Raw genomic sequence first — 56,126 nt, forward strand, 5'->3', positions numbered from 1 at the left:
TTGTCGATGTTGAGGTCGAGCACCCGGACACTGGCCCCCATGCCACTGGCCATCCGGGCCGCGTTGTAACCGGCCGTGCCGGCGCCGATGACCACGACGTCGGCGGGCTTGACGCCCGGCACCCCGCCCATCAATGCGCCGCGTCCGCCCTGCGTCCGCATCAGGTGGTAGGCGCCGATCTGAGCCGACAGCCGGCCCGCGACTTCGCTCATCGGGGCCAGCAGCGGCAGTGCGCCATCGGCGGTCTGCACGGTCTCGTAGGCGATCGACGTTGTGCCGGAAGACAATAGCGCGTTGGTGCAGGTGTCCGACGCGGCCAGATGCAGGTAGGTGAACAGCACCTGCCCGGCGCGCAGCAGCGCGTACTCGGCGGGCATCGGTTCCTTGACCTTGAGCAGCAGGTCGGCATCGGCCCACACCTGCTGGGCGGAGCTGAGCAGCTGTGCACCCGCGGCCTTGAACTCCATGTCGGTGATTGCCGACCCTTCTCCGGCGCCGGCCTGCACCAGCACCTCGTGGCCGCGGTGCGTCAGTTCGGCGACGCCTGCCGGGGTGATGGCCACCCTGAACTCGTTGTTTTTGGTCTCGGTGGGAATGCCGACTCGCATGCCGTCAATTGTGAAGAAAGTTCGGACAAGCGGCAAACAGGCTGATGTTAATTCCATAAGATCGGCGTATGACTGATGAGTCAACGGAACTCGTGGGCCTGGCGGGCGACAGGCCGAAGGATCTTCGGCCCGCCGATCTCGATGCGGTGGACCACAGAATTCTGAGCCTGCTGCACGCCGATGCCCGGATAACCAACAACGCCCTGGCCGAGGCGGTCGGCATCGCGGCGTCCACGTGTCACGGGCGGGTACGGCGGCTGGTCGACCTCGGCGTGATTCGCGGTTTCTTCACCGACATCGATCCGGTCGCGGTGGGAATGCCGCTGCAGGCGATGATCTCGGTGACCTTGCAATCCAGCGCGCGCGGCAAGATCCGCAGCTTCATCCACCAGATCCGGGGGCGCCGCCAGGTGATGGACGTCTATTTCCTTGCGGGTGCCGACGATTTCATCCTGCATGTCGCCGCCCGCGACACCGAGGACCTGCGTTCCTTCGTGGTGGAGAACCTCAACGCCGACGCCGACGTCGCCGGAACTCAGACCTCGCTGATCTTCGAACATCTCCGTGGAGCCGCGCCGATCTAGGCTTAGGATCTGCGGATGAGCGACCCGTGCGTGTCGGCCACTGTCCAGATCGACGCCCGTCCCGATGTGGTCTATTCGCTGATCACCGATTTGCCGACGCTGACCTCGCTGGCCGAAGAGGCGGTTGCGATGCGGTGGTGCAAGGGCGACGCGGCGGGTCAGGGCGCGGTGTTCACCGGCCGTAACGAAAACGGCAGCAAGCGGTGGAACACGAGGTGCACCGTCACCGACGCGGAGCCGGGCCGACGGTTCGCGTTCGACGTGCGGCACACCGTTTTTCCCATTGCGCGCTGGCAATACGACATCGTCGCGTCCGACGGCGGCTGCCTGGTGACCGAAAGCACCTGGGACCGGCGGCCCGGCTGGTTCCGCAAGCTCTCCGGCAGGGCGACCGGCGTCACCGACCGGGTGGCCGCCAACACCAAGAACATCGAGCTCACGCTGCAGCGCCTCAAGCAGCGTGCCGAAGCCGGGTAGACCTCGCGAGGAACCCGGTACCGCCGGTTTCGCATATTCGTGCGGCGAACCTATAATTGCCATGCCCGATGTTCACCGAGACGACTTTCAGTCAAAGTAAACGCTGAGGTAGGGGGCCGTATGTTCACCGTCGACGACCAGGCCGCGGGTCCGCATGACGCGTCGCTCGATCGTGAGCGCCTCGTGCTCGAGGCGCGTGACGTGGCCTTCGACTGGGCGACGCTGCCGGTGCATTACGTGCCCGACGAGCCGTTTACCACCCACATGCTCAACGTTTTGCACCTGCTGCTGCCGGCCGGCGAGGAGTTTTTCGTCGAGGTGTTCAAGCGCGCGCTGCCGCTGATCCGGGACGACCAGCTGCGGCTGGATGTGCAGGGCTTCATCGGTCAGGAGGCGGTGCATTCGCAGGCGCACTCGGGCGTGCTCGCCCGGTTCGACGCCCGCGGCATCGACGTGACGCCCTACACCGGCCAGGTCAGGTGGATGTTCGAGAAGGTACTGGGGTCGCGGCCCGGGTGGAGCAAACGGCGCCAGGACAGCTGGCTGCTCGAGCAGGTCTCGTTCATCTCCGCGATCGAGCACTACACCGCGATCTTGGGTGAGTGGATCCTGAACACCCCCGCACACGACGCGATCGGCACCGATCCGGTGATGCTGGACATGCTGCGCTGGCACGGCGCCGAAGAAGTCGAGCACAAGGCGGTCGCCTTCGACACGATGAAGCACCTGCGGGCCGGGTATTGGCGGCAGGTACGTGCGCAGCTGGTGGTCTCTCCGGCGATGTTGCTGCTGTGGATCCGTGGCGTGCGCTACCTCTATTCGGTGGACCCGCTGCTGTCGCCGGGCACCAAGCCGCGCTGGCGTGACTACGTCAAAGCAGTCCGCCGCGGCCTGTTGCCCGGCCCGCTACGATTCCTGCGTGGTATCGCCGATTACTACCGGCCGGGCTTCCACCCGTCGCAATTGGGCGGGCTTGGGCAAGCAGTCGACTATCTGGCCGTCTCTCCTGCAGCGAGGGCGTCGCACTGAGCTATGACCATTGACTTCGGATTCACCGCATCCAACGGTGTGGCCCTGGCCGTCCATCGTTACACCGAAATCGACGCGTCGCGCCCGACCATTCTTGCCATTCACGGCTGGCCCGATAACCATCACGTCTGGGACCCGATCGCCGAGGAATTCGGGCAGAACTACGCCGGCCGATACAACTTCGTTGCCTACGACGTCCGCGGCGCCGGCGAATCATCGCGTCCGGCAAAGCAATCCGGGTACGCGTTCGAGCATCTGGTTTCCGATCTCGGCGCGGTGATCGACAGCCTGGGTGTCGAGAAGGTCCATCTGCTGGCCCACGACTGGGGCTCGATCCAGGCCTGGGCGGCCATCACCGATGAATCGATGATGGACAAGATCGCGACGTTCACCTCGATCTCGGGACCGCATCTGCAATACGCGGGCAGGTTCTTGCGCTCGGCGCGCAACCCGCGGGGGCTGGCCCAGGTCGCGGGCCAGCTGATGGCTTCGACCTACATCGGCTTCTTCCTGTGCCCGGGCGTGCCGGAAGCGGCGTTTCATTCCGGAATCGGCGCCAAAGTCGTTGAGGCCATCGAACGCATCGGCCGGTCGAGCACGCGCAGTCAACGTCGCGCGACGCCGCGATCGACCGCGGACTATGTCAACGGGTTGAACCTGTACCGGGCCAACATGCCCGCGCCGATGTTGAGGCCCGGACGCGAACTGCCGAAGACCAACGTCGCGGTTCAGGTGCTGGTGCCGCGCATGGACCTCTTCGTGACTCCCGCGCTGCAGCGCTTCACCGGCGCGATTCCCGCTGGGGGCAGGGTGGTTTCGATCGAGGGTGGTCACTGGGTGGTGACGTCTCGCCCCGATGTGGTGGCCCGGCTCACCAGCGAGTGGGTCGATCGCAGCGTCGGCGGCGCGGCCCCCGCCGGCGAGCCCGCGGTGCAAGGCGGCCCGCACGAGATCCCGGGCAAGCTCGCGTTGATCACCGGCGCGGGTGCCGGCATCGGCCGGGCCACCGCGGTGGAACTTGCCCGCCATGGTGCTCGCAAGGTGATTATCGTCGATCGAAACCTTAACGCGGCCAACGAAACTGCGGATGCCGTTCGTGCCGCGTGCGCCGAGGCCGTGGTGTACCAAGCCGACGTCAGCGACGAAGCGTCGATGAACGACCTTGCCGCCCAAGTCCTCAACGACCACGGTGTGGTCGACATCTTGGTGAACAACGCCGGCATCGGCATGGCGGGCCGGTTCCTGGAGACCAGCCCGGGGAACTGGGAGGACATCATCGGGGTCAACCTGCGTGGTGTCATCACCGGCAGCAGGGCTTTCGGCGCGCAGATGGTCGAGCGTGGCGAGGGCGGGACGATCATCAACGTGGCCTCGGCGTCGGCGTACCTGCCGTCGAAATTCATGGTCGCCTACAGCACCACGAAGGCGGCGGTGCTGGGGTTCAGCGAGTCGCTGCGCGCCGACTTCGCCGACGAGGGCATTGCCGTCACCGCGGTGTGCCCCGGATTCGTCAACACCGATATCGCCAAAAGCACTGTCTACGCTGGGATGTCGGATGCCGAGCAGGAGCGGGCCCGGGACAGGGCCGACGCGGCCTACCGGCGCCGCAACTACACCCCGCAGGCCGTGGCCGAGGCCATCGTCAGGGCGATCAAGACCGGGCCAGCGGTGCTACCGGTCGCCGCCGAGTCCAGAATCGGCTACGCGATGCGCCGGATCAGTCCGGGCGCCGTGCGGCTGCTTGCCCGGCTGGACATTCGGCCGACGTAAGCATGGTGGGGGATTTGACTGTGCGGGAGAGTATCTGGGCCAGTAGGCCCACCGATCTTTACGGTCGGCGCGAACGCGACCGTCTCGGCACGGCGTTGTGGGGGATCCGGGCGTTGTACGACGGATTCAGCGCGGTGTCGCGGTGGGAGCCGTCGCGGATCAAGCCGGTGCGGCGCACCCGGGTCGCCGTCGTGACCAAGCGTGAACTCGTCGCACCCGATGTCGTCGCGCTGACCCTGGCCGACCCGGATGGCGGGTTGCTCCCGTCCTGGACGCCCGGCGGTCACATCGACATGGTGCTGCCCTCGGGCCGGCGCCGCCAGTACTCGCTGTGCGGTCCGCCCGGCCGGCGCACCGACTACCGCATCGCGATACGGCGAATCGCCGACGGCGGAGGCGGTTCGATTGAAATGCACGACGCGTTCGACGTCGGCTCCACATGTGAGTTCGAAGGCCCGCGTAACGCCTTCTATCTCGGTTCGGCCGAGCGTGACGTGTTGTTCGTGATCGGCGGCATCGGCGTGACGCCCATTCTGCCGATGATCCAGATCGCCCGGCAACGCGGAATCAATTGGCGCGCAATCTATGCCGGGCGCAGCAGGGAATACATGCCGTTGCTCGACGAAGTGACGGCGGTGGCCCCGGACCGGGTGACCATCTGGGCCGACGACGAACAGGGCCGCTGTGCCGCCGTCGATGACCTGCTCGTCGGCGCCGGGCCGATGACCGCCGTCTACGTGTGCGGCCCGGCCGGGATGCTCGAGGCGGTTCGCATAGCCCGCAACGAACACGCCGATGCGCCTTTGCATTACGAGCGATTCAGTCCGCCACCGGTCGTCGACGGCGTTGCATTCGAACTTGAGCTCGCGCGCTCACAGCGGCGCCTCGATGTTCCGGCGAATCGGTCCGCGCTCGACGTGATGCGAGACCTTGACCCGACCACGCCTTATTCCTGCCAGCAAGGCTTCTGCGGGACATGCAAAGTCAAAGTGCTTGCCGGACAGGTCGACCACCGCGGGCGCACGGCGGTCGGCGGCGACGAGATGCTGGTCTGCGTGTCGCGGGCGAAAGCCGGCCGGCTCGTCATCGACGCCTGAGCGCTCAGCCTGCGGGCGCCGACCGATGACGCCGGTAGCCCACATGGCGCACCGTGACGCCGGGCAGCGGCTGCCAGACGAGCGTGCGGTCGTCAAGTTGAAAGTCGTTGTCTTCATAGAATTGTCGCGCCGTGTCATTCTTTTCTGCACACCACAGAACCACGTCGCCCGACGGATTGGCATTGACGGCCTTGTTCAGCAGGCGCACACCGACTCCGAGGCCCTTGGCATCGTCGCAGGTGTAGAGGGCGTCGATTTGCAGGTCATCGCTGCTGGCGGACTCAGGCCCGAAGACCGTCATCCCCAATAGCTTGCCGCGGGCCTCGGCGACCCACATGCCCCATCCCGGCTGATTGAGCGCTTCCGGGTACTTCACCGTGGCCCACAATTGCGGCGTTGCGATCAGGTCGAGCAGGTAATCGTCCAGGATGCCGGCGAACGACCGCCGCCACACCGGATAGTGCATCGCCGCGACCTTCTCGAAATCGCCCGGTCCGGCCCTGCGGATCTTGACGTCCTTCGATTTCACAGGGCCACCTTAAGGTCAATCCGCCCGGGAATGCTCGAGGTAAGCGACTAGGGCGTTCGTCAGACCACGCCGCGCCATGTCCAGGTCGGCATAGGAGCCCAGTTGACGCTCGGACACCAGGCCGCGCATCGCGCCCGGGATCAGCGCGGCCAGTTCCCGGACCCGGTCCGGATCGACGTCGAGCCCCGCGAAGGCGTTCTGACAGGTCTCCAGCCAGCTCTTGCCCCAGGAGAACAACTCGGCGGCGGTGCGCGGGTACAGGCGCTCCAGCTCGGCGGGGTCGCGGGGGAGGGCGGCACGCAGATTTTCGATCGCGCGCGAATCCGGCGACGCCAGACCGCGGTACAAGGTTTCGATGATGGCGCTGACCCGCTCGTGCAGGGGGGCGTTCGGTTGGACCGGCGTCGACAGTGACGAGAACGTCGCCGCCCGTCGCTCGGCGGTACGGTGCAGCACGGCCGCCCAGAACCCGTCGGTGTCGCCGAACTGGTATTGCACCGCGCCCCAGGTGGCGCCGATGTCTTTGGCGATGCGATTGGCCGACACCGACCCCGGCTCGCCCGAGCCCAGCGATCGCAATGCGGCCTCGAGCATGTTCTCGCGAGTAGCGCTGCCGCGCCGGTTCGGCCGCCGGCCCACGATGCCGGCCTCCGAAACGTGCCTGGTAGCCCGCTGTGCCATCGGCCGATCCTAATCGATTGTTTGCACGCCGCGGCGGAGCGGACTAGATTTTCATAGAGGGTACGTTGATTATTGACTGGCGCCGCTATCATTCGTTGCGAGGAGGACAGCTCTGATGCCTGAGTTCGATGGCTAAGCCGCCGTTGTCGATGAAACCGACCGGATGGTTCCAGGTCGCCTGGTCCGAGGAGATCGGCGTCGGGGACGTCCACAGGATGAAGTACTTCGACCAGGAAATGGTCGCCTGGCGGGCTGACTCCGGGCAGCTCACCGTCATGAACGCCTATTGCGAGCACTTGGGTGCGCATCTGGGTTACGGCGGCAAGGTCGTCGGCGAGGTGTTGCAGTGCCCATTCCACGGCTGGCAGTGGAGCAACGAGGGCCGCAACGTGTGCATTCCGTATCAGGACCGCCCCAATCGCGGCCGCCGGGTGCGCACCTATCCCGTGGTGGAGCGCAACGAGTCGGTCTACATCTGGCACGACGTCGACCGTCGCGAGCCGTTCTTCGACGCCCCGGACGTGTTCGCCGCGTTCGGCGACGGCAGCAGTGCCGACGGCTACTACCCGCAGCAGCGGTTGTACCGCGCCGGCCTGGAGTTGCACCCGCAGTACGTGCTGGAAAACGGGGTGGACTTCGCGCACTTCAAGTACGTGCACAACACGCCGATCGTGCCGGTGTTCACTCGCCACGACTTCGGCGAACCCGTGTCTTTCGTGGACTTCACCATCACCTTCGAGGGCGACGACGGGCAGCGGATCGAAGACGTGAACAGCGGCGTCGAGGCGATCAACGGCGGGCTGGGCATCGCGGTGACCAAGAGCTGGGGCATGGTCGACAACCGCACCATCTCGGCGATCACCCCGGTCGACGAGTGCACGTCCGATGTGCGGTTCATGGTGTACATCGGCCGGGCGCCGCACAAGGATCCGGTGCGCGCCGAGGCGAAGGCCCAGGAGTTCGGCCGAGAAGTCATCCGGCAGTTCGAGCAGGACATCGAAATCTGGCGACACCAGCGCTATTCGGATCCGCCCGCGCTCGCCAATGACGAGTACGAAGGGTTCACGGCAATCCGTAAGTGGGCCAAGCAGTTTTATCCCGACGGAATCGGTGGCAGCGCCGCCGAAGTGTACGCAGCATCCCAGAAAGGCTGAATGCAATGAATGCACCCGCTGGACCGATTCGCGTCTTCCAAGTCGGAAGTGGAAACGTCGGGTCGGAGATGATCAGGCGGATCGCGACCCAGCCTGATCTCGAACTCATTGGTGTGCATGCCTATTCGCCGGAGAAAGTCGGAAAGGACACCGGCGAGTTCGCCGGCATGGGGGCCAACGGGGTGAAGTTCACCGGGAGCATCGAGGAAATCATCGCTGCCAAGCCCGACGTGCTGACGTTCCACGGCGTGTTTCCCGACGAGGACCTCTATGTCAAAGTGCTTGAGGCGGGCATCGATATCGTCACCACCGCCGACTGGATCACCGGCTGGCACCGCGACACCAACCATCCGCACCCGTCCGGCAAACTGGTGACCCAGTTGCTGGCCGAGGCGTGCGAGAAGGGCGGTGCGACCTTCTACGGCACCGGGATGAACCCGGGGCTCAACCAGATTCTCGGTGTGGTGTGCTCGGCCGACGTCGCCGACATCGAAAACGTCACCACGATCGAGTCCGTCGATGTGTCGTGTCACCACTCCAAGGACACCTGGATCGAGGTGGGTTACGGCCTGCCGGTTGACGATCCGTCGATCCCGGGCAAGCTTGAGAAGTACACCCGCGTGTTCGCCGACAGTGTGCTGCTGATGGCCGACTGCTTCGACGTCAAACTCGACGAGGTCAAGTTCAGTTACGAGTTGGGCGCGTGCACAAAGGATGTCGACCTGGGCTGGTACATCCTGCCCAAGGGTTCGCTGGGCGGCAACTACATCAAGTATCAAGGCATGGTGGACGGGGTGCCCCGAGTCGAGACGCACCTGGAATGGCAGATGACCCCGCACACCGATCCGCACTGGGATATCAAGGGCTGCTACATCACCCAGATCAAGGGCGACCCGTGTATCTACAACAAACACATGATCTTCCCGAAGCCCGGCGTCGACCTGTCCAACCCGGACAACTTCGCCTCCATCGGCATGACGGTGACCGGCATGCCCGCCCTGGCCTCCATCAGGTCGGTGGTAGCGGCGCCGCCCGGGCTGATCACCAGTGCCGACCTTCCGCTGCGCGCATTCGCCGGGCGGTTCAAGCGGTAGCGTCATCGCCCAGAACTCTCTCCGGGTGGTGGTAGTCGTTGGTGCGCGGGCCGGATTCAAACTGCGGCGGTGGAATCCATTCGGTGCGACCGTTGGCTGATTTCCTTGTCCGCCAACCTATTCCCGCGAGTTTGTGGTGGGGTCTACACGCGAAGGTGAGGTTGTCGACATCGGTTGCGCCGCCGCCGGCCCATTCCTCGATGTGGTGGACTTCGCACCAATACCCTGCAGCGTCGCAGCCCGGGTGCGTACAGCCGCGGTCCTTGGCGTACAGGACCACCCGCTGATCCGGTGTGGCAACTCGGCGCGATCGGCCGAGATACAGTGGCCGGCTCTGATGGTCGTCGAATACGGCAAGATAGTGGTAAGCGTGGCCCGCCATCCGGATCACATCCCGCATGGGCAGCAGCGTTCCGCCACCCGTCACCGCTCGGCCCGCGCCCGTCGTCAGCTCCTGCAGCGTGGTCGACACAATGACGCTTACCGGCAATCCGTTGTGCTGACCGAGCTTCGGGTCGCCCAACTGGCCCCGGACCAACGCATTGAGCGCGTCGTGCTGACGTTGCCCCGGAGTACGCGCATCCCGGCCAACGCCCGCCTCGGCGGGTTCGCCGGTAGTGCAAGGGTATTCATCGTCTGGGTTGCACATGCCGGGCGCGGCGAATCGGGCGAACCACGCTTCGAGATTTGCACGCAATTCTGGTGACGCGATGAGCTTTCCGATGCTCATCCCGTCGCTGCGCTGGCCGCACCACGCGAAGCCGCGCCGGCGCGCTCGGTCGGCATCGGAGAACTTCCCATCGGGATTGATGTGCAGCGCGATTCGATATGCGGCCCTTTGCAACTGATCGGGACGTAGCTTGGTGGCTTGCCGGGCGAGAAATCGTTCGGCATCCTCGACCTCGTCGGCGGGTGTGGCTTCCGGAAGGTCGCGGACGAAAGCCTGAATTACCCGCAGATGCTGCGCGTCGAGCCGGCCTTCTCGCCAGACCGTTGCGGTGGCCGGAAGCTCCGGTGGCAGGTCCGCACCGGTGAGGGTGGTGCGGCCGGATAGTTGTTCGGCGTCCTTGACCCGTCGGCGAGCTTCGGCATAACTGATCCGCAGGCAGTCGGCAATGACCTGGTGGATCGGGCCACCCACCCTCGCCGGCTCCTCGTCGGACAAGCGCGCAATGATGTCGTGGCTCAACGCAATCTGTCGTCGGCGCGAGGCTTCCATCCGTTCGAGCACTCGCAGCCGGACGGTGGGGCTCAAAACCTCGAAGTCGAGGGCGCTGATCGCGGCGTCGCCCGCGTCGAGTGCGTCCAGGGCGGCGGCCACTTCCGTGCCCACTTCGATCGAATACATGTTCGAATTTTATCGGTCTTCATCAGGCCCGGCCCCGGCGAATACCAAGGCTGTGGACAAACGCCCAACTGTGGACAAAGCCACGACCCACCCCCGTCTAGGGTGAAGGCCATGCGGGTAGGAGTGCTGGGAGCCAAGGGCAAGGTCGGGTCGGCGATGGTCGCCGGTGTGCGGGCCGCCGACGATCTGACGTTGTCCGCCGAGGTGGACGCCGGCGACCCGATGAGTCTGCTGACCGATCACGACACCGAGGTCGTGATCGACTTCACCCACCCCGACGTGGTGATGGGCAACCTGGAGTTCTTGATTGGCAACGGGATTCACGCCGTGGTCGGCACCACCGGCTTCACCGCCGAGCGGCTGCGACAGGTGGAGTCGTGGCTGGCCGACAGCCCGAAAACTTCCGTGCTGATCGCGCCGAATTTCGCGATCGGGGCGGTGCTGTCCATGCATTTCGCGAAACAGGCCGCGCCGTTCTTCGACTCCGTTGAGGTCGTCGAACTGCATCACCCGCACAAGGCCGACGCGCCGTCTGGCACGGCGACTCGAACCGCCAAGCTGATCGCCGAATCTCGAAAAGGCTTGCCGCCCAACCCCGATGCCACCAGCACCGGCTTACCCGGAGCGCGCGGCGCCGACGTCGACGGAATTCCGGTGCACTCGGTGCGGCTGGCCGGGCTGGTCGCCCACCAGGAGGTGTTGTTCGGCACCGAGGGCGAGACCCTGACCATCCGCCACGACAGCCTGGACCGCACGTCGTTCGTGCCGGGCGTGCTGCTGGCGGTGCGCCGCATCAAAGAACACCCCGGGCTGACGGTGGGGCTGGAGCCCCTGCTCAACCTGCAATGAGCAGGTTGCTGCGCACGCAATTACTGATCGCGTTCCTGTGCGCGGCGATGTTGCTGTACTTCGTGCTGCTGGGGCGGTTGGCCGTCGCGATGATCGCTTCGGGCCGGGCCGCCGCCGTCGGCCTCGGGCTGGCGGTGTTGATCATGCCGGTGATCGGGCTGTGGGCGATGATCTCCACGCTGCGCGCCGGACTCGCCCACCAGAAGCTGGCCCGGCTGATCGCCGAGGAGGGGATGGAACTCGATGCCGGCGAGCTGCCGCGGCGGCCGTCGGGTCGTATCCAGCGCGATGCCGCCGACGCGCTGTTCGCCACCGTGCGCACCGAAGTGGAAGCCCACCCCGACGACTGGCGGCATTGGTATCGGCTGGCGCGGGCCTACGACTACGCGGGAGATCGCCGCCGCGCCCGGGAAGCCATGAAGACGGCGGTCGAGCTGGAGGGGCGCCCGTGAGCAAGACGCTGCTGATCGTGCACCACACGCCGTCGCCGCACTGCCAGGAGATGTTCGAGGCGGTGGTGGCCGGGGCGACCGATCCCGAGATCGAAGGGGTGGACGTGGTGCGTCGGGCGGCGCTGACGGTCTCGCCGGTCGAGATGCTGGCGGCCGACGGCTATCTGCTCGGCACGCCTGCCAACCTCGGCTACATGTCGGGCGCTCTCAAGCACGCATTCGATTGCGCCTATTACCAATTGCTCGATTCGACGCAGGGACGCCCGTTCGGCTTGTACCTGCACGGCAACGAGGGCACTGAGGGTGCCGAGCGCGCCGTCGATGCCATCACGACGGGCCTGGGGTGGGTGAAAGCCGCTGCGACCGTGGCGGTTTCGGGTAAGCCGGGCAAGGACGACGTCGAGGCATGCTGGAACCTCGGGGCGAGCGTCGCGGCCCAGCTGATGGAGTGAAAATCACTTAGGGCGAACGTGTTTCCATAGCCCGTGGAGTGGACAACAGCGATCTCCGCATGATCGGTGGCGACGCACCGGGCTCGACGCGACTCATTGCGCGAAGGAACGGCGAACCCACTCCCGCGGGGGGCGCTTCCGCTACAGGTTGCGAGGTTGCGGGCCGGGCCGCTGACGCGGCCGGGCCGGTCGGTGGGATGGCTGGCGGGGGAGCCAATGCGTCGACTGATTAGCCGCGAACACCCAAACGACGGTCATGGCCCAGACGTCAGACGGGAAGCACCCAGCGCGGGCGGACGTCAAAATGACGTTGCTCAGCGCCCCGAGAATTCGCTCTTTTTGTCTTAGTCCCGCTGTGCCTCGGCCACAATGACCGATGCGCTCGCGCACAAGCGCTGTACTCCGCGGACAATTCGGTACCACAGCGCACGCCTCTGGTATTCGCAAGGTCATTCGCCTTGTGAATACCACTCTTGCATTTCGCGCGCGACAGGTCGTATTGACGTTACGCTTTCGACGTATTGTTGGGTGGTACTTCGGGATCGGTGGTGCTGTATGCCGGTTACGTTCGCATGTATGAACTGCAGCGCAGAATTGCGGTCGAACGCTAAGTTCTGCGATGAATGCGGTGGGCCAGTTGCGGTGTCGAGCACCCTTGCCGAGTTCAAGCAGGTGACGGTGCTGTTCGCCGACGTGGTGCACTCGATGGATATCGCGGCAGCGGTCGGCGCAGAGCGCTGGCGCGAGATCGTGACCGAGCTGCTCAACCGTTCATCCACGGTGGTGCGCCGCTACGGCGGTCGGGTCGACAAGTTCACCGGTGACGGCATGATGGCTGTGTTTGGTGCGCCCGCGGCTTTGGAAGATCACGCGCTGCGGGCGTGTTTGGCCGCTCTTGCTATTCAGGATGAGGCCAAGCGGCTGGCGGTTGTGGTCGAAGGCCGCGACGCTGTCGATCTGCAGCTGCGGATAGGGCTGAATTCCGGCGAGGTGATTGCCGGTCAGATCGGTTCGGCTGCGTTGGGCTACACGGCAGTTGGCGAGCAGGTAGGGCTGGCTCAGCGGATGGAGTCCGTGGCTCCGCCGAGTGGGGTGGTGCTCAGCGAAACCACTGCGCGGCTGGTCGAGGGCGTGGCGGTGCTGGGAGAGCCGGAGATGACGCACATTAAAGGCGACGACGTGGTGCCGACGCGACGGCTGCTCGGAGTAGTCGAGCAGCGCCAGCAGACCGGTCCGTCGTATTCAACTTTGGTGGGCCGCGAGTGGGAGTTGGGCACACTGGCGGCGATGCTGGATCGGTCGATGGCTGGACGCGGGTCGGTGGTGGGCGTGACCGGTCCTCCTGGTATTGGCAAAACCCGACTTGCCCGCGAAGCCGTGCAGCTGGCGAAAGACCGTGGCGTCGAGGTGTTTTTCACATTCTGCGAATCACATGCCAGCGACGTTCCGTTCCGGGTAGTGGCGCGCCTGTTGCGCGCAGTCGGGCAGTTGAGTGGTCTGGACGATCAGACCGCGCAGGCGCGCGTGCGGGCACAATTTCCCGACGCCGATCCGCAGGACCTCCTGTTGCTCGATGACCTGCTGGGCATCGCCGGTCCCGACGTGGAGCTGCCCAAGATCGATCCGGACGCGCGGCGTCGGCGCTTGACCGCGCTGATCAACACGGCTCAGCTGGCCCGCACCCAACCAGCAATTTTCATCGTGGAGGATGCGCACTGGATCGACGAGGCCAGCGAATCCATGCTTGCTGATTTCGTCGCGGTGTTCCCCCAGACTCACTCGTTGCTGTTAATCACCTATCGCCCCGAATACCACGGAGCCCTGCACCGTGTCCCAGGCGCACAGACGATTGCTCTGGTGCCCCTGAGCAAATCGGAAACCTCCATGCTGGTCGCCGAACTGCTGGGGCCCGATCCGTCCGTCGGCGAGGTCGCCGAAATCATCGCCGCGCGCTCTGCCGGTAATCCGTTCTTCGCCGAGGAGATAGCGCGTGAGCTCGCCGAACGCGGCGTGCTAGTGGGGCAGCGTGGCGGCTATACCTGTCGCACCGATGTGGCAGCGGTCGGTGTGCCGGCAACGTTGCAGGCGGCGATCGCTGCGCGTATTGACCGGCTCAGCCCGGCGGGTAAACAGACCCTTGCCGCGGCCGCGGTCATCGGGTCGCGGTTCAGCTACGATCTGCTGGCAAGCCTGGGCATCGACCCGCGGGTCGACGAGCTGATCAACGCTGAGCTCATCGATCAAGTGCGGTTCACTCCACGCGCCGAGTACGCGTTTCGGCATCCACTGATCCGCACCGTGGCCTACGAATCACAACTCAAATCCGATCGAGCGCAGATGCATCGGCAGCTGGCCGCCATGATCGAAGCCAACGAGCCAGGATCGGCCGACCAGTCCGCGGCCCTTATCGCCGAACACCTGGAGGCCGCCGGTGATGGGCACACCGCGTTCGGCTGGCACATGCGTGCCGCAACGTGGGCGACCAATCGCGATATCGCCGCCGCGCGTCTGAGCTGGGAGCGCGCCCGGAAAATCTCCGATGCACTTCCCGCCGAGGACGCGCACCGCACCGCCATGCGCATAGCCCCGCGCACCATGTTGTGCGGGATCGCCTGGCGAGTCCATGCACATCCGGCAGGGGACCGCTTCGACGAATTGCGAGAGTTGTGTGACATCGCCGACGACAAGGCGTCACTCGTCATCGCAATGGCGGGGCTAGTGATGGACCACGCGCATCAGGCCCGGACGTGCGAGGCTTCGCAGCTGGCATCGGAAGTCTGGGCCCTCGCCGAGTCGATCGGCGATCCGGCCCTGACGGTGGGGCTGTCCACCGCGGCTATTTACGGCAAAGGTTCAAGTGGTGAGTTGGGTAACGTGCTGCGGTGGTCACAGAGAGTCATCGACCTGGCCGACGGCGACCCATCCAAAGGCAACTTCATTATCGGGTCTCCGCTAGCGAGCGCCTTTACGACGCGCGCCATTGCCCGTTATTGCCTGGGCCGTCCCGGATGGCGAGACGACCTACGGCACGGCCTCGCCATGGCCCGCGACGCCGACCCAATGTCATACGCCTTGGCCGTCGCCTACATCTACAACGCGGGGATACCGCTTGGAGTCCTGACGGCAGACGATCGCGCGGTGCGCGAGACGGAAGATGCTCTCCGGATTGTCGAACGATCCGGGGATGACGTGGCTTTGGCCTACACCCGGATGGCCCTGGGCGTCGCGTTGGTGCACCGCCAGACGGCTTCGGCGCGCGACCGTGGGCAGGAGCTCCTGGCGGAAGTCGGCGACGCGTTCGTGCGCGGAGGACACAACCTGGGCGAATTGCCAATCGTCAAGATGTACTTGGCGCGCGAAAGAGCTAGGGGCGGAGATCGCGACGAGGCGATATCGCTCATGCGCGAGGGACAGTTGCTGGCGTGCGGGGTTTGGCAGGATCCAGCGACCGGTGTTCTGGTCGAGACACTGCTAGACCGCGGGGCCGAGGCTGACCTGGCCGAAGCCGAGGCCGCGATCGAGCACATAGCAGCCGCGCCAGCACACGAGGGTCTCGTGATACGCGACATCTGGCAGCTGCGACTAAAAGCTCTCCTGGCGCGGGCTCGAGGCGACGCCGAGGCTTATGTGTACTTCAGAGATCGACACAGCGAGAGGGCGAGATCGCTTGAGTTTGATGGGCACCTAGCTTGGGCAGAAGAAATGCCATGACAGCGCAACTCGGTGGCTGGACAACGTAAATCCCTCGGGTGGGTGGCGGATCTCAGCTCGGTGATCATCGCATGACCATCCGCGCCGCTGGGCGCAGGCGTGGCAGCACCCGTAGCAGACCGAGTGGCCCGCCATGCCACGCGTGCTCGGTCAAGCCAATCCCGTTGCGGCGCTGACCGTCAATGGTCGTTTCAAAGCGTGCCGCCGACTCTTGGATCACCAAACCCTTTCGGTACAAGCATGATTGGGCGGTAGCGCTGCCTTGAATCTCGAGTCGCAAGCCGCTGACGTCGGTGACCGTGATCCGCGACGTACGCGGTACATGAAGGCCGGCCATTCCGTAGTCCACGGCCAACTCCGTCACCGCGTGGTTCGCGCCATCGTGGTGGATGTAGCCGCAGGGGTATGCCCGTCCACCGTTGATCAGCAGGGTGCAGTTCATGGTGAAGTCTGGCCCGAACAGCATCGGAATCCAATTCCAGCCTTCGATGGTGCGCCAATCGCGGTCTCCCCAGGACTTGTCTCGCTGACCGAGGCCGTCAATCTCGTAGGTCGCTCCGTTCATCGTTATCGTGCCTGTGACCCGCCCGGACTGCTCTATGTGCACATCGGCAATTCCGGGCGGAATGTATTGGCCCGGAGGCGCTTCGGCGCGAAAATCGTACGGCGCGTGCAGCGCAGTAAAGGTCAGATCCACCTCGTCGCGGCCCCGCAGCAGTACCCGCCACTTCGACATCGGTTCGCTCATGTGAAACTCCAGGGCCCCGATGCCGAGGCGGCCAGGATCGGGGGTGCCGGTGTAGCGGGCGTTGAGTCTGGCGTAGCCGCCCTCAACCCGGCCGTTTCGCATGGTGTACAGCAGCGCGTCAGCGGTGTGATTGCTGGGACGATATCCGATGCGGGCCAAGCCCGTTGCGTCCGACTGGGGATCGAACCAACTGAAAAAGAAGCTTTCTTGCCAGACACGGTGCGGTCCTGGGTCGTGCATGAATTCGTCATTCGCGTCGACCATCTCGTCAGTCCTCACGACTCGGAGACAAATGCGGTGGCAACAAGAATCTCCAAGACTAACGTGACCGATCGGTACCCGCGACACTTCTGGTCACCCCGACGCCCACATTCATTCACCTCGATGATTTCGCTGCCCTCTGAAATTAGACATCGCAAGTTGTCAAATACTTCTACACCAGCAGTTACCTACCGGCCATCCAATCGTCATTTGGTGGTTTGTCGGGGAGCGGGACTCGGTCCCGTTTGTCTTGGGTCGTTGTTGTTCGCGGCATTTTCACCCCAAAATAGAACCTGCGAAGAACGCAAAATCTGCCATGCTGTGCGTATGTCGCGCGCAATAGGGGACTCCGGGTTGACGAACGCAAAGCTCAACGCAATGCGGAAGCAAGGCGATCCGGTGGCTGACCGCGCGGTCGATGCGGTGTTTGAAGACGGCGGTGTCAGCGAGGTCAATGCGTTGCTTCACAAGCTGGTGCGCGTCGACCAACCAGTCCCCGCGGAGCTGCCTGAGGCAGTCCAGAGGTACCTGGAAGACACCGTAGACCTGCCCGAGTGGGCCGACATGGACAAGATCGCGCGCGGACAGAAGCTTTTCGAGACTATGGGTCTCCAGATCACGCTGTGCTTGTTCTGCGCGTCGCTCCCGTCGGCATACGCGGCAGCCAAAGCCGTGAAGGTGTTGTATCTGACCGCGCAGCTGGATACCAACGCACGCCGACGGGTGATGGAGACCGCCCAGTTCCTGTTCGACGTGCTCAACCCCGGCGGCCTCGATGAGAACGGTGTGGGCCGGCGCACCATCCAGAAGATTCGGCTAATGCACGCGGCGGTGCGCCGGCTGATCCAAGAGCGCAGCCAACAGCAGCCGAACCTATGGCGTCGCCACTGGGGTACACCGATCAACCAGGAGGACCTGGCCGCGACGTTGCTGGTTTTCTGGTTCGTCGTCGGCGAACCGATGGATCATCTCGGCACGCCGGTGCTCGCCGAGGACAAGGACGCCTACCTGCATTTATGGAATGTCATCGGGCATCAGCTCGGCGTGCGCGATGAGCTGTTGGTATTTGACGTCGCCGAGGCCGACGCGCTAATCGACCTCATCCGGCGCAGGCAGTTCAGGGCTTCGCCAGAAGGGCAGGACATGACCCGTGCGCTCCTCTTGTTGCTCGACCAGCTGACGCCGGGGCACACCTTCGACAAGACGATCCCGCCACTGATCCGCCACCTGATCGGCGACAAGACTGCGGACCTGCTACTGGTGCCGCGGTCCAATCTGGGGGGTGATGTCAGGCGGATACAGTGCATCACCAACTGGTTTTTCGTTCGCGTTTTTGGCAACCCGGGCAAAAGCGATTCCGAGCGCTATGGCTTCGTCTCGGACATTGTCCGTCCGTTCACGGGCGAGCTCCTGCGCGAGATGTTCAAACTCGAGCGGGGCGGCGAGCGGGCGCAGTTCGCCTTGCCTGATCATCTCGCCCGCAGCTGGGAGCTTTCGAAGTGACCGGCGGGCAATAATTCGTCCGAGCTGTCGAATTTGAGACAATGCCCGCTTCTCGGGCGCACGAACCTGGAACAGATAGTTGGTCCCGCGGCTGTGCACGGATAGTGATGTGCAAGCCACGCGGCGGTACTACGCGTGGGTCGGTTTGAATGCGTCCGCGGGCTGTGCCACCGCCAGCGCGGAGCTGGTGCCAATGGGGCCGTGGCAGTCGAACAGGGTCGCCGCACCGGTGGCCACACCGGCCGTGCCGTAGTGGCTTTGGGCGGCGAGCCCCAGGAACTCACCGTCGGGCAGTCGGCTCGCGGTCACGGTGTAGTCGGCGTTGATGTAGCGCAATCCGCCTGTGCCCCAATGCGTCAGTGAGCTGGTGATATCGCCGGCGAAGGCCAGACGGGTAAACGGCGTCAGCGGGTGGCCGTGCACCATCGGGCGAAACAGCCTCGCCCAGGCGAACTTCTGCGCGTGCGACTGCTCCCATTCGCCGGCGGAGATGCCGGGACTGCCTTCGAAGGTCGCGCCGTATCCCCAGATGTGAAACGGCATGTCGGCCGGGAAGCCCTCGTAGAACGTCGGCAGCTCCGGCATCTGCACCGGGAAGGACCACACCTGGCCGTCCGGATGATCGCCGCGGCGCAGGAACAGCGCGCTGGCCCGCGCGACGATCTCGCCGCGTTGCATCAGGGCGGCGTCGATCAGCCTGATGCGGCGGCCTTCCCGTTGTATCGAGGTCTGAATCTGCACCGGGCGCAGTAGCACGGGTCGCAACAAGTCGACGGTCAGGCGGGCGGGCTGAAAGTCCGGATCGATGCCCGATTGTTCTATGCCCCAACCCAACAGGCCTCCGACGATCTGGCCGCCCATCGCCGCGCCCCACGGGCCTTTGGTCAGCGGGCCCGGAATGTAGGAGTCGCCGTCGACAGTGAAGAACGCCTCGGGCATGATGGCGGAATCGTCGATCGTCACCGCATCACGATAGGACACCGGATAGTAAGGACCGGGCATGCCTCCAGTGATCGAAATTTCGCGTGACCACAACCCGTTCGCCACGACGGGCGTCTCCCGCGATCGCGACGGTGTCCCGCGCTACGACGATCTGCCGGCCACGCTGCTCGACATGCTGGCCGAGCAGGTCGCCCGGCGTCCCGATAGCGAGGCGGTCGTTGAAGTAGGCGCCGGCCGATTGACCTACCGGCAGCTCTGGGACGGCGCGGCGCGGGTCGCCGGTGGGCTGCGGGCAGGCGGCGGGCAATGCGGTGACCGCATCGCGGTGCGCTACCCCGCGGGCCTCGACTGGGTGTTGGCATTCTGGGGCACGGTGATGGCCGGCGGCATTGCGGTGGCGGTCAACACGCGCTCGGCGCAGCCCGAGGTCGACTTCGTGTTGTCCGATTCGGGGGCACGGGTGGATCTGGCCGCGGGCACGCCGTTGCCCGATGGACAACCGTATGTGGCCGAAGGACTCACGCGCGGCGACACGGCCGCGATCTTCTACACCTCGGGGACCACCGGGCACCCCAAAGGCGTGCCGACCACCCACGAGGCGTTCGTCATCAACACCGAGAATGCGATCCGGTGCTCGGGAATTCCACGGGACCTCGGCGAGGGGATGCGCACCCTGATATCGGTTCCGCTGTTTCACGTGACCGGCTGCAACACACAGCTTTTGGTGGCCACCCGGGCGGGGGGAACGTCGGTGATCTTGCCGGCGCTCAACCTGGACGAACTGATCGCCACCGTGGCCGCCGAGCGGATTTCACAGCTGGTGACGGTTCCCGCGGTCTACTCTCTGATGTTGCGGCACAAGCGGTTTGCTACTACGGACGTGTCCGGCGTCGGGTGGGTGGGCTACGGTGGCGCGCCCACCGCCCCTTCGATGGTGCGGTCGATCAAGGACGCGTTCCCGGGGGCGACGGTGTTCAACGGCTACGGCATGACCGAGTCGGCCTCCCTGATGACCGTGCTACCCGACTCGTACGCCATCGAGCACGCCGACTCGGTCGGCTACGCGATCCCGTCGGTGGATCTCGGCGTGATCCCCAGCGGTGCGGATCCCGGTGTTGGCGAATTGGTGGCGCGCGGGGCCAACATCACGGCCGGATACTGGAACCGGCCGCAGGCCACCGAGGCCACCATCGTCGACGGGTGGCTGCGCACCGGCGATGTGGTCCGGGTCGATGCCGCGGGCCGGGTGCACATCGTCGACCGGCTCAAGGACATCATCAACCGCGGCGGCGAGAACGTCTCCAGCGTGGAGGTCGAGGGGGTGCTGCTGGCCGCACCCGGCGTCGCCGATGCCTGCGTGCTGGCGGTACCCGACGAGGTGATGGGAGAAAAGGTCGGAGCGGTGCTGTTCGGCGGCGAAGCGCGGATTGACGTGCCGGCCGTGCTCGAGCATTGCCGTGCCCAACTCGCTGACTTCAAGGTTCCGCAATACGTCACGATCGCGTCAGAAGTGTTGCCACGCAATGCCGGTGGAAAGCTGCTCAAAGCCAAGCTCCGCGGTGAGGTGCAATGGGGCGACCCGCTGCGATGAATGCGATGTTGCTGATCGCCAACCGCGGTGAAATCGCCCTGCGGATCGTCCGCACCGCAACCGAATTGGGTATGCCGACAGTTGCGGTCTACGCCACCGACGATGCCGAGAGCCCGCACGTGCATGCGGCCGACGAAGCGCTCGGTCTGCCGGGCAGTGGGCCGGGCGCCTACCTGGACCAGTCCTCGATTCTGGCGGCAGCGAGAAACGCCGGCGCGCAGCTGATTCATCCGGGTTACGGCTTCCTCTCCGAGAACGCCGATTTCGCCCGTGCCTGCGCCGCGGCCGGGTGCACGTTCGTGGGTCCGGATGCCGAAGTGCTCGAGGCGGTCGGCAATAAAACCTCCGCGCGTGCCGCCGCCATCGCCGCGGGTGTGCCGGTGCTGCCGGCGACCGACGGGCCCAGCAGCGTCGAGGATGTCCGGGCATTTTTCGCCGCTCGAGACGGGGCGATCATGATTAAGGCGGTGGCCGGCGGGGGTGGACGCGGGATGCGCCGCGTGGACAGTGCGGCTCAAATCGACGACGCCTACCGCCAATGTGCGGCAGAGGCGCAACTGGGATTCGGCAATCCGGCGGTATTCGCCGAGGGGATTCTCGACGACGCCCGGCACATCGAGGTGCAGGTCGTCGCCGCGCCGGCCGGGCCGAGAACGCATGCGCTCGCCCTGGGTGATCGCGACTGCAGCATCCAGCGGCGCTACCAAAAGATCGTGGAAATTGCGCCGGCACAGGGGCTTTCGGATGTGTTGCGCCGTGATCTGCAGGTGGCCGCGGCCCGGTTGTGCGCGCGGGCCGGTCTGCGCGGACTGGCCACCGTCGAATTCCTGGTCGCCGGTGAGAAATTCGTCTTCCTCGAGATCAACCCCCGCATTCAGGTCGAACACACGATTACCGAGGAGACCACCGGGGTAGACCTGGTGGCCGCCCAGCTGGCTATCGCCGGTGGCGCCTCCTACTACGAGTTGGGGTTGCCCTCGGGAATCGCCTCGGACGGTGAAGAAGTCATCGGTGAGCCGGCTGTTCGGCGCGGCATTGCGATACAGGCCCGGGTCAATATGGAAACCCTGACGTCAGACGGCAGCGTGGTGCCCACGGCGGGTGCCTTGACGGTGTTTTCGCCGCCGAGTGGTCCGGGAGTGCGGGTGGATACCTTCGGCCGCACCGGCCTGACATTGAGCACGCGATACGACTCGCTGCTGGCCAAGGTCGTCACCCATGTCCGCGGATCCTCGTTCAGCGCGGCGCTGCGTAAGTCGCGGACCGCGCTGGCAGAATTCGAGGTCGAGGGTGTCCGGACGAACATCAATTTTCTGCGAGAGTTGTTGTCCGACAGTCAGGTTCAATCTGGTGTGGTGGCAACGACCTTCCTCGACGCGAGGCTCCCCGAGCTGGCGGCCGCGGCGCTGACCCACGAGCATGACACCCGGGTCGCGTCCGTCGAGCTGTATCCCGGTGAGGACGCGCTGCGTGCCCAGCTGGCCGGCACCGTGGTGGAGGTGGCGCCCGAGGGTGCCGAGCTTTCGCCCGGTGGTCAACTGGTCGTGCTGGAGGCGATGAAAATGCAGCATGTGCTCGTCGCGCCGGATGCGCTGCGCACGGTCCGCAACCTCGTGGCCCCCGGCCAGGTCGTCGGCACCGGTGATCCGCTGGTGGTCTTCACCCGCACCGGGGACGGCGTCGGTCGCGAGTCCGCCAGCGCCGCAGTCGATCTCGACCGGCCCCGAGCCGACCTGGACGAGGCGCGGCGGCGCCACCTGATCACCCTGGACGAGGGCCGCCAGCCGGCGGTCGACAAACGGCACAAGCAGGGTCGTCGCACCGCCCGGGAGAACATCGCCGATCTGATCGACGACGGCAGCTTCGTCGAATACGGTGCGCTGGCCATCGCGGCGCAACGCAGCAGGCGCACGGACGAGGATCTCATTGCCAACACGCCGGCCGATGGTCTGGTTGCCGGCTTGGCGACCATCGGTGCCGACCGATTCGGGCGGGCCGCGGCCGAGGCGGTCGTCGTGTCCTACGACTACACCGTGCTGGCCGGGACGCAGGGCATGCGCAACCATGCCAAGACGGACCGTGTCTTCGACGTGGCCGCGCGAAAAGGGTTGCCAGTGGTGCTGTTTGCCGAGGGCGGTGGCGGGCGGCCCGGTGACACCGACGTCGGTGGCGCGGCCGGGCTGGACGTGCCGACGTTTCGGGTGCTCGCCGGGTTGCGCGGGCGGGTGCCGTTGGTGTCCGTCGTGTCCGGGCGTTGCTTCGCCGGCAACGCCGCGCTGGCCGGGGTGTGCGATGTGATCATCGCGACCCCGGACGCCAACATCGGGATGGGCGGGCCCGCGATGATCGAGGGCGGCGGGCTCGGGGTGTATCCGCCCGAGGCGATCGGCCCGATCGACGTGCAGCGCCACAACGGGGTGGTGAGCCTGGTCGCGCGCGACGAGGCGCACGCGGTAACACTGGCCAAGCAGTACCTGTCGTACTTCCAGGGCAGCATCGCCGACTGGGCCGCGCCCGACCCACGTCTGGCCCGGCATGTGGTGCCCGAGAACCGGTTACGCGCCTACGACGTGCGCCGCGCGATCGAGGCCATCGTCGACGTCGGCTCCGTCCTCGAGCTGCGGCCCGACTACGGCGTCGGCATCGTCACCGCACTCGTCCGAGTCGAGGGTGAGGCTTATGGGCTGCTGGCCAACAGCAGCCATCACCTGGGCGGCGCGATCGACGCCGAGGCGGCCGACAAGGCCGGTGACTTTCTCACCCTGTGCGAATCGTTTCGGCTGCCGGTGATCTCGCTATGCGACACACCGGGATTCATGGTCGGACCGGATGCCGAGAAACAGGCCGCCGTCCGCCGGTTCGGCCGGATGTTCGTGCTCGGTGCCCGGCTGACGGTGCCGCTCGGAATGATCATCTTGCGCAAGGGATATGGATTGGGCGCAATGGCGATGGCGGGCGGTTCCTTTCACGCTCCGCAGTTCACCGTCGCGTGGCCGACGGGGGAGATCGGCGGCATGGGCCTGGAAGGCGCGGTGCGCCTGGGCTTCAGCAAGGAGCTGGCCGCGGCGGCCGATGCCCAGGAGCGTGAGCAACTGTTCGAGAAGCTGGTGGCGGCGGCCTATCAACACGGCAAGGCGCTTCGGGCCGCCACCACGTTCGAGCTGGACGACGTAATCGACCCTTCAGACTCCCGGGCCTGGATCACCAGGCTCGCGAGAGTCTGAAGGGTCGTCTCTGGGGGAATCAGGCGTGGCCGGATCCGCAGCCGACGCCCGGCAGACATCCGGTGCCGCCCGGAACGCCACCCGGGCCCGCGTTCTGGCCGCCGGAGCCGCAGCCGACACCGGGGATGCAGCCGGTGCCACCGGGTCCTCCACCGGGTCCGCCGTTCTGGCCGCCGGAACCGCAGTTGCCGTTGGGGTCGCAACCGCCGCCGCCCGGGTCGTCCTTGAAGACGATGTGGGTGGGCGCGGGGCTGGTCATTGCCGGTGCGGTCGCAAAACTATCCGCCGCGGCCATCGGTGCAGCGGCGATCGCAGCAGCAACGGCGCCGCCGATGACTAGTGGTTTCAGGAGGGTCAATTTCGCTAACATGCGACTCGCATACCACGCACGCGCGCGGACAAAACCTCTCTGCGAAAGATTGATTGCAATCGACGTTCGTCGCTGACGCGGGCCCCACGACACAAAAGGTGTACAACGATGACCACACTGGATCTGACCGGCCGTACGGCGATTGTCACGGGGGCCTCGCGCGGAATCGGATTGGCTATTTCGCAACAGCTGGCGGCCGCGGGCGCCAATGTGGTGCTCACCGCCCGCAAACAGGAAGCGGCCGAGGCGGCGGCGGCTGAAGTAGGGGAACGGGCGCTCGGTGTCGGCGCTCACGCGGTCGACGAGGACGCCGCGCGCAACTGTGTGGAGATCACCCTGGAAAAGTTCGGCAGGGTGGACATTTTGGTCAACAACGCGGGTACCAATCCGGCATTCGGCCCGCTGATCGACCAGGATCACGCACGGTTCAGCAAGATCTTCGACGTCAATCTCTGGGCTCCGCTGCTGTGGACATCGCTTGTGGTCAAGGCATGGATGGGCGAGCACGGTGGCGCCGTCGTCAATACCGCGTCCATCGGCGGGCTGCACCAATCGCCGGGGATGGGGATGTACAACGCCACCAAGGCAGCGCTGATCCACGTCACCAAACAATTGGCTCTGGAGCTGTCGCCGCGCGTGCGAGTCAATGCCATCGCCCCAGGCGTCGTCCGCACCAGATTGGCTGAGGCGCTGTGGAAGGACCACGAGGATCCGCTGGGGGCGCAGATCGCGCTGGGTCGCATCGGCGAGCCCGTCGATGTCGCGAACGCGGTCGCTTTTCTGGTCTCCGACGCGGCGAGCTGGATTACCGGCGAGACGATGGTGATCGACGGGGGGCTGTTGCTGGGCGGCGCGCAGGGCTTCCAAATGCGCCCCGGGGACAACCGATGAGTAGCGACGACCTGGACGTACGGGTAACGGCACTGCTGGACGAGCACGACCCGGCGGCCAGCGACCCGCGCGATTTCCTCGGCGCGCAATTCGATGCCGGGCTGGCCTGGGTCCACCTGCCGCGGGGTTTCGGCGGCCTGGACCTGCCACGCAAAGCTCAGGAGTACGTCGACACCCGGCTCGCCGCGGCCGGTGCACCGGTGGGCGGGACGGTGAAGAACTACATCGGCATGGGCATGGCCGCTCCCACGATTGCGGCCTTCGGCACCGACGAGCAGAAGCGAAAGTTCTTGCGTCCGCTGTTCACCGGTGAACAGATCTATTGCCAGTTGTTCAGCGAACCCGGTGCCGGATCGGATCTGGCCGGGGTGGCCACCCGCGCGGTCCGCGACGGCGACGACTGGATTGTCAACGGGCAGAAGGTTTGGACGTCGCAGGCGCAGAACGCCCAGATGGCCATCCTGGTTGCCCGCACCGACCCGACGGTGCCCAAACACGCTGGCCTGACTTACTTTCTGTGCGACGTGACCCAGCCCGGTGTCGAGATCCGGCCGCTGCGCCAGATCACCGGCGAGGCCGAGTTCAACGAGGTGTTCCTCACCGATGTCCGGGTGCCCGACGCGAATCGGCTCGGACCTGTGGGCGGTGGCTGGCGGGTCGCGACCACCACGCTGAACAACGAGCGGGTCGCGATCGGCTCTCGTTCCGGTGTGCCCCGCGAAAGCGGCCACATCGGCAAGGTCGCCCAGGCGTGGCGAAACGAGCCCGCACTGCGTAATCCCGCGATGCACGACGAGCTGATGCGACTGTGGGTCGAGGCGGAGGTGCTGCGGCTGGCCGGCGAACGGTTGGGGCAGCAGGCCAGCACCGGCCAGCCCGGGCCGGAGGGCGCCGGCATGAAGATCGCCTTTGCGACGCTGGCGCAGGCGATCTCGGGGTTCGAGATCGAAATGCACGGCGAGGCGGGACTGCAGTACGACGACTGGACCATGCGCAGACCCGAGACGGTCGACCTGATCGGTCGCGAACCCGGTTACCGGTATCTGCGCGCGCGGGGCAACTCGATCGAGGGTGGCACGTCAGAGATCTTGCGCAACACCATCTCCGAGCGAATTCTCGGCCTGCCCGGCGAACACCGCGTCGACAAGGATATCGCCTGGAAGGACTTGGCTCGATGAGCATCGGTGATCTGCTGTACGCCGATACCGAGGACGCCTTGCGGGACAGCGTCCGTCACCTGTTCGCCGACCGGTGTCCACCCGAGGTGGTGGCCCAGGCCTATGATCCAGCGCCACAGGACTTTTCCGACGTGTGGCGGCGACTGGCCGGTGACCTGGGGATAGCCGGCCTGCTAGTGCCCGAGTCGCTCGGCGGTGCGGGCGCCAGCGCGCGCGAGGCCGCCGTGGTGATGGAGGAGATCGGCCGCGCGGTCGCGCCGGTACCGTTTCTGTCCAGCGCGGTGCTCGCCACGGTTGCGCTGTCGCGTGCCGGTGAGACCGACACCCTGTCCGCGCTGGCTCAGGGGGAGCAGACCGCCACGCTGGTGGTGCCGCTGTCCATCGCTCCCGGCGATCCGATCGCCGGCGTGAGCACCGGCCCGGACGGCTTGACCGGGGCGGTCAGCAGCGTGGCGGGCGCCGCCGAGGCCGACGTGTTGGTGGTGCCGGTCGCGGGCGCCGACGGACTCGAGTTGCACACCGTCTCCAGGAGTGCGGCCGGGGTCGAGGTGTCCCCGCTGCTGGCTCTGGATATGACGAGACCCCTTGCGAATGTCCAGTTTTCGGCGGCGCCGTCAACGCCTGTGGGGCCGGCGGGCGAATCGTTGACCGCGGCGCTGGAGACCGGTGCCGCGCTGTTGGCCTCCGAGCAACTCGGGGTGGCGCAGTGGTGCTTCGAGACCACCCTGGCTTATGCCAAGCAGCGCAAGCAATTCGGCCGCGCGATCGGGTCCTACCAGGTGATCAAACACCGGTTGGCGGATCTGTGGTTCGAGGTCGGGTCGGCGACGGCCGCGGCGCGCCACGCCGCGGACGCCTGCGCTCGGGAAGATCCGGACGCCAGCATCGCCGCGGCGGTCGCGCAGGCCTACTGCAGTGGCATCGCGGTGCATGCGGCGCAGGAGTGCGTGCAACTGCACGGTGGCGTCGGCATGACGTGGGAGTATCCCGCACACCTGTACCTCAAGCGGGCCAAGAGCGATCAGTTGGCCTTCGGCACCGCCTACCGTCATCGGGCCCGGCTGGCCGCCCTGGTCGATCTGCCGGTCGCGTAATCGCCATGCGGGTGCTGTTGTCGACGTACGACACCCGCGGCGGTGTCGAACCACTGCTGGCAGTCGCGGTGCAGCTGCAGGCGCTCGGCGCCGAGGCCGTGGTGTGTGCGCCGCCCGACGACGAATTCGCCGAGCGGGCAGCCGCTTTCGGGATACCACTGGTGGGATTCGGTCCGCCGGTGCGCGCGATGACGACCGCCGCGGCGCAGTCGTCGGAGGCGGACGTGCGCGCGCATGTGCTGGGTCTGCTCGCCGCGCAGTTCGACACGGTCGCTGCCGCTGCGCAGGGCTGCGACGCGATAGTGGCGACCGCCCTGGTGTGGACGGCGGCCGGCGCACGCTCGGTGGCCGACAAACTCGGCATCCATTACGTCTACGGCAGCTATCACCCGACCCACCTGCCGTCGCCGTATCACCCGCCGCCGGAGTTCGTGGGCCGGGCAATGGGGACCAGCGAGATCGACAACCGGATGATGTGGAACCACAACGCCCATAACGCCACTATGTTGTTCGGTCCGACGCTCAACAGTCACCGGGCCGCGATCGGCCTCGCCCCGGTGGACGACGTGCGCGGCTACGCCTACACCAACCGCCCGTGGCTGGCGGCCGACCCGACCTTAGGCCCCTGGCAGCCGCTCGCGGACCTGCACGTCGTGCAAACCGGCGCCTGGGTGCTGCCCGACGCGCGTCCCCTGCCGGCCGAGCTGGAGGAGTTCCTGGACGCCGGCACGCCACCGGTGTACCTGGGCTTCGGCAGCATGCCGCTGTGGGGTTCCAAGGATGTCGTCCCGATGGCGATCGAGGCCATTCGCGCCCAGGGCAGGCGTGTGTTGCTTTCGCACGGCTGGGCCGAGCTGGTGCCGATCGACGACCGCGACGACTGCCTCGCCGTCGGTGAGGTCAACCAGCAAGCGCTGTTCGGGCGGGTGGCCGCCGTCGTGCACCACGGCGGCGCGGGCACGACGACGACGGCAGCGCGCGCCGGCGTGCCTCAGCTCGTGGTGCCGCAGGGGGCCGACCAGGTGTACTGGGCCTGCCGGGTGGCGGAGCTGGGCATCGGCACCGCCTGCGACGGTCCGACGCCGCCCCCGGGCTCGCTGCCGGCCGCGCTCGAGATGGTCCTGGCCGACGAAACCCGCGCCCGGGCGAACGCGGTGGCGGCCATGACCCGCGGCGACGGTGCGGCGGTGGCGGCGAAGTTGTTGCTCGACGCGGTGAGTCAGAACAGCCCTTAGCGCGGCAGCGCCGAGGCGAAGAGCTCGGCCATCGCTCGCCAATGCCGCTCGGCCGCGGCCTCGTCATAGGGGGCGTTGTCCGGGACCGCGAAGCCGTGAGCCGCGGCGTACCACTCGATGGTGTGGCGCACACCGGCAGCCGTCAGCGCCTTGTCGAGCTGTTCGGCATGGTCGGTGGTGAACGACGCATCGTTCTCGGCGCCGCCGACGTAGACCGTGGCGGTCATCTTCTCGGCCAGCAGATGTGGGCTGTCCGCGGTGTCCGACACCAGGCCGCCGCCGTGGAAGGACGCCGCGGCCGCGACGCGGTCGGGAATCCGGCCGGCCACCAGCAGCGAGATGCGCCCGCCCATGCAGTAGCCGCACACGCCGAAGCGCTCACCGGATACCTCGGGGCGGTCCGACAGGTAGTCGAAGAACGCGCGGCCGTCGCTGGTGATCTTGTCCGGCGTCAGGTTGCCGATCATCGAAAACAGGCGCTTGCGTTCCTGTTCGTCGCCGAACACGCTGGCCATGTCGAACGGGGCCCAGCCGGCGTTGCGGTAGTACACGTCCGGTAACAGCACCGTGTAACCGAATCCGGCCAGTTTGGCCGCCATCTGCTGGAAGGTGTCGCGCACGCCGCCGGCGTCGGGATACATGATCACGCCGGGGTGGGGGGCTTGGGTGTCTGGGCCCCCGGGGGTGAACAGGTGGACCGTGCAAGTCCCGTCGGCGGTGGTGATGGTGTCGGTGATGTTCGGCATGGCACCCGTTCTACTCCTGGGGTCTAGACGTAAGCTTTCCGCGTGCCGATCCCCACACCCTACGAGGACTTGCTGCGCCTGGTCCTCGAGACGGGTTCGGTCAAATCGGACCGCACCGGCACCGGAACCCGCAGCCTGTTCGGTCGGCAGTTGCGCTACGACCTCTCGGCCGGGTTCCCGCTGCTGACCACCAAGAAGGTCCACCTCAAATCGGTGATCTACGAGTTGCTGTGGTTCCTGCGCGGCGACTCCAACGTCGGTTGGCTACAGCAGCACGGCGTCACGATCTGGGACGAATGGGCTAGCGACACAGGCGATCTCGGACCCATCTACGGCGTGCAGTGGCGATCCTGGCCGACCCCGTCGGGTGAGCACATCGACCAGATCAGTGCCGCCCTGGAAATGCTGCGCACCGATCCGAACTCCCGGCGCAACATCGTTTCGGCCTGGAACGTCGGCGAAATCCCGCAGATGGCCCTGCCGCCGTGTCACGCGTTCTTCCAGTTCTACGTGGCCGGCGGGCGGCTGAGTTGCCAGCTTTACCAGCGCAGCGCGGACCTGTTCCTGGGTGTGCCGTTCAACATCGCCAGCTATGCGCTGCTGACCCACATGATGGCCGCCCAGGCCGGCTTGGGTGTCGGTGAGTTCGTCTGGACCGGCGGCGATTGCCACATCTATGACAACCACGTCGAGCAGGTGCGCACGCAGCTCAGTCGCGATCCACGGCCGTACCCGGAACTTGTTCTAGCCCAACGGGATTCGATCTTCGACTACACCTACGACGACATTGTGGTGCGCAACTACGATCCGCACCCGGCGATCAAAGCTCCCGTCGCTGTATGACTCGCGCCGACGACGATGCAAAGCGAAGCGATGAGGAGGAGTGGCGCGCTTGACCACCGTCGGCATGGTGTGGGCTCAGTCCACATCCGGTGTCATCGGCCGCAACGGCGACATCCCCTGGAACGTCCCCGAAGACCTGGCCCGCTTCAAGCAGGTGACCGTGGGCCACACCGTGGTGATGGGCCGGCTGACCTGGGACTCGTTGCCGGCCAGGGTGCGCCCGCTGCCCGGCCGCCGCAATATCGTGTTGTCCCGCCGCAGCGACTTCGTCGCCGAGGGAGCCGACGTGGTTGACTCCCTTTCCGGGGCCCTGACCGACCCCGAAGCCTGGGTGATCGGCGGTGCCGAGATCTATCGGCTCGCGCTGCCGCACGCCACCCGTTGTGAAGTCACCGAGATCGAGATCGACCTGATCCGCGAGGACGAGGACGCGATGGCGCCGGTGCTCGACGAGACATGGCTCGGCGAGACGGGGGAATGGCAGGTCAGCCGCTCTGGGCTGCGGTATCGGTTTCACAGCTATCGTCGGTCCTGACCGCTCGCCTCGGCGCTAGGCGGTGTACGGAATTTCCAGGGAGGGGAAATTGGCAGTGATCACCGAACCCACAACGGCGTTTGCCCGCAAGTGGATGGGCTATGACTCGGCCGCGGTCGATGCGCACATCGAGATGTTGACCACCAAGCAGAATCTGCTGTTCAACGACGTCGAGAGCCTGCGGGCCCGGTTGAAGGACTCCGGCGAGGAAGCGGCCGCGCTGCGCAAGGAGGTCGCGGCGCTCACCGACACCTCGCCCGCGCCGCACGCGATGCAACAGCGAATGGCAAAGATGCTGAGCCGCGCCGTCGAGGAGATTTCCGAGATGCAGGCCGAGGCACGAGCCGAGGCGGAGGCGCTGATCAGCGCGGCCGAAGCGGAAATCGAGGCCGAGCAACGAAAGCACCGCGAGGTGTTGGCGGATTTTGCCGCGCAGCAAAAGGCCATGGAAGCCGAATACCGCGAAACCAGGGAAACGCTCGAGGCCGAACTGGCCGGCATGCGCGACGATGCCCACAAGGCGCGTGAGCAGCTGCTTGCCGACGCCAAGGAGCGAATCGACCGCGATCGTGAGCAGGCGCGGCGCGCGGTGAACGCCGCGACCGACCGGCGGATCAAGGTGCTGGAACAACTGATGGGCGTCTACCGCGACCTGGAATCGGTTCCGGCGGCACTCGAGGCGGCATACCACGAACAGAAGAATCCGCCGGACAGCACCGGCGCGGCGGACGAGAAGGTCAGCACGGGGTGAGCCTTCGCTGAAGGTGACCGGTCGACCGGTATTCTCGGCGCGTGTCGATCAGGAGGCTGACCGCCGCGCAGGCACGGCGGATAGCCGTTGCGGCCCAAGGGTTTACCGAGCCGCGACCCGGCGGCGCGATCACCCGCGCTCACCTGCGTCGGCTGATCTCGAGAATCCAAGTGCTGCAACTGGATTCAGTCTCCGTGGCGGTGCGCGCCCACTACGCGCCGGTGTTCAGCCGGCTCGGCCCCTACGATCGCGACGTGCTCGACGGTGCCGCCTGGGGGCCGCGCTCGTCGCGGTTGCTCGCCGAGTACTGGGCGCACGAGGCCGCGCTGATGGCCGTCGAGGACTGGCCGCTGCTGCGCTGGCGGATGCGCCACTACCGGCACGGCCGGTGGGGTACCCACATCGTCAAGGCGAACCCGGAGCTCGCCGACAAGATCGTCGAGGCGGTCACCGAACTCGGGCCCAGCACCGCCGGACAGATCGAGGCTCATCTCGAGGCGGAAACAGCTGGCCCGCGGGGAAGTTGGTGGGGCACTCGCAGCGACACCAAGTGGGTAGCCGAGGCGCTGTTCGCCTCCGGGGTGCTCACCACGGCCACCCGGGTCGGGTTCGCCCGCCACTACGACCTGGTGGAACGGGTGCTGCCGGCCAGTGTGCTGGCCCGCGAGGTCGACGACGCCGAAGCCATCCGCGAGCTCAGCCTGCGCGCGGCGACCGCGCTGGGCGTGGCCACCGAGGCCGACATCCGCGACTACTTCCGGCTGTCCGCGCAGCAGGTCAAACCGGCGATCGCCGAGCTGGCCGCGGCCGGCGAGGTCGAGCGGGTCGAGGTCGACGGCTGGTCCGCGCCCGCATATCTGCACGCCGGCCGCGCCGTGCCCCGACAGGATCGCGGCACCGCGCTGCTGTGCCCGTTCGACCCGTTGATCTTCTTCCGGCCCCGGGTCCAGCGGCTGTTCAATTTCCACTACCGCATCGAGATCTACACCCCGGCAGCCAAGCGGAAGTACGGCTATTACGTGTGGCCGCTGCTGGTGGACGGTCAGCTGATGGCGCGGGTGGACCTCAAGGCCGATCGCACCGCCGACACGCTGCGGGTGGTGGGGGCGTTCGGCGAGCCCTCCGAAGCCGATCGAGCCCCGCGCGCCCGGGTGGCCGCCGCACTGGCCGGCGAGCTGGAGTCGATGGCGTCATGGCTTGGCCTGGGCGGGATTACGGTCTCGAGCCGCGGCGACTTGGCCACGGAACTGCGCAAGCGGATCAGCTGATGACGTCGTCCAAGGAGCTCAGAGCAACGCTGTGGAAAGCGGCTGACAAGTTGCGCGGATCCCTGTCGTCCGGTCAGTACAAGGACGTTGTGCTCGGGCTGGTGTTTTTGAAGTACATCTCCGCGTCGCACTGGAATACCTTGGTGGACAACGCGAAATCCCCTGGCATCGGTCGGGTCGCCGACAACGCGATGGGCGCGGTGATGGCGGCAAACCCGGCCCTGGCCGGACTGTTGCCGCGGATCTATGAGGACCTCGACCAGCGCCGGCTCGGCGAGCTGGTCGAGCTGTTGGAGAACGCGCGGTTGGTTGGCCCGGGCCCTCGGGACCTGATGGGGGAGGTCTACGAGTACTTCCTGGGCAATTTCGCGCGAGCAGAAGGGAAACGGGGTGGTGAGTTCTTCACCCCGCCCAGCGTGGTGCGGCTGATCGTGCAGGTGCTGGAACCGGTGCGCGGGCGGGTGTACGACCCGTGCTGCGGCTCCGGCGGCATGTTCGTGCAGACCGAGAATTTCATCGCCGCCCGCGACGGCGACCCCAACGACGTCCGCATCTACGGTCAGGAGGGCGTCGAGCAGACCTGGCGAATCGCGAAGTTGAACCTCGCTATTCACGGCATCGACAACGCGGGCCTGGCCCACGGTGACACGTTCGTCGAAGACCTGCACTGCGGCGTGCGCATGGACTACGTGATGGCCAATCCGCCGTTCAACATCAAGGATTGGGCCCGCGACGAGCACGATCCGCGCTGGCGCTTCGGTGTTCCCGCGGCCGGCAACGCCAACTTCGCCTGGATTCAGCACATCCTGGCCAAGTTGGCGCCGGGGGGTCAGGCCGGGGTGGTGATGGCAAACGGCTCGATGTCGTCGAATGTGGCCGGGGAGGGCGACATTCGCGCGCGGATCGTCGACGCCGACCTGGTGTCCTGCATGATCGCACTGCCCGCTCAGTTGTTTCGCAGCACCGGAATACCGGTGTGCCTGTGGTTCTTTGCGATGGATAAAGGTGATCGGTCGGGGCAGGTGCTGTTCATCGACGCGCGCGGGCTCGGCTATCTCGTCGATCGGGCGGAACGCGCGCTGACCGACGACGAGGTCGTCCGGATTAGCGGCACCTACCACGCCTGGTGCGGGTCGTCGTCGGCGAAAGATGTTGTATACGACGATATTCCGGGATTTTGCAAATCCGCTTCGCTGGAAGACATCGCCGCCGCCGGTTACCTGCTGACACCGGGGCGCTACGTCGGTACACCGGCGACCGCCGAGGACGCGGAGCCGCCCGACGAGAAGATCGCCCGGCTGACCCGGGACCTATTGGTGGCGCTGGATGAATCCGCGCGAATGGAAATGGTGCTGCGAGAACAGGTGCGTCGCCTGTGCTGAACGCGACGCTGGGCGAGTATCTCGACTTCCGCTCCGGAAGCGGCGCGCCGGCCCGGGTGCCCGGCGGGCGGTTTCCCGTCTACGGTGCCAACGGCGCGATCGGGTACGCGGCGCAGTCCAACGCGAGTGGCCCACTGATCGTGCTCGGTCGCGTCGGGTCGTATTGCGGCAGTGTGCGTTACTGCGACTCCGATGCGTGGGTCACCGACAACGCGCTGGTGTGCCGGGCCAAAGAGCCTGCCGAGACCCGCTACTGGTATTACGCGTTACAGACCTGCCGGCTCGGCGATCATCGGGCCGGGTCGGGCCAGCCCCTGCTCAATCAGGCGATTCTGCGCGACGTTTCGGTGCGGACCGTTCCCGGACGCCAACGCCAGCGGATCGCCGCACTACTCGGCGCCTTCGACGACAAAGTGGCGTCCAACGAACGCGTGATCAACGCCGCCGAGCGGCTGATGCTGGGCCTTGTCGAGCCGATCGGTGACCACATACCGCTGTCGAAACTGGCGCAACTATCCACGGTCGTTCGCAAACCGCGTCAATTCGACGGCTTCGTAGCGCATTTCAGTCTTCCGGCGTTCGACGACGGCGCCACTGCACGGCGCGTCGAGCGGGCGACGGTGAAAAGCGACAAGTTCGTGTTGTCGCAACCGTGCGTGTTGTTCGCCAAGCTCAACCCGCGGATTCCGCGTATCTGGAATGTCGTGCAGTTGCCTTGCGAAATGGCGTTGGCGAGTATGGAATTCGCCGTGCTCACTCCCGACGGCGTCGATACCTCGGCGCTGTGGGCCGCGGTGGGGCAACCCGACGTCTCGCATCGACTGCAGCAACAGGCCGCCGGAACCTCGCCCAGTCACCAACGCATCCAGCCGCGAGACCTGACCGATGTCGAGGTGCGCGACGTTCGGCGCCTGAGCGCCGATGCGGCACAGACGATCACCGCTGCGGGCGCGCTGTGCCATGCGCGACGTGCCGAGTCGGCAAGGCTGGAAGCATTTCGTGATGCGTTGCTGCCGTTGCTGATAACGGGGGTAATAAAACCAGAAGTCAATGCCCACGCAACTCACAGGTTGTCGACATAAATCGCCCTTACGCTGGAATACATCACTGACGTCGCCTCGTCGGGAGGGGACACGTGGTCGTTCCGAGAGGAGGGGCAGATGTCGAGTTGCATCGCACGCCAAGGGGGCAGATGTCGAGTTGCATCGCACGCCAAGGGGGCGGCGGCGCCGGGGGCCGCGTTCTCGGCGGTGGCGGGAGCGGTGGGTGGTTATAGCAACCTGCTGGCGGAGAGATCGCCTGCATCGCATAGCCTTTGGCACTACGGAAGTCAATCAACTCGCATGTCACCCACGCCGGAGAGTTGCGAAGCGATCCCGTGGGCAATTAATCATGCAGCGGAAATAGCCGTGCGCTGCAGGCGATCTCACACATGCCAGGGGCGGCGTGTGAACTTTCGCATTGATGCGCGCCAGGTCGCTCCGAAGAATCGGGTCCTGGTTGTGGCAATCGTGGCTTCGATGGTCACCTTTCTCGACGGCAACATCATCAACTTGGCCCTGCCCGCCACAGCGCACGAACTCGGCGGGGGCTTGACGCTGCAGCAGTGGATTGTCGACGGCTATTTGCTGGCGCTCGCGGTGGCGATTCTGCCGGGCGGCTCTCTTTCCGATTTGTTCGGGCGACTGCCGATGCTGCGCGTCGGCTTGGTGACTTTCGCGCTGGGTACGGCCCTGGCGGTCGTTGCCGCGTGGCCGGCGATGCTGATCGTCGCTCGGCTTGTCCAAGGTCTGGGCGGTGCGTTGCTGGTCCCGGGTTCGCTAGCCCTGATCAATTCCACCTTCGACCGCACCGAACGTCCCGCCGCCATCGGAGCGTGGACCGCCTGGACCAGCACGATCTTCGCGCTGGGCCCGGTGCTCGGAGGACTGGCCGTCGACTACCTCGGCTGGCGGTGGATTTACTTCCTGCTGATGGTGCCCGCCATCGTTGCGTTCGCGCTGACATACTGGCTGCGCCCGACACCGCGTCCCGTCGAACGCGCCCGCGTTGACTTCGCCGGTGCTGCGTTGACCGCGATCGGGCTCGGCGCCATCGTGTACGCGCTCATCGAGTCCAATCGGGGCGGCTGGAGCAACCCCTTGGTCGCGACCCTATTAGCGGTGGGTGTCGCGGCGCTGCTCGCGTTTGTGGCCTGGGAGCGTCGCGCCCCGCAACCGATGGTGCCGCTGAAACTATTCGCCATGCGCAACTTCGCCGGGGCCAATCTGGCGACCGCATTCATTTACGGCGGCCTGACGCTGGGTTCCATCGCCATGGCGCTATATCTACAAGAGGTTGCGGGTTATTCAGCCCTGCTGGCGGGTCTGATCACTCTGCCCACTCCCGTTGCGTCGATGCTGTTCGCCCGCCGGGTGGGCAACGCCGCTGCGCGTGTCGGCCCGCGGATCTTCCTGACCGGTGGCCCGGTGTTGGCCGCGATCGGACTGCTGACGATCTGCCCTTCCGGTCATCATTTCGATTTCCTCACAAACCTGCTGCCGGGCCGGCTGATGCTGGCTGCCGGGTTGGTCCTCACCATCACGCCGCTGAGCTCGGTCATCTTGGTTTCGGTTGAGCCCGTCCACAGCGGAATCGCGGCAGCGATCCAAAACGCGGTAGGTCGGACTTCCGCGTTGACCGCCGTGGCGTGCCTGGGGGTAATCACCGCAGGCCCACTGAACAACGCCGGTTTCACCCGGCTACTGGAGGTTTCGGCATTGCTGTATCTCGCGGGCGCCGTCGTCGCTGCGATGGCCGTCGCCAACCCGGCAGTGCCCGCTGAACCGATCACCGAGAAGCTGCCCCTCGGGGACACCGCGGGCGAAACGCCCACGCCCGTCTGGCCGACCGCACCCGAACCGCAGCGGCCGCCGCGGCTTCGGGTCGGGCACGCGATGAAAAGAACGCTCGGCCCGATGCCCCTGCGAGCGCATCTGCGCCACGTCACGCGGTATGCCGAACCCTCCGACGAGCTGTCCTGAGCCTTCGCGTTTGGCGGTTCCCCCGGCGCGGCGCGCGTGCCGCCGGGCTAGGGTGAGCGCCGTGGCCGAGACCGCGCCGCTGCGCGTGCAACTGATCGCCAAGACCGAGTTCTTGGCGCCGCCCGACGTGCCGTGGACCACCGACGCCGACGGCGGGTCCGCGCTGGTCGAGTTCGCCGGGCGCGCCTGCTACCAGAGCTGGTCGAAACCCAACCCCAAGACCGCCACCAATGCCGGTTACATCAAACACATCATCGACGTCGGCCACTTTTCGGTGCTCGAGCACGCGACGGTGTCGTTCTACATCACCGGCATCTCGCGGTCGTGCACGCACGAACTGATCCGGCACCGCCATTTCTCCTACTCGCAGCTTTCGCAGCGCTATGTCCCGGAGACGGAGTCGCAGATCGTGGTGCCGCCGGGCATGGAAGACGACCCCGAACTGCGCGAGATCCTGGCCGCGGCCGCTGACGCCAGCCGCGCCACCTACACCGAGCTGCTGGCCAAGCTCGAGGCCAAGTTCGCGGATCAGCCCAATGCGGTGCTGCGCCGCAAGCAAGCGCGCCAGGCGGCCCGCGCGGTGCTGCCGAACGCCACCGAAACCCGCATCGTCGTGACCGGGAATTACCGCGCCTGGCGGCACTTCGTCGCCATGCGTGCCAGCGAGCATGCCGACGTGGAGATCCGGCGGCTGGCCATCGAATGCCTGCGTCAGCTCATCGACGTCGCGCCGGCGGTGTTCGCCGATTTCGAGATCTCCACCCTGGCCGATGGCACCGAGGTCGCAACCAGTCCGCTGGCCACCGAAGCCTGAGCCGACTGCGCCGGCTCGCGCACCGAAGCCTGAGCCGCGCGGCGGCGAAATCGGGTTGGCACCGCCAGGTAATCTTGGACCCGTGAGTTCTGTCGGATTCGATGCCCCCGCGCGTCTGGGAACCTTGCTGACCGCAATGGTGACGCCGTTCGGCCCCGACGGTTCCCTCGACACCGCCGCGGCGGCGCGCGTGGCAAACCACCTGGTGGACGCCGGTTGCGACGGGTTGGTCGTCTCGGGAACCACTGGTGAATCGCCCACCACCACCGACGACGAGAAGCTCGAACTGCTGCGCGTGGTCCTCGAAGCCGTGGGAGACCGGGCGCGTGTCATCGCCGGGGCGGGCACCTACGACACCGCGCACAGCATCAAGCTGGCCAAGGCCAGCGCGGCCGAGGGCGCACACGGACTGCTGGTGGTCACGCCGTACTACTCGCGGCCGCCGCAGCGCGGGCTGATCGCGCACTTCACCGCCGTCGCCGACGCCACGGACCTGCCGGTGCTGCTGTATGACATCCCGCCGCGGTCGGTGGTCCCGATCGAACCCGACACGATCCGCGTGCTGGCGTCACACCCGAACATCGTCGGGATCAAGGACGCCAAAGCCGATCTGCACAGCGGCGGCCAGATCATCGCCGAAACCGGGTTGGCCTACTACTCCGGAGACGACGCGCTCAACCTGCCCTGGCTGGCGATGGGCGCGACGGGCTTCATCAGCGTGATTTCTCACCTCGCCCCGAGCCAGCTTCGGGAGTTGTTGTCCGCCTTCGGTTCCGGAGACATCGCGACTGCCCGCAAGATCAACGTCGCGGTAGCGCCGCTGTGCAACGCGATGAGCCGCCTGGGCGGAGTGACGCTGTCCAAGGCGGGTCTGCGCCTGCAGGGCATCGACGTCGGCGATCCCCGGTTGCCGCAGGTGCCCGCGACGCCCGAGCAGATCGACGCGCTGGCCGCCGACATGCGTGCGGCCTCGGTACTTCGGTGACCCAAGGGGTGGCTTAGAAAGTGGATGTAGACCTCAGCCCGCCAGGTCCGTTGACCACAGGTGGGTTGCGGGTGACCGCGCTCGGGGGCATCGGCGAAATCGGGCGCAACATGACGGTTTTCGAGCATCTGGGCCGGCTGCTGATCATCGACTGCGGGGTGATGTTTCCCACCCACGACGAGCCCGGCGTCGACCTGATCCTGCCCGACCTGCGCCACATCGAAGACCGGCTCGACGACATCGAGGCGCTGGTCCTGACCCATGCGCACGAGGACCACATCGGGGCGATCCCATTCCTGCTGCGGCTGCGGCCCGACATCCCGGTCGTCGGCTCCAAGTTCACCCTGGCGATGGTGGCCGCGAAGTGCCGCGAGCATCGGATCAAGCCGGTGTTCGTCGAAGTCAAAGAGGGACAGAGCAGCCGCCATGGCGTGTTCGAGTGCGAATACTTCGCGGTCAATCACTCCATCCCGGACGCACTGGCCATCGCGGTGTACACCGGCGCGGGAACGGTTCTGCACACCGGCGACATCAAGCTCGACCAACTGCCGCTGGACGGCCGGCCCACCGACCTCCCCGGCATGTCGCGGCTCGGCGGCGCCGGTGTGGATCTGTTCCTGTGTGACTCGACCAACTCCGAGATCCCCGGGGTCGGGCCGTCGGAGAGCGAGGTGGGCCCGACGCTGCACCGCCTGATCCGCGGCGCCGAAGGCCGCGTGATCGTGGCTTGCTTCGCCTCCAATGTCGACCGAGTGCAGCAGATCATCGATGCCGCAGTGGCTTTGGGCCGGCGAGTGTCGTTCGTCGGGCGCTCGATGGTGCGCAACATGAGCATCGCCCGGGACCTGGGGTTCCTGCGGGTCGACGACTCCGACCTGATCGACATCGGGGCGGCCGAGATGATGGCGCCGGAGCGGGTGGTGCTGATCACCACGGGCACCCAGGGTGAGCCGATGGCCGCGTTGTCCCGGATGTCGCGCGGCGAGCATCGCAGTATCACCCTGACCGCGGGGGATCTGGTCGTGCTGTCGTCGTCGCTGATCCCGGGCAACGAGGAGGCCGTTTACGGCGTGATCGACGCGCTGGCCAAGGTCGGTGCCCGAGTGGTCACCAACGCCCAAGCCCGGGTGCATGTTTCGGGCCATGCCTACGCCGGCGAATTGCTCTTCCTCTACAACGGGGTGCGGCCCCGCAATGTGATGCCCGTGCACGGCACCTGGCGCATGTTGCGCGCCAACGCCAAGCTGGCCGCCTCCACCGGGGTGCCGGAGGAGTCAATCCTGTTGGCCGAGAACGGTGTGAGCGTCGATCTGGTCGGCGGGAGGGCGTCGATCGCCGGTGCGGTGCCGGTCGGCAAGATGTTTGTCGACGGGCTGATCACCGGCGACGTCGGCGACATCACTCTGGGCGAGCGGCTGATTCTGTCCGAGGGCTTCGTCGCGGTGACTGTGGTGGTGACCCGCGGCACCGGGCGACCGGTGACGACGCCGCACCTGCACTCACGCGGATTCTCCGAGGATCCCAAGGCGCTCGAGCCCGCGGTGCGCAAGGTGACCGAAGAACTCGAAGCGCTGGTCGCCGACAACGTCACCGACCCGATCCGGATCGCGCAAGGCGTACGGCGCGCCGTCGGCAAGTGGGTGGGCGAAACCTATCGCCGCCAGCCGATGATCGTTCCGACCGTCATCGAAGTGTGACGCCGTTTCGCGAAATATATTTTGGCGCAGTACTTTTCGGTGCCTGGTCAGCCTGTTCAGGTCAAGCCCAAAATGCTGTTCAGCGAGCCGGTAACTTCGGCGAGTGACGCGACCAGGCGCTCGTCGTCGGCGTCGCCGGCCGCGGTGGCGGCGGCCTCTGCTCTGTGCAGCGCGTCGTTGATGCGCTGCTCGACGGCCTCGGAGCCCAGCCTGAGCAGTCCCGGCTCGATGGTGAGGCCGGTCAATACCAGGTGCCTGTCCACGGTCACTTCGACGGTTTGGGTTTCGTCGCTGACCGTAACGGTAGCGGTGTTCGTTCGATGGATATGGTCGTCGATGATCGACTGAAATTGCTGGGCTTGCGCCAGCGCCTCGGCGACCTGCGGGTGTATTTGGGCGGTCATCAGCGCCGTCCTTCCCTTGTCAGGAACAGTATTTTTGGGGGCTGAACTGGTGATGTTTTCGGTCCAGTATCTCCTCAAGTTTAAAGCGAATTACCCGCCACGAATGCATTTGTTTAGGCAGTGTTTTTTGAGTGAATCCAATTTTCATATGCCATTAGTGCGCAAAAAATTGGTGCGCGGATGGCGTCAAATGCCGTGTTACGTTGCGTATGCGCAACTGTTGCCTAGGTGCAACGTTCGAACGAAGGGAATCTCCGATGTCTATCTTTGCTTCTGCCGCCAGGTGCATCGCCAGCCTGGCCAACCTGGGTCAGCAGGGTGCCGGCCTGGGCCTCGATTTCAGTGGCTGGAGCGGCTCAACGCCGGGCGCTGAAGGCTACGCGACGACAGCCACCAACACCGCGGCCGACCTTGGGTCGATCGGGGCCGCCATCGGCGGCAAGATGATGTCTCGGTCCATCAAGAACATGTCTCAGGCTGAACTGATCCAGCTGCAGAACCGGATGGGCGGACAAAAGGGCGTCAACGACTTCGCCAAAGCGGCCAGCATCATCTCCTGGACCATCACCACCGTCCAGCTTTTGCAGCTGACGACCGGATTCGGGACGCCGTATGACGGCGCTGCCCTGCAAACCGGTTCGCAACAATTCACTTCGCTCGCCGGGCAGCTGAAGTCCGCACTTCCCGACACCGAGTGGCAGGGCGATGCGTCGCAAGCCTATGCCGACCTGGACGCGGCGCTGCAGACAGCGGCGCAGCAAATGGCCGACCTGGACACCCAGCTGGCGGCTCTGGTGAAAAACCAGGGCGAGTGGGTCACCCATATGCAATTGGCTTTCAGCATATTGAACGGTCTGCTCACCACGGCCCTGATCATCGAGTTGATTCTCACGATGGCGGTGCCGGCGCCGGTCGGGCCCGCCGTGGCGAAGATCTTCGCGATCACGGTTGCGAGTTTGGGGATTGCGGCCGCCGTGAGCTTCCTGGGGACGTTGCTCGGCTATTCGATCGAGAACGGCAAAAAGGCCGATGCCTTGGCCGAGCGCTACGCGGCGCTGGTCGCGGGAATCGTTCAAAACAATACGGTGGCTCAGGCACAGGTGGCCGTCGCCCGCCAGTCCAACTCGGCGATGTCGAACTTCGAGACCATCTCGGCCAATCTGTCCGCAAATTCCGTCTTCGCCGGCGCGCCGGGAGTCGCACCGCCGGTGGCCAACGATCGCCCGGAGCGGCGCCTGCGGCAAGACGCCGCGGCACCGGCTGCGCCCACGACACCGGCGGCGCCCGCGGCACCGGCTTATGCGCCTACCGGCACCATGCCCACGCTGGTTCAGGCCGCCGCAATGTCCGGCACGAACCTGTCCGGCCGGGTGTCCCAGCCTGAAAGCCTGGTCAACCAGGCCAAGGCGCAGGTGCGCAGCCTCGCCCAAGAAGACCCGCACGAAGAGGCCGCTGCACCCGTCAACGAGGTCCGCGCCGACGACGGTGCGGGTGGCTATGGGACCGAGCGCGCACCGATCGGGGCGGCGCCGGCGGCCGCCGCACCGGCGGAGGTGCCGAGCCCATTCCAGCGCAGCGTGTAATTCGTTGCGGACCAATGTGATTCAGCAGTATTCAAGGAGAAGTAACCATGACTGATCTAGCCGTCACACCAGAACACCTCGACAATTTGGCGACCAAGCAAGACCAGGCCAGTACTCAGGCCAAGACCGCGGGGTCTGCGGGCTCCAATGTAGAAGTCGCCGTATGGGTCACCCACGGCGTCATCAGCGGGACATCCAACGTGGCCTTCACCAAAGCCGCCGCCGCGCGCAAGAAGACGGCCGACGCGATGAGCAAGGCGTCGACCGGGCTCGCCGGCAAGCTGCGCACCGCGAAGGCCGTTTACGGAAGCGCCGACGACGAAGCGGGCAAGAGCATCGACCGACAGCTCCTGGATCGCTGATCACGTCGAAGCGCAGTGGGACATTTCCGTAGCAAGGAGACTCGTGCTTGTCGGCGGAAAACGTTGCGGCAGAGATGGTCTGGTTAGTTCAGCCCGAAACTGTTCTTGAGCGAGCCGGCTATTGCGGCCAGTGATTCGACGAAACGCTCGCCGTCGGCGGCGTCGGCCGCGGTCGCCGCGGCCACGGCATTGCACAGCGCCTCGTTCACGCGCTGCTGGACCGTCTCGGCGCCGAGCCTGAGCAGGCCTTCTTCGATGTAGAGTCCGGATAGCCAACGATGTCCGTCCAGCGTTACCTCGACGCTCTTGGCTTCGTCGGTGGCGGTAACGCTATTCGTGGCCGTTCGATGCACCTGGTTGTCGAGGGCCGACTGAAACTGGTGGGCCTGCCGCAGCGCATCGGCGACCTCGGGGTGCACATCGTCGGTCATGGTGTCCTTACTGGCTTGGTCTCCGGTCGCTCCGCAGTGTAGATCGGCTCGTCCGCTGCCTGCAGGTGTTTCCGGCCACCCGAGACTGTGGCCCGAGTTCTGGTGCACGCCTTGCAAAGAGCCAGTTAACTGTTTGCTATTCGGACACGACATCGCGGGGCTCGGGTTAGGTTGTTCGGCAAAACTCGGCGGCGCGGGGCACCGAGGGTGAACGTAGGGGGAACCAACACCGATGTCCGTGTTCTCGGCAGTCGCGCAGGTCCTCGCCAATCTGGGCTCGGTGGGCGGACAGGCCGCAACCCTCGGCCTGGATTCCACCGGTTGGAGCAACCCGACACCGAGCACGATGGCGAAGGCCGCGACGGGTACCGGCATTGCTGCGACCGGTCTCGGGGTGGTGGTCGTTCCCGCCGCAGATGGGTTCGTGGGCAAGGTCTTTCAACATTCGTCCCATCTCGGGCGCGAGGCGATGATGGCCAAGATGGGCGGGTCGGCGGGAGCAGCGCGGTATGCACAGGGGATGAGCATCATCTCGTGGACGATCACCATCGTGGAACTTCTTTCGCTGACGACCGGATTCGGATATCCCTACGAGGGAAACAGCGTCGAAAGCGGGTCGGAAGAATTCCAGGCACTCGCCACCGAACTGCAGTCCGCCCTCCCCGGTGCCGACTGGACAGGCGCGGCTTCCGAAGCCTATGCCGAGGTCAACAGGAATCTGGCGGACATCGCAGCGAAGCTGGCCCAGCTTGATCTCGAGTTGGCGGCCCTGACCAAGGAGCATGCCGAACTGGTCGCCCAAATGCGGTTGGCCTTCGGTGCATTGAAAGCCACCCTGCTCGGTGCTCTGGTCACCGAACTGGCCATCACCATGTTGGTGCCTGCGCCGGTCGGCCCCTCGTTGGCGATGGCGTTCGCGATTTCAGTTGCGGTGGCTGCCATTGCGGCCTCGCTCGGTTTCCTGTCCACCGTGCTCGGCTATTCGGTGCAGCGCGCCCAAGGCGCGAACGCTTTGGCCAACAGATATGCGGAGCTGGCCCCTACGCCGCTCAGTCAGCGTTCGGCCCCGCCGACGCCGATTCCACAGTCCAAATCGTCCACCGTACCGCACTTCAATCCGGCAGGCGGGCAAGGTGTTTCGGCCGTCGGCGGTCATCCGGTGACCGCTTCGGATGCGGGCCGGGGGGAAGGGCGACACGTGGCTCAGCAGGGTGTGGCTGCCACGGTCGGCATCGCGACGCCTGCCACGCCGAAGGCGCGCGAGCACGGCGCACCGGCTGCGGCGACGGCCACCATGCCCACTCTGGTTCAGCTGGCTTCGAGGTCGGGGTCGGCCGCGTCGGTGGCCAGCCAGCTGACTCCCCACGCGGAGCTGTTCAGCCGCGCCAGGGCACAGCTTCTCGCTCAGCCTGCCCAGCAGAGCAAGAGTCGACCGGGCGAAGCGGCTCCGGGCCCGGACGGAGCACGTGCCGGTGAGGCAAGCGAGAACCTGCCCGCTCTGGTCCTAGGGAACCTTGATGCGTACGTCGCTGCCGGGTTTGTCGGGCCGGTGTCAAGCGTGGCCGCCAAGACCGGGTGAAGCGGAGCCGAGTCGTTGCCGCTGATAGACAGAGAATCAAAGGAGTGAGCCCATGGACAAGAAGCTGGACGCCACACCACAACACATCGTCGCGCTGGCGACCGCCCAGGAATCCGCGGCAGCCCAGGCGCTGAGGGCGGGAGCTACGGGCTCCAATCTGCGGGACGCGGTATGGGTCACCCACGGCGTCATCAGCGGGGCGTCCAATGTCGCCTTCACCAAAGCTTCGGCCGCCCGCGCTAAGACGGCGGAAGCCGTCAGCAAGACCGCGGCTGCGCTCGCCCAGAAGTTGCAGACCGCCAAGAACGCTTACCAAAACACCGACGAGGCCATGAGCAACAGCCTCGCGGCGCAGTTTGCGGAATATCGGTACCGCTGACGTTTCCGCACGGGTGCTCATTGCGCTGGCAGCGCAGCGATTTCAGGAAGAAGGGGCCATGCCGCAGTACGACGACCAAGATCCGCTGGCCGCATTGGATTTCGTCGAAGACAAGCCCGCCTCGGACGCGGAGTCAGACGAGCTGGCCTTTCTGGATTATCCGGCTCACGCAAGCCACGACGACGTTGTCGAGCAGTCCGATGCTGCGCTGGACACGTACGTGCCCGAGCCAACCGGCCCCGGGCCCGACGACACCGAAACCGCGCTGGACGCCGTCGCCCCGCTACCGACCGCGCAAGCCGGCCAGGGCGCTGTCGGCATGTACACGGTGATCAACCCCCCGGAGACCGTGTCCGTATCGGCACTGCTGGACGGCACAACGGGGCGTGTCGCGCTTTCGGCGAAGGTGACGAGCATGAGTGAAGCCGAGCTCGCCGAGGAGATACTCATCATTGCCGACCTGGCGCGCCGACAGGCGCTGGCGGGCCAGCAGGCGTACTTGTTGGGCGGGGACTCCCTGGCGGAAACCATGCGCGAATTGGGGTCAGACGGCTCCGAGGTGGTACGGGAGTTCATGGAGAACGGCCTCGGCCTGACGACGCAGGATCAGGCGGACGCGGCTCGCGCGGAAGTGTTCGCTGCCCGCTACGGCCGTAACAAATGAGTTAGACCTTCTCGGCGTAGGCCGACCATTCCAGTTGTGACGCTTTGAGTTTGCGACCGGTGGGTGCGACGTAACGCGCGACCAGTTCGTCCGGCCCGGCCTGCTCGACCAGCCGCCAGCCGTATTCGCCGATGAAGTCGGCGACCTCGTCGGGCTCCAAGCCGAAATGCCACAGCTGTTTGCGCTGGCGCACGGTGCGGTACAACGTGCGGGTGCCGTAGCGGTTCGTCCCGTCGATGAAGTCGCGGCGGACGTAGGTGAACACCAGCCGGCTGCCCGAAGCCGCGGCCCGCAGTCCGTCCAGCGTTCGACGCACCCCCTCCTCGGTGAGGTACTGCGTCACGCCTTCACAGAGGAAGAAGGCCCGGTAGTCGGTGCGATAGCCGTGCTCGGCCAGGGCGGTGAGCAGGTCGTCGCGCTCAAAATCCAAGGCCACCAAGCGAACCGAGAGCGGCGGACCGCCCAGCACCCGCCGCAGTGTCTTGGCCTTGCGGGCGATGTTGACCGGCAGGTCCACTTCGAAGACCGGCATCCGGACCCGCCGGTTCAGCAGGTAGGCGCGGGTGTCCAGTCCGGCGCCGAGGATGACCACCGCATCGATGTCGTCGAGGGCCTCGGTGATCTTGTCGGCGATGAATCGCTTGCGGCAGGCCAGGTTTGCCCACAATCCGGGCCCGCTGTGTTCGGATGCACGAATCATCAGGCGGCGGATCGGCGTCGCCCGGGTCGTGGCGACCAGCCAGCGCAATGGAGCCGGCAGGAACAGATCCGCGAGGTCGTCGTCGACCAACCGGCGCCCGACCGGTTCGTTCTGCTCGACGGCGGCCAGCACCATGGGGCCGAAAGCGGTCTGCGCAGCGGGGTTTCGCGCCATGTCGGCTACTTGTTCAAGAAGCCCGCGTCGACCGGCAACGTCACGCCGGTGATGTAGCGCGCCTGGTCGGACACCAGCCAGGCCACCGCGTTGGCGATGTCCTCGGCGTCCAGCGTCTCCACCGGCATGGCGTTTCCCATCGCCGCGGGCGCGTCGGTCGCGGCGGCCATCTTGGCCAGCCATTCCCGGGTGAACTCGTTGTTGATCATCGGCGTCTCCACACCGGAGGGGTGAATCGAGTTGACCCGAATCATCTCCCTCGCAAGCAAATTCGCGTATATCCGCATCAACCCCACCACGCCGTGCTTGGCGGCGGCGTAACCGACGGAACCGGCGTCCGGGCTGCCGACGCCGGCCAGTCCGGCCGCCGAGCTGATCAGCACGATCGAGCCACCGTCACCCTGGGCCACCATGGTCGGTATCGCAGCCTTGATCGTGTTGTAGACACCGGTCAGGTTGACGTCGATGACATCGCGCCAGCCGTCGTCACCGGATTGCATCGGCGCGATACCGGCGTTGGCCACCACGATGTCGAGACGGCCGAGCTCGTCGATACCGGCCTGCACGGCGGCCGAAAGCGCCGCGCGGTCACGCACATCGGCCTGCTTGGCCACGATTCGGGCGCCGGTGTCTTCGACGAGTTTGACGGTGGCCGCCAGGTCCTCCGGTGTGGCCAGGGCATAGGGCACGCTGGCGATCGGCGCGCAGATGTCGACCGCGATCACGTCGGCGCCGTCGGTGGCCAGTCGCACCGCGTGCGCACGGCCCTGGCCGCGGGCCGCGCCGGTGATCAGCGCGACCTTTCCCTGCAGCGGGCCGGGAGCGGTCACCGCCGCAGTTGTCCCTTATCCGCGTCGCCCGCGGGGACCGGCTGCAGCATCTTGATGTCGGGCGCCCCGGCGAGGTGCTCTCCGGCCGCGGCGAACATCTTGCCCACCGCGGGCGCGGTGCTGTGCACCTTCAGCGCCTCTTCGTCGGCCCACTGCTCGACGAACACGAAGGTCTCACCCGACTCGTGCACCGCATACAGCTGACAGCCGGGTTCAGCGTGCACCTCCTCGGCCGCGGTCTTGAGGATGTCGCGGACGGTGTCAACCGATTCGGGCTTGACGGTCAAGGTGGCGACGACGACGACGGGCATGCGGAGCTCCTTGAGGGGTGACTTAGGGGATCGTTGTCACCCTACTCAGGCGACAGTGGCGGATGCCAGGCTGCGCCCACCCAGCAGGAGAAGGCCGCGGTTTGCGCCCTGGCGGCCGCTTCGGGATGCTGTGGCGCGTTGGCGACCGAATCGACACGGGTTTGTGACCCGTGTGGCAGATGGTGAATATGGGGCTGATGCGACTAGGCTAGACCCCATGGCTAGTAAGACCGCTGCCCGCTCAGGAACCCGAACGAGCAGGTCAAAGGCCACTTCGCGCTCCAGCGGGTCTCGAAGTGCGCGACCGGCACCTGCCCGCAAGAAGGCCGCCAAGACGGTGCGCCGGCCGGCCAAGCAGCACCACCGGTCGCTGCTCGTCGCCGCCGGGGTGACCGGCGGGCGCGCGATGCGAGCCACCTGGCTGATGGCGGCGCGCGGCACCGGGGGTGCGGCGCGGTCGATCGGGCGCGCCCGCGACATCGATCCCGGACATCGTCGCGACGGAATCGCGCTGGTACTGCTCGCCTTTGCCGTCGTGATCGCCGCGAGCTCGTGGTTCAACGCCGCGCGGCCGATCGGCGCGTGGGTCGACCAGGTGCTGCGCACGTTCATCGGTGCCGGCGTCCTGGCGCTGCCGGCCGTGCTCGGCGTGGTGGCGATCGTGCTGATGCGCACCCAGCCCAACCCCGAGGCGCGGCCGCGGCTGATCCTGGGCGCGAGCATGATCAGCTTTTCGCTGCTCGGCCTGCGCCACCTGTGGTCGGGTTCGCCGGGTGATCCCGAATTGCGCCGCCGTGCAGCAGGATTCGTCGGCTTCGCGATCGGCGGACCGCTGGCCGACGGGCTGACACCCTGGATCGCCGCGCCGCTGTTGTTCATCGGCGCACTGTTCGGGCTGCTGTTGCTGACCGGCACCACCTTGCGCGAGCTGCCCGAGATGGTGCGGGCCTGGGTGGGCACCCCGTTCGTCGATGACCTGTACGCCGATGAGGACGACAACGACTACGACTACGACTACGACTACGCCGACGACGACGCGCACGAAGGCTTCTCCGACGGCCACTACGACGACGGCGCGCCCGACGAGGAGCCGAAGGCGTGGCCGTCGGCCGGCAAGCCCCCGGTCGTTCTCGACGACCCGTTGCCGGACGAAACGCCGACGGTTCCAGAACCCGCGCTGAAAGCCGGGGAAGCCAAGAGCCGCCGGCGTGCCGCCAAGAAGCTGGACACCCAAGTGCTGGATCGGGTGGTCGAAGGCCCGTACACGCTGCCCTCGATGGAGCTGCTGGTCGCCGGTGACCCGCCGAAGAAGCGCAGCGCGGCCAACACCCAGATGGCCGAGGCCATCGGTGAGGTGCTGACCCAGTTCAAGGTCGATGCGGCCGTCACCGGCTGCACCCGCGGTCCGACGGTCACCCGCTACGAGGTGGAGCTGGGGCCGGGTGTCAAGGTCGAGAAGATCACCGCGCTGCAGAAGAACATCGCCTACGCCGTGGCCACCGAGAGCGTTCGCATGCTGGCGCCGATCCCCGGCAAGTCCGCCGTCGGCATCGAGGTGCCCAACACCGACCGGGAGATGGTGCGGCTGGCCGACGTGCTCACCGATCCGTCCACCCGCCGCGACCACCACCCGCTGGTGATCGGGCTGGGCAAGGACATCGAGGGCGAGATGATCTCGGCCAACCTGGCCAAGATGCCGCACCTGCTGGTGGCCGGGTCCACCGGTTCCGGTAAGTCCAGCTTCGTCAACTCGATGCTGGTGTCGTTGCTGACGCGGGCCACGCCGGAGGAGGTCAGGATGATCCTGATCGACCCGAAGATGGTGGAACTGACGCCGTACGAAGGCATTCCGCACTTGATCACGCCGATCATCACGCAGCCGAAGAAGGCCGCCGCCGCGCTGGCCTGGCTGGTCGAGGAGATGGAGCAGCGTTACCAGGACATGCAGGCCTCGCGGGTGCGTCACATCGACGACTTCAACGCCAAGGTTCGCTCCGGCGCGATCACCGCGCCGCTGGGCAGCCAGCGTGAGTACCGGCCGTACCCGTATGTCGTCGCGATCGTCGACGAGCTGGCCGACCTGATGATGACCGCACCGCGCGACGTCGAGGACGCGATCGTGCGGATCACTCAGAAGGCCCGTGCCGCCGGCATCCACCTGGTGCTGGCCACCCAGCGCCCGTCCGTCGACGTCGTCACCGGCCTGATCAAGACCAACGTGCCCTCGCGACTGGCGTTCGCGACGTCGTCGCTGACCGACAGCCGAGTGATCCTGGACCAGCAGGGCGCCGAGAAGCTGATCGGGATGGGCGACGGGCTGTTCCTGCCGATGGGCGCCAACAAGCCGCTGCGGCTGCAGGGGGCCTACATCACCGACGAGGAGATCCACGCCGTCGTCAACGCCTGCAAGGACCAGGCCGAACCCGAATACACCGAGGGCGTCACCACCGCCAAGCCCACCGCGGAGCGCACCGACGTCGACCCCGACATCGGCGACGACATGGACGTCTTCCTGCAGGCCGTCGAGCTCGTGGTGTCCAGCCAGTTCGGCTCGACTTCGATGTTGCAGCGCAAACTGCGCGTCGGCTTCGCCAAGGCCGGCCGGCTGATGGATCTGATGGAGACCCGCGGCATCGTCGGGCCCAGCGAGGGATCCAAGGCGCGCGAGGTGCTGGTCAAGCCCGACGAGCTGGCCGGAACGCTGGCGCTGATCCGCGGCGGGGCGAACGCCGACGGCGGCGACGACGATGGCGACTAGCCCCGGCTAGAGCAGCAGCAGCATCCGGGTGTTGCCCAGGATGTTGGGCTTGACGTAGCTCAGGTCCAGGAACTCCGCGACACCGATGTCGTAGGAGCGGCACATCTCCTCGAACACCTCGGCGGTGACCGGCGTGCCCTCGATCTCGGTGAACCCGTGCCTGCCGAAGAACTCGGTTTCGAAGGTCAGCACGAAGATCCGCTCCAGCTGCAGCTCGCGCGCGACGTCGAGCAGGCACTGGACGATCGCGTGGCCGACACCATGACCCGTCGCGGCGGGGTCGACCGCGACGGTGCGGATTTCGCCGAGGTCCGACCAGAACACGTGCAACGCCCCGCAGCCGACCACCTTGCCGTCCAGCTCGGCCACCCAGAACTCCTGGACGGCCTCGTACAGCGTCACCAGGGCCTTTTCCAGCAGGATCTTGCCCGCATAGGTGTCGACGAGGTGCTTGATCGTGGGGACGTCGGATGTTCGCGCGCGCCGGACGACCACTGTCTGGTTATCCCGAGAACGTTCGGTCACGGGTAACAGTATTGACATCGGGGGCGGCTGTACTGGTCAACCGTTATTCTGATGCCGTGTCGGGGCAGCCGCAGACAGGACCGGTGGCGGGACGCGTCAGCATCGCCAACCTGGCCAATGTCCTCACGCTGGCGCGGCTGGTACTGGTTCCGATCTTCCTGCTCGCTTTGTTCGCCGGTGGCGGCCACGAAACCGTGGCACGGATCGTGGCTTTCGTGGTGTTCGCGGTGGCGTGTATCACCGACCGGCTGGACGGACTGCTGGCCCGTAACTACGGCATGGCGACCGAATTCGGCGCGTTCGTCGATCCGATCGCCGACAAGATGCTGATCGGGTCGGCGCTGGTCGGACTGTCGATGCTCGGCGACCTGCCCTGGTGGGTGACCGTGCTGATCCTGGCCCGCGAGATCGGCGTGACGCTGTTGCGACTGGCCGTGATTCGCCGCGGCGTCATTCCGGCCAGCTGGGGCGGGAAACTGAAGACTTTTGTGCAAGCGGTGGCGATCGGGCTGTTCGTGCTGCCGCTGTCGGGACCGTTCCTGGTCGGCGCGTCGGTGGTGATGGGAGCCGCGATCGTGCTGACCGTGGTCACCGGGATCGACTACGTGGCGTCGACCGTCAAGGAAGTGCGGCGGACGGGAACCTAGACGGCGGCTGCCGGCGTTGACCTGATGAAGCAGCTTTGCCGGACGAAGGAGAGCAGGATGTCGCCATTGGTGCGCGAGGTCATCGGCGAGGTGCTGCGTCTGGCCCGAACGACCCAGGGACGGACGCTGCGCGAGGTTTCGGACACCGCGCGGGTGAGCCTCGGCTATCTCTCCGAGGTGGAGCGTGGCCGCAAGGAGGCCTCCAGCGAGCTGCTGAACGCCATCTGCGACGCGCTGGACGTCCCGCTGTCGACGGTGCTCACCGACGCCGGTGAGCGAATGGCGGACGAGGAACGCGCCGCGGCCGCGCAGACCGCCGAGGCCAGTGCGTCCACCATCGACGCCACCACGAAGGTCGTCATCCCGCAGGTAGCGTCGCTCGCGGTGGCCTGAGGGTGGGGCGAACGGCTCCAACCCGTTAAATTGAGCGGCAGGGTGATCGCCAGGGCTCAGCAGGGGTCCTCCGGCACACGGAAACGAAGGTGGAGCTAACTCATGGCCAATCCGTTCGTCAAAGCGTGGAAATACGTCATGGCGCTGTTCAACGCGAAAATTGACGAGCACGCCGACCCCAAGATCCAGATTCAGCAGGCCATCGAGGAAGCCCAGCGCACCCATCAGGCGCTGACCCAGCAAGCCGCGCAGGTGATCGGCAACCAGCGCCAGCTGGAGATGCGGCTCAACCGGCAACTGGCCGACATCGAGAAGCTGCAAGTCAACGTGCGCCAGGCGCTGACGCTGGCCGACCAGGCCACCGCCGGCGGAGACGCCGCCAAGGCCGCCGAGTACACCAACGCCGCCGAGGCGTTCGCGGCTCAGCTGGTCACCGCCGAGCAGAGCGTGGAAGACCTCAAGACGTTGCACGATCAGGCCTTGGGCGCGGCGGCGCAGGCCAAGAAGGCGGTCGAGCGCAACGCCATGGTGTTGCAGCAGAAGATCGCCGAGCGCACCAAGCTGCTCAGCCAGCTCGAGCAGGCGAAGATGCAGGAGCAGGTCAGCGCGTCGCTGCGGTCGATGAGCGAGATCGCCGCACCGGGCAACACACCGAGCCTCGACGAGGTCCGCGACAAGATCGAACGGCGCTACGCCAACGCGATCGGCTCGGCCGAGCTCGCCCAGAATTCGGTGCAGGGCCGCATGCTCGAGGTCCAGCAGGCCAGCGTCGAGATGGCGGGTCACTCGCGGCTCGAGCAAATTCGGGCGTCGATGCGTGGCGAGGCCCTGCCGACGGGTGGAACCGCGGCGGCTCCCGGAGCCACGCCGGCCACCCCCGCGCCGGCCGAGGGCGCCGGCGGACAGGTGGCCGAGAAACCCTTCGGCCAGTAGCCGGCCGGTGTGAGATGGCGGTGAAGGCAACGCAGCGCGGGCTTTGGCGCGCACTGCTGCAGCAGGGGCTGGAGACCGCCGCCGACCTGACCGGCTTCGTCGCCCAGAAGATCAGCGCGGCGGCCGACCCGCGAGCGCGGCTGCTGCGCCGCCGCCGTCGTGCCCTGCGCTGGGCCTGGATCTTCACCATCGGCAGCGTGTTCTGGGGTTTGGTCACGGCCGTGCTGGCGTGGTGGGGCTGGTTCGTATTACTGCTGCAGGTCACCGGCGGGATCGCGGTGCTCGAGACGATTCCCGCGACGCTGCTGTTCTTTCGCTACCACTGGCTGAAGGCCGAGCCGCTGCCGGGCAGCCGGCCCGCCAATGCTCGCCGGCTGCCGCCAGCCGGCTCCGCGGCGCGACCCGCGATGTATGCGCTGGGCGCCTCCGAGCGCGGGTTCTTCTCGCTGTTGGGCGTCATCGAGCGAGGCGCCATGTTGCCGTCGGACGAGATCAGCGACTTGACCGCGGCGGCGAACAGGACCTCGGCGGCAATGGCCTCGACCGCCGCGGAGGTGGTGTCGATGGAGCGCGCGGCGCACAACTCGGAATCGTCGCGCGCGTATCTGGTGCCCAGCATCAACGCGTTCACCGCGCAGCTGGGCGCCGGCGTCCGGCAGTACAACGAAATGGTCACCGCCGCTGCGCAATTGGTTTCCTCGGCGAACGGTGATGGGCTGGCCGATGCACACCAGCGCTACCGGGCCGAGCTGGCAGAGGCTACCGACCGCCTGACCGGCTGGGCGCAGGCGTTCGACGAACTCGGCGGGTTACCGCGACGCTAGAACGACGCTCGGAGCGACGGCAGCACCAGCGCGGCCACCCCGCGCAGCAACGCCTTGGTCATGTCGAAGAAGTCAAAGTAGTCCCGCCACAACGTGATACGTCCGTTGTGGACCTCGAACACGCCGCACACCCAGAACTGCAGCCGGAGCGGCCCCAGGATCAGTGCATCGCTGCGCTCGGTGAGCACCGCGGCACCGTCGGCGGCAATGCGGTGAATCTTCACCTCGAACCCCGCGCGGCCGTCCATTCGCCGGAACAGCTTCATGGCGCGGGCACGCCCGTGGATCGTCGGCAATCCGACGTTTTCGTAGACGAGGTTGTCGTCCAGCGAGGCATCCGCGGTGTCGAAGTCCGCGTCCATCAGGGCGTTCAGAAAAGTCTCGACCGTGCGCGTGTTCGCGACGGCTGTTCCAGTCAGCTCGGTCATGGTGCCAGCGTAGGCGCGCCTCCGTGGGGCGCTGTGGCAGGGTAAGGCGGTGCGAGTCGCCGTGGTCGCCGGGCCGGATCCCGGGCACTCGTTTCCCGCGATCGCGTTGTGTCAGCGCTTCCGGGACGCGGGCGACGAGCCGACCCTGTTCACCGGCGAGGAATGGCTGCAAGCCGCCCGCGACGTCGGCATCGAGGCGCTCGCGCTCGACGGGCTGGCCGCGACCGACGAAGACGTCGACGCCGGGGCCCGAATCCACCGGCGCGCGGCGCGAATGGCGGTGCTCAATGTTCCGGCCCTGCGCGAGCTGGCGCCCGACCTGGTGGTGTCCGACGTCATCACCGCCGGCGGCGGCATGGCCGCCGAGCTGCTCGGGATCCCGTGGATCGAGCTGAACCCGCACCCGCTGTACCTGCCGTCTCGCGGGTTGCCGCCGATCGGCAGCGGGCTGGCGCCGGGTACCGGCATTCGCGGCCGGTTGCGCGACGCCGCGATGCGGGCGCTGACGGCGCGCTCGGTGCGCACGGGTCTGCAGCAGCGCGAGATGGCGCGCACCGAGATCGGATTGCCGGCGCGCGATCCCGGTCCGCTGCGACGGCTGATCGCCACGCTGCCCGCACTCGAGGTGTCCCGTCCGGACTGGCCGGCCGAGGCCGTGGTCGTCGGGCCGCTGCACTTCGAGCCGACCGATCGCATCCTCGAGGTGCCGGCCGAGTCCGGGCCGGTGATCGTCATCGCGCCGTCGACGGCCTTGATCGGGACCGAGGGGCTGGCCGAAGTCGCGCTGGGGTGCCTGACGCCGGGGGAGACGTTGCCGGCGGGCTCGCGCCTGCTGGTGTCGCGGTTGAACGGACCGGACCTGACGGTGCCGCCGTGGGCGGTCGTGGGGCTGGGTCGTCAGGACGAGCTGCTCTCCCACGCCGACGTCGTGATCTGCGGCGGCGGCCACGGCATGGTCGCCAAGACGCTGCTGGCCGGGGTACCGCTGGTGGTGGTTCCCGGCGGCGGGGATCAGTGGGAGATCGCCAACCGGGTGCAGCGGCAGGGGAGCGCGCGACTGATTCGGCCACTGACCGCCGATGCCCTGGCCGACGCGGTCAACGACGTGTTGTCCACGCCGGGCTACCGCGATGCCGCACGCACCGCCGCCTCCGGTATCCACCGCGTCGCCGACCCGGTTCGGGTGTGCCACCAAGCGCTGGCGCTCGCGAAGTAGCCGGGCTCGGTATGTTGGCTGGCGTGCGGCTGACGGAGTTCAACGAGCGGGTGGTGCTGCGATTCGGTG

55 protein-coding genes (2 of these 55 only partly in view) are annotated in these 56,126 nt (G+C 66.5%); 40 read left to right on the top strand and 15 right to left on the bottom strand.

Annotated elements, in window-relative coordinates; all coding sequences use genetic code 11:
- Window positions 1–608: the 5' portion of an alanine dehydrogenase gene (ald, locus tag MAAFP003_RS09130; protein WP_096286258.1), read on the bottom strand. 508 nt of this gene lie to the left of the window's left edge; the window shows 608 of its 1,116 coding nt (coding positions 1–608); its start codon is at window positions 606–608; its stop codon lies off the left edge, out of view.
- 68 nt (window positions 609–676) lie between these two features.
- Between ald and aldR the strand changes: the two genes are divergently transcribed.
- The 5 genes from aldR to MAAFP003_RS09155 all read left to right on the top strand — a co-directional run bounded on the left by aldR (window position 677) and on the right by MAAFP003_RS09155 (window position 5,565).
- A complete protein-coding gene (aldR, locus tag MAAFP003_RS09135; protein WP_207768492.1) occupies window positions 677–1,192 on the top strand; it encodes an HTH-type transcriptional regulator AldR in 516 nt (171 codons plus the stop codon).
- A 15-nt stretch (window positions 1,193–1,207) separates the two neighbouring features.
- Window positions 1,208–1,669: an SRPBCC family protein gene (locus tag MAAFP003_RS09140; RefSeq protein ID WP_096286260.1), complete on the top strand. Its 462-nt coding sequence runs from the start codon at window positions 1,208–1,210 to the stop codon at window positions 1,667–1,669.
- A 120-nt stretch (window positions 1,670–1,789) separates the two neighbouring features.
- Window positions 1,790–2,698 (top strand): metal-dependent hydrolase, encoded by a 909-nt coding sequence (locus tag MAAFP003_RS09145; RefSeq protein ID WP_096286262.1) that lies wholly within the window; start codon window positions 1,790–1,792, stop codon window positions 2,696–2,698.
- Window positions 2,699–2,701: 3 nt separating this feature from the next.
- Window positions 2,702–4,468 carry an SDR family oxidoreductase gene (locus tag MAAFP003_RS09150; protein ID WP_096286264.1) on the top strand — a complete coding sequence of 589 codons (1,767 nt, stop codon included), beginning with the start codon at window positions 2,702–2,704 and terminating at the stop codon, window positions 4,466–4,468.
- Window positions 4,469–4,470: 2 nt separating this feature from the next.
- Window positions 4,471–5,565, top strand: a complete 1,095-nt coding sequence (locus MAAFP003_RS09155) for a PDR/VanB family oxidoreductase (RefSeq protein WP_096286266.1) — start codon at window positions 4,471–4,473, stop codon at window positions 5,563–5,565.
- 4 nt (window positions 5,566–5,569) lie between these two features.
- Here MAAFP003_RS09155 and MAAFP003_RS09160 read toward each other — a convergent pair whose 3' ends face one another.
- Both MAAFP003_RS09160 and MAAFP003_RS09165 read right to left on the bottom strand, forming a co-directional pair.
- On the bottom strand, window positions 5,570–6,094 hold the full coding sequence (locus MAAFP003_RS09160) for a GNAT family N-acetyltransferase (protein ID WP_243393839.1): 525 nt from the start codon (window positions 6,092–6,094) through the stop codon (window positions 5,570–5,572).
- Window positions 6,095–6,109: 15 nt separating this feature from the next.
- Window positions 6,110–6,688 carry a TetR/AcrR family transcriptional regulator gene (locus MAAFP003_RS09165; protein ID WP_096291003.1) on the bottom strand — a complete coding sequence of 193 codons (579 nt, stop codon included), beginning with the start codon at window positions 6,686–6,688 and terminating at the stop codon, window positions 6,110–6,112.
- 215 nt (window positions 6,689–6,903) lie between these two features.
- On the opposite strand from MAAFP003_RS09165, the gene MAAFP003_RS09170 reads away from it, so the two are divergent.
- Complete coding sequence (locus MAAFP003_RS09170; protein ID WP_096286268.1) at window positions 6,904–7,929, top strand: aromatic ring-hydroxylating dioxygenase subunit alpha; 1,026 nt, start codon at window positions 6,904–6,906, stop codon at window positions 7,927–7,929.
- A 5-nt stretch (window positions 7,930–7,934) separates the two neighbouring features.
- Window positions 7,935–9,023, top strand: coding sequence for an NAD(P)H-dependent amine dehydrogenase family protein (locus MAAFP003_RS09175; RefSeq protein WP_096286270.1), 1,089 nt, complete (start codon window positions 7,935–7,937; stop codon window positions 9,021–9,023).
- Here MAAFP003_RS09175 and MAAFP003_RS09180 read toward each other — a convergent pair.
- Window positions 9,013–10,371 carry an HNH endonuclease signature motif containing protein gene (locus tag MAAFP003_RS09180; RefSeq protein WP_096286272.1) on the bottom strand — a complete coding sequence of 453 codons (1,359 nt, stop codon included), beginning with the start codon at window positions 10,369–10,371 and terminating at the stop codon, window positions 9,013–9,015. The two genes, MAAFP003_RS09175 and MAAFP003_RS09180, sit on opposite strands and share 11 nt — an antisense overlap.
- Window positions 10,372–10,482: 111 nt before the next feature.
- Between MAAFP003_RS09180 and dapB the strand changes: the two genes are divergently transcribed.
- The 4 genes from dapB to MAAFP003_RS09200 all read left to right on the top strand — a co-directional run bounded on the left by dapB (window position 10,483) and on the right by MAAFP003_RS09200 (window position 15,835).
- Entirely contained in the window at window positions 10,483–11,220 is a 738-nt protein-coding gene (gene dapB, locus MAAFP003_RS09185; protein ID WP_096291004.1) for a 4-hydroxy-tetrahydrodipicolinate reductase, read from the top strand.
- On the top strand, window positions 11,217–11,672 hold the full coding sequence (locus tag MAAFP003_RS09190) for a hypothetical protein (RefSeq protein ID WP_096286274.1): 456 nt from the start codon (window positions 11,217–11,219) through the stop codon (window positions 11,670–11,672). The genes dapB and MAAFP003_RS09190 overlap by 4 nt, the downstream gene beginning before the upstream one ends.
- A gap of 50 nt (window positions 11,673–11,722) precedes the next feature.
- On the top strand, window positions 11,723–12,124 hold the full coding sequence (locus MAAFP003_RS09195) for a flavodoxin family protein (RefSeq protein WP_165796385.1): 402 nt from the start codon (window positions 11,723–11,725) through the stop codon (window positions 12,122–12,124).
- Window positions 12,125–12,679: 555 nt separating this feature from the next.
- A complete protein-coding gene (locus MAAFP003_RS09200) occupies window positions 12,680–15,835 on the top strand; it encodes an adenylate/guanylate cyclase domain-containing protein (RefSeq protein WP_096286278.1) in 3,156 nt (1,051 codons plus the stop codon).
- A 64-nt stretch (window positions 15,836–15,899) separates the two neighbouring features.
- Here the strand turns inward: MAAFP003_RS09200 and MAAFP003_RS29110 are convergent, their stop codons facing one another.
- Window positions 15,900–16,862, bottom strand: coding sequence for a DUF7065 domain-containing protein (locus MAAFP003_RS29110; protein ID WP_207768494.1), 963 nt, complete (start codon window positions 16,860–16,862; stop codon window positions 15,900–15,902).
- Between the two features lie 381 nt (window positions 16,863–17,243).
- Between MAAFP003_RS29110 and MAAFP003_RS29115 the strand changes: the two genes are divergently transcribed.
- Window positions 17,244–18,347, top strand: coding sequence for an oxygenase MpaB family protein (locus MAAFP003_RS29115; RefSeq protein ID WP_165796337.1), 1,104 nt, complete (start codon window positions 17,244–17,246; stop codon window positions 18,345–18,347).
- A 129-nt stretch (window positions 18,348–18,476) separates the two neighbouring features.
- Here MAAFP003_RS29115 and MAAFP003_RS09215 read toward each other — a convergent pair whose 3' ends face one another.
- Complete coding sequence (locus tag MAAFP003_RS09215) at window positions 18,477–19,310, bottom strand: thioesterase family protein (protein ID WP_207768495.1); 834 nt, start codon at window positions 19,308–19,310, stop codon at window positions 18,477–18,479.
- A 37-nt stretch (window positions 19,311–19,347) separates the two neighbouring features.
- Here MAAFP003_RS09215 and MAAFP003_RS09220 point away from each other — a divergent pair, with 37 nt between their 5' ends.
- Entirely contained in the window at window positions 19,348–20,880 is a 1,533-nt protein-coding gene (locus MAAFP003_RS09220; protein ID WP_207768496.1) for a class I adenylate-forming enzyme family protein, read from the top strand.
- The gene (locus MAAFP003_RS09225; protein WP_096291005.1) at window positions 20,877–24,104 is read left to right on the top strand and encodes an acetyl-CoA carboxylase family protein; all 3,228 of its coding nucleotides are present in this window, start codon (window positions 20,877–20,879) and stop codon (window positions 24,102–24,104) included. Before MAAFP003_RS09220 ends, MAAFP003_RS09225 begins: the two co-directional genes overlap by 4 nt.
- Before the next feature lie 19 nt (window positions 24,105–24,123).
- Here MAAFP003_RS09225 and MAAFP003_RS09230 read toward each other — a convergent pair whose 3' ends face one another.
- Window positions 24,124–24,453 carry a PE-PGRS family protein gene (locus tag MAAFP003_RS09230; RefSeq protein ID WP_096291006.1) on the bottom strand — a complete coding sequence of 110 codons (330 nt, stop codon included), beginning with the start codon at window positions 24,451–24,453 and terminating at the stop codon, window positions 24,124–24,126.
- A gap of 129 nt (window positions 24,454–24,582) precedes the next feature.
- Between MAAFP003_RS09230 and MAAFP003_RS09235 the strand changes: the two genes are divergently transcribed.
- Genes MAAFP003_RS09235 through MAAFP003_RS09250 form a run of 4 tightly spaced genes read left to right on the top strand, consistent with a single transcriptional unit; the run spans window position 24,583 to window position 28,872 of the window.
- Window positions 24,583–25,365, top strand: a complete 783-nt coding sequence (locus tag MAAFP003_RS09235; protein ID WP_096286288.1) for an SDR family oxidoreductase — start codon at window positions 24,583–24,585, stop codon at window positions 25,363–25,365.
- A complete protein-coding gene (locus MAAFP003_RS09240; RefSeq protein ID WP_096286290.1) occupies window positions 25,362–26,543 on the top strand; it encodes an acyl-CoA dehydrogenase family protein in 1,182 nt (393 codons plus the stop codon). Before MAAFP003_RS09235 ends, MAAFP003_RS09240 begins: the two co-directional genes overlap by 4 nt.
- Window positions 26,540–27,637, top strand: a complete 1,098-nt coding sequence (locus tag MAAFP003_RS09245) for an acyl-CoA dehydrogenase family protein (protein WP_096286292.1) — start codon at window positions 26,540–26,542, stop codon at window positions 27,635–27,637. The genes MAAFP003_RS09240 and MAAFP003_RS09245 overlap by 4 nt, the downstream gene beginning before the upstream one ends.
- Before the next feature lie 5 nt (window positions 27,638–27,642).
- The gene (locus tag MAAFP003_RS09250) at window positions 27,643–28,872 is read left to right on the top strand and encodes a glycosyltransferase (protein ID WP_096286294.1); all 1,230 of its coding nucleotides are present in this window, start codon (window positions 27,643–27,645) and stop codon (window positions 28,870–28,872) included.
- Here the strand turns inward: MAAFP003_RS09250 and MAAFP003_RS09255 are convergent.
- Complete coding sequence (locus tag MAAFP003_RS09255) at window positions 28,869–29,618, bottom strand: dienelactone hydrolase family protein (RefSeq protein ID WP_096286296.1); 750 nt, start codon at window positions 29,616–29,618, stop codon at window positions 28,869–28,871. The genes MAAFP003_RS09250 and MAAFP003_RS09255 overlap by 4 nt on opposite strands.
- Before the next feature lie 42 nt (window positions 29,619–29,660).
- Between MAAFP003_RS09255 and MAAFP003_RS09260 the strand changes: the two genes are divergently transcribed.
- The 10 genes from MAAFP003_RS09260 (at window position 29,661) to MAAFP003_RS09305 (ending at window position 40,916) form a co-directional block, all read left to right on the top strand.
- Window positions 29,661–30,461 carry a thymidylate synthase gene (locus MAAFP003_RS09260; RefSeq protein ID WP_096286298.1) on the top strand — a complete coding sequence of 267 codons (801 nt, stop codon included), beginning with the start codon at window positions 29,661–29,663 and terminating at the stop codon, window positions 30,459–30,461.
- 64 nt (window positions 30,462–30,525) lie between these two features.
- Window positions 30,526–30,996 (top strand): dihydrofolate reductase, encoded by a 471-nt coding sequence (locus MAAFP003_RS09265; RefSeq protein ID WP_096291007.1) that lies wholly within the window; start codon window positions 30,526–30,528, stop codon window positions 30,994–30,996.
- Between the two features lie 55 nt (window positions 30,997–31,051).
- Window positions 31,052–31,747 (top strand): cell division protein DivIVA, encoded by a 696-nt coding sequence (locus MAAFP003_RS09270; RefSeq protein WP_096286300.1) that lies wholly within the window; start codon window positions 31,052–31,054, stop codon window positions 31,745–31,747.
- A gap of 41 nt (window positions 31,748–31,788) precedes the next feature.
- Window positions 31,789–33,015: a winged helix-turn-helix domain-containing protein gene (locus MAAFP003_RS09275; RefSeq protein ID WP_096286302.1), complete on the top strand. Its 1,227-nt coding sequence runs from the start codon at window positions 31,789–31,791 to the stop codon at window positions 33,013–33,015.
- A complete protein-coding gene (locus MAAFP003_RS09280; RefSeq protein WP_243393840.1) occupies window positions 33,015–34,397 on the top strand; it encodes a class I SAM-dependent DNA methyltransferase in 1,383 nt (460 codons plus the stop codon). Before MAAFP003_RS09275 ends, MAAFP003_RS09280 begins: the two co-directional genes overlap by 1 nt.
- Window positions 34,394–35,479, top strand: a complete 1,086-nt coding sequence (locus MAAFP003_RS09285) for a restriction endonuclease subunit S (RefSeq protein WP_096291008.1) — start codon at window positions 34,394–34,396, stop codon at window positions 35,477–35,479. The genes MAAFP003_RS09280 and MAAFP003_RS09285 overlap by 4 nt, the downstream gene beginning before the upstream one ends.
- 366 nt (window positions 35,480–35,845) lie before the next feature.
- Window positions 35,846–37,420, top strand: a complete 1,575-nt coding sequence (locus MAAFP003_RS09290) for an MFS transporter (RefSeq protein ID WP_243393841.1) — start codon at window positions 35,846–35,848, stop codon at window positions 37,418–37,420.
- Between the two features lie 61 nt (window positions 37,421–37,481).
- Entirely contained in the window at window positions 37,482–38,234 is a 753-nt protein-coding gene (gene thyX, locus MAAFP003_RS09295) for an FAD-dependent thymidylate synthase (RefSeq protein WP_096286306.1), read from the top strand.
- A gap of 82 nt (window positions 38,235–38,316) precedes the next feature.
- The gene (gene dapA / locus MAAFP003_RS09300; RefSeq protein ID WP_096286308.1) at window positions 38,317–39,219 is read left to right on the top strand and encodes a 4-hydroxy-tetrahydrodipicolinate synthase; all 903 of its coding nucleotides are present in this window, start codon (window positions 38,317–38,319) and stop codon (window positions 39,217–39,219) included.
- Window positions 39,220–39,239: 20 nt separating this feature from the next.
- Window positions 39,240–40,916: a ribonuclease J gene (locus MAAFP003_RS09305; RefSeq protein ID WP_096286310.1), complete on the top strand. Its 1,677-nt coding sequence runs from the start codon at window positions 39,240–39,242 to the stop codon at window positions 40,914–40,916.
- A gap of 56 nt (window positions 40,917–40,972) precedes the next feature.
- Here the strand turns inward: MAAFP003_RS09305 and MAAFP003_RS09310 are convergent, their stop codons facing one another.
- Window positions 40,973–41,320: a YbaB/EbfC family nucleoid-associated protein gene (locus tag MAAFP003_RS09310; RefSeq protein ID WP_096286312.1), complete on the bottom strand. Its 348-nt coding sequence runs from the start codon at window positions 41,318–41,320 to the stop codon at window positions 40,973–40,975.
- A 257-nt stretch (window positions 41,321–41,577) separates the two neighbouring features.
- On the opposite strand from MAAFP003_RS09310, the gene MAAFP003_RS09315 reads away from it, so the two are divergent.
- Window positions 41,578–42,903 (top strand): EspA/EspE family type VII secretion system effector, encoded by a 1,326-nt coding sequence (locus tag MAAFP003_RS09315; RefSeq protein ID WP_096286314.1) that lies wholly within the window; start codon window positions 41,578–41,580, stop codon window positions 42,901–42,903.
- Window positions 42,904–42,950: 47 nt separating this feature from the next.
- The gene (locus MAAFP003_RS09320; RefSeq protein ID WP_096286316.1) at window positions 42,951–43,265 is read left to right on the top strand and encodes a type VII secretion target; all 315 of its coding nucleotides are present in this window, start codon (window positions 42,951–42,953) and stop codon (window positions 43,263–43,265) included.
- Window positions 43,266–43,348: 83 nt separating this feature from the next.
- Here MAAFP003_RS09320 and MAAFP003_RS09325 read toward each other — a convergent pair whose 3' ends face one another.
- Window positions 43,349–43,696, bottom strand: a complete 348-nt coding sequence (locus tag MAAFP003_RS09325; RefSeq protein ID WP_096286318.1) for a YbaB/EbfC family nucleoid-associated protein — start codon at window positions 43,694–43,696, stop codon at window positions 43,349–43,351.
- Window positions 43,697–43,928: 232 nt separating this feature from the next.
- Here MAAFP003_RS09325 and MAAFP003_RS09330 point away from each other — a divergent pair, with 232 nt between their 5' ends.
- From MAAFP003_RS09330 to MAAFP003_RS09340, 3 genes are read left to right on the top strand one after another with little or no spacing between them, the layout of a single operon-like run.
- Window positions 43,929–45,275: an EspA/EspE family type VII secretion system effector gene (locus MAAFP003_RS09330; RefSeq protein ID WP_096286320.1), complete on the top strand. Its 1,347-nt coding sequence runs from the start codon at window positions 43,929–43,931 to the stop codon at window positions 45,273–45,275.
- 52 nt (window positions 45,276–45,327) lie between these two features.
- Window positions 45,328–45,654, top strand: a complete 327-nt coding sequence (locus MAAFP003_RS09335) for a type VII secretion target (protein WP_096286322.1) — start codon at window positions 45,328–45,330, stop codon at window positions 45,652–45,654.
- A 58-nt stretch (window positions 45,655–45,712) separates the two neighbouring features.
- On the top strand, window positions 45,713–46,318 hold the full coding sequence (locus MAAFP003_RS09340) for a hypothetical protein (protein ID WP_133160835.1): 606 nt from the start codon (window positions 45,713–45,715) through the stop codon (window positions 46,316–46,318).
- Window position 46,319: 1 nt separating this feature from the next.
- On the opposite strand, the gene MAAFP003_RS09345 is transcribed toward MAAFP003_RS09340, so the two are convergent.
- The 3 genes from MAAFP003_RS09345 to MAAFP003_RS09355 are packed head-to-tail and all read right to left on the bottom strand — an operon-like array spanning window position 46,320 to window position 48,333.
- Window positions 46,320–47,192, bottom strand: coding sequence for an SAM-dependent methyltransferase (locus tag MAAFP003_RS09345; RefSeq protein ID WP_096286326.1), 873 nt, complete (start codon window positions 47,190–47,192; stop codon window positions 46,320–46,322).
- A gap of 5 nt (window positions 47,193–47,197) precedes the next feature.
- The gene (locus tag MAAFP003_RS09350; RefSeq protein ID WP_096286328.1) at window positions 47,198–48,022 is read right to left on the bottom strand and encodes a mycofactocin-coupled SDR family oxidoreductase; all 825 of its coding nucleotides are present in this window, start codon (window positions 48,020–48,022) and stop codon (window positions 47,198–47,200) included.
- Entirely contained in the window at window positions 48,019–48,333 is a 315-nt protein-coding gene (locus tag MAAFP003_RS09355; RefSeq protein ID WP_096286330.1) for a putative quinol monooxygenase, read from the bottom strand. Before MAAFP003_RS09355 ends, MAAFP003_RS09350 begins: the two co-directional genes overlap by 4 nt.
- A gap of 217 nt (window positions 48,334–48,550) precedes the next feature.
- Here MAAFP003_RS09355 and MAAFP003_RS09360 point away from each other — a divergent pair, with 217 nt between their 5' ends.
- Window positions 48,551–51,091: an FtsK/SpoIIIE family DNA translocase gene (locus tag MAAFP003_RS09360; RefSeq protein WP_096286332.1), complete on the top strand. Its 2,541-nt coding sequence runs from the start codon at window positions 48,551–48,553 to the stop codon at window positions 51,089–51,091.
- Window positions 51,092–51,097: 6 nt separating this feature from the next.
- Here MAAFP003_RS09360 and MAAFP003_RS09365 read toward each other — a convergent pair whose 3' ends face one another.
- Window positions 51,098–51,616: an amino-acid N-acetyltransferase gene (locus tag MAAFP003_RS09365; RefSeq protein WP_207768497.1), complete on the bottom strand. Its 519-nt coding sequence runs from the start codon at window positions 51,614–51,616 to the stop codon at window positions 51,098–51,100.
- Window positions 51,617–51,672: 56 nt separating this feature from the next.
- On the opposite strand from MAAFP003_RS09365, the gene pgsA reads away from it, so the two are divergent.
- From pgsA to pspM, 4 genes are all read left to right on the top strand, one after another.
- Complete coding sequence (gene pgsA / locus MAAFP003_RS09370) at window positions 51,673–52,263, top strand: CDP-diacylglycerol--glycerol-3-phosphate 3-phosphatidyltransferase (protein ID WP_207768498.1); 591 nt, start codon at window positions 51,673–51,675, stop codon at window positions 52,261–52,263.
- A gap of 57 nt (window positions 52,264–52,320) precedes the next feature.
- Window positions 52,321–52,656, top strand: coding sequence for a transcriptional regulator ClgR (gene clgR, locus MAAFP003_RS09375; RefSeq protein WP_096286336.1), 336 nt, complete (start codon window positions 52,321–52,323; stop codon window positions 52,654–52,656).
- Window positions 52,657–52,758: 102 nt separating this feature from the next.
- Window positions 52,759–53,589, top strand: coding sequence for a phage shock protein PspA (pspA, locus tag MAAFP003_RS09380; RefSeq protein WP_096286338.1), 831 nt, complete (start codon window positions 52,759–52,761; stop codon window positions 53,587–53,589).
- A 14-nt stretch (window positions 53,590–53,603) separates the two neighbouring features.
- On the top strand, window positions 53,604–54,413 hold the full coding sequence (gene pspM, locus MAAFP003_RS09385; RefSeq protein ID WP_096286339.1) for a phage shock envelope stress response protein PspM: 810 nt from the start codon (window positions 53,604–53,606) through the stop codon (window positions 54,411–54,413).
- On the opposite strand, the gene MAAFP003_RS09390 is transcribed toward pspM, so the two are convergent.
- Window positions 54,410–54,841, bottom strand: a complete 432-nt coding sequence (locus MAAFP003_RS09390; protein WP_096286340.1) for a limonene-1,2-epoxide hydrolase — start codon at window positions 54,839–54,841, stop codon at window positions 54,410–54,412. The two genes, pspM and MAAFP003_RS09390, sit on opposite strands and share 4 nt — an antisense overlap.
- A gap of 49 nt (window positions 54,842–54,890) precedes the next feature.
- Between MAAFP003_RS09390 and MAAFP003_RS09395 the strand changes: the two genes are divergently transcribed.
- Window positions 54,891–56,057, top strand: a complete 1,167-nt coding sequence (locus MAAFP003_RS09395; protein WP_096286342.1) for a glycosyltransferase — start codon at window positions 54,891–54,893, stop codon at window positions 56,055–56,057.
- 23 nt (window positions 56,058–56,080) lie between these two features.
- Window positions 56,081–56,126, top strand: the 5' portion of a protein-coding gene (locus MAAFP003_RS09400; RefSeq protein WP_423790868.1) for a DUF3046 domain-containing protein. Its footprint extends 149 nt past the window's final position; 46 of the gene's 195 nt are visible here — the first part of the coding sequence; the start codon lies at window positions 56,081–56,083; the stop codon falls past the right edge of the window.

This window comes from Mycobacterium ahvazicum, from assembly GCF_900176255.2.
GTDB lineage: Bacteria > Actinomycetota > Actinomycetes > Mycobacteriales > Mycobacteriaceae > Mycobacterium > Mycobacterium ahvazicum.

Bases quoted from the DNA above. Each gene is read 5' to 3' on its own strand.
- aldR (WP_207768492.1), top strand. From the start codon at position 677: ATGACTGATGAGTCAACGGAACTCGTGGGCCTGGCGGGCGACAGGCCG.
- MAAFP003_RS09140 (WP_096286260.1), top strand. From the start codon at position 1,208: ATGAGCGACCCGTGCGTGTCGGCCACTGTCCAGATCGACGCCCGTCCC.
- MAAFP003_RS09145 (WP_096286262.1), top strand. From the start codon at position 1,790: ATGTTCACCGTCGACGACCAGGCCGCGGGTCCGCATGACGCGTCGCTC.
- MAAFP003_RS09150 (WP_096286264.1), top strand. From the start codon at position 2,702: ATGACCATTGACTTCGGATTCACCGCATCCAACGGTGTGGCCCTGGCC.
- MAAFP003_RS09155 (WP_096286266.1), top strand. From the start codon at position 4,471: ATGGTGGGGGATTTGACTGTGCGGGAGAGTATCTGGGCCAGTAGGCCC.
- MAAFP003_RS09165 (WP_096291003.1), bottom strand. From the start codon at position 6,688: ATGCTCGAGGCCGCATTGCGATCGCTGGGCTCGGGCGAGCCGGGGTCG.
- MAAFP003_RS09170 (WP_096286268.1), top strand. From the start codon at position 6,904: ATGGCTAAGCCGCCGTTGTCGATGAAACCGACCGGATGGTTCCAGGTC.
- MAAFP003_RS09175 (WP_096286270.1), top strand. From the start codon at position 7,935: ATGAATGCACCCGCTGGACCGATTCGCGTCTTCCAAGTCGGAAGTGGA.
- MAAFP003_RS09180 (WP_096286272.1), bottom strand. From the start codon at position 10,371: ATGTATTCGATCGAAGTGGGCACGGAAGTGGCCGCCGCCCTGGACGCA.
- dapB (WP_096291004.1), top strand. From the start codon at position 10,483: ATGCGGGTAGGAGTGCTGGGAGCCAAGGGCAAGGTCGGGTCGGCGATG.
- MAAFP003_RS09190 (WP_096286274.1), top strand. From the start codon at position 11,217: ATGAGCAGGTTGCTGCGCACGCAATTACTGATCGCGTTCCTGTGCGCG.
- MAAFP003_RS09195 (WP_165796385.1), top strand. From the start codon at position 11,723: ATGTTCGAGGCGGTGGTGGCCGGGGCGACCGATCCCGAGATCGAAGGG.
- MAAFP003_RS09200 (WP_096286278.1), top strand. From the start codon at position 12,680: ATGCCGGTTACGTTCGCATGTATGAACTGCAGCGCAGAATTGCGGTCG.
- MAAFP003_RS09220 (WP_207768496.1), top strand. From the start codon at position 19,348: ATGCCTCCAGTGATCGAAATTTCGCGTGACCACAACCCGTTCGCCACG.
- MAAFP003_RS09225 (WP_096291005.1), top strand. From the start codon at position 20,877: ATGAATGCGATGTTGCTGATCGCCAACCGCGGTGAAATCGCCCTGCGG.
- MAAFP003_RS09235 (WP_096286288.1), top strand. From the start codon at position 24,583: ATGACCACACTGGATCTGACCGGCCGTACGGCGATTGTCACGGGGGCC.
- MAAFP003_RS09240 (WP_096286290.1), top strand. From the start codon at position 25,362: ATGAGTAGCGACGACCTGGACGTACGGGTAACGGCACTGCTGGACGAG.
- MAAFP003_RS09245 (WP_096286292.1), top strand. From the start codon at position 26,540: ATGAGCATCGGTGATCTGCTGTACGCCGATACCGAGGACGCCTTGCGG.
- MAAFP003_RS09250 (WP_096286294.1), top strand. From the start codon at position 27,643: ATGCGGGTGCTGTTGTCGACGTACGACACCCGCGGCGGTGTCGAACCA.
- MAAFP003_RS09255 (WP_096286296.1), bottom strand. From the start codon at position 29,618: ATGCCGAACATCACCGACACCATCACCACCGCCGACGGGACTTGCACG.
- MAAFP003_RS09265 (WP_096291007.1), top strand. From the start codon at position 30,526: ATGGTGTGGGCTCAGTCCACATCCGGTGTCATCGGCCGCAACGGCGAC.
- MAAFP003_RS09280 (WP_243393840.1), top strand. From the start codon at position 33,015: ATGACGTCGTCCAAGGAGCTCAGAGCAACGCTGTGGAAAGCGGCTGAC.
- MAAFP003_RS09310 (WP_096286312.1), bottom strand. From the start codon at position 41,320: ATGACCGCCCAAATACACCCGCAGGTCGCCGAGGCGCTGGCGCAAGCC.
- MAAFP003_RS09315 (WP_096286314.1), top strand. From the start codon at position 41,578: ATGTCTATCTTTGCTTCTGCCGCCAGGTGCATCGCCAGCCTGGCCAAC.
- MAAFP003_RS09320 (WP_096286316.1), top strand. From the start codon at position 42,951: ATGACTGATCTAGCCGTCACACCAGAACACCTCGACAATTTGGCGACC.
- MAAFP003_RS09325 (WP_096286318.1), bottom strand. From the start codon at position 43,696: ATGACCGACGATGTGCACCCCGAGGTCGCCGATGCGCTGCGGCAGGCC.
- MAAFP003_RS09330 (WP_096286320.1), top strand. From the start codon at position 43,929: ATGTCCGTGTTCTCGGCAGTCGCGCAGGTCCTCGCCAATCTGGGCTCG.
- MAAFP003_RS09335 (WP_096286322.1), top strand. From the start codon at position 45,328: ATGGACAAGAAGCTGGACGCCACACCACAACACATCGTCGCGCTGGCG.
- MAAFP003_RS09340 (WP_133160835.1), top strand. From the start codon at position 45,713: ATGCCGCAGTACGACGACCAAGATCCGCTGGCCGCATTGGATTTCGTC.
- MAAFP003_RS09345 (WP_096286326.1), bottom strand. From the start codon at position 47,192: ATGGCGCGAAACCCCGCTGCGCAGACCGCTTTCGGCCCCATGGTGCTG.
- MAAFP003_RS09355 (WP_096286330.1), bottom strand. From the start codon at position 48,333: ATGCCCGTCGTCGTCGTCGCCACCTTGACCGTCAAGCCCGAATCGGTT.
- MAAFP003_RS09360 (WP_096286332.1), top strand. From the start codon at position 48,551: ATGGCTAGTAAGACCGCTGCCCGCTCAGGAACCCGAACGAGCAGGTCA.
- clgR (WP_096286336.1), top strand. From the start codon at position 52,321: ATGTCGCCATTGGTGCGCGAGGTCATCGGCGAGGTGCTGCGTCTGGCC.
- pspA (WP_096286338.1), top strand. From the start codon at position 52,759: ATGGCCAATCCGTTCGTCAAAGCGTGGAAATACGTCATGGCGCTGTTC.
- pspM (WP_096286339.1), top strand. From the start codon at position 53,604: ATGGCGGTGAAGGCAACGCAGCGCGGGCTTTGGCGCGCACTGCTGCAG.
- MAAFP003_RS09390 (WP_096286340.1), bottom strand. From the start codon at position 54,841: ATGACCGAGCTGACTGGAACAGCCGTCGCGAACACGCGCACGGTCGAG.